Origin of the sequence: Pseudomonas sp. WSY_20, assembly GCF_043104335.1 — a bacterium.
Taxonomy (GTDB): Bacteria; Pseudomonadota; Gammaproteobacteria; order Pseudomonadales; family Pseudomonadaceae; genus Aquipseudomonas; species Aquipseudomonas parafulva_B.
On record NZ_JBICKP010000018.1, the window covers coordinates 55,610 to 112,890 of the forward strand.

Sequence of the window (57,281 nt, forward strand, 5' to 3'; positions counted from 1 at the left end):
GCCGCTGGCGCGCCGCGCGGACCAGGTGACCTTGCGGTTGCCGTCGGCGCGGTTGACGCTCACACCATAGTTGTTGGAAATGAAGCTTTCGTTGAGGCTCACGTAATCCCGATTCAGGGGCGGCACGAACATCTGGACCTTTACCGGGTCCTTGGTGCTGGCCACAAATTCGATCTTGGCATCGATGTTCCACAGATCGTCCGTTTCATCCTCGGTCACCGGGATGCCGAGTACGAAGATCTGATAAGCCGTGACCGCTACGCCCAGCAACACCAGGACGGTGATCAGGACTTTCAGATGGAGGGTAAGAGAGCGCATCGGAATTACTCTGCTTTGGGAGCGTCGGTGGCACAGGCAGGTTTGCCGGCCGCATATTTAAGGCTTGGGTCGACCAGGGCGTCGAAATGCTTCAAAGCCTCCGAGCCGATCAACAGTGGGAACTGGAAAGCGCTGCGATCGGTGAGGTTGACTTCGATGGTGCGCCTGGCCTGGCCCATGCAGATGTCCAGCTCGATGACGGGGCGTGCGGTGTAGGCCTTGCCCGATTCGGCGTCGTAGTCGCCCGCCCTGCGCTTGATCTTGCTCACGCGCGCCAGCGGGCGTTCGATGGGGTGGGAATGGGCAGCATCGATGGCCAGGTAGAAGCGCACCCAGCTTTCGCCATTGCGCTTGAAACGCTTGATGTCGCGGGCGCTGAGCGAGGCTGTCTTGGCCCCGGTGTCGAGCTTGGCCGCCACTTCGAGGTCGAGGTCGCCCAGGCGAGCATATTCGTTCAGACCGTACACGGTCTTGCCGGCTGCCTGGCTCAGGGCCGGCAACAGGAGGAGGCTAATCAGCAAAGCAAAGGGTGTCAGTTTCATAGTCCTGGCGCGGTATTGTGCAAAGTTCGGGGTAAGGCGACTGGCAACGGCTGCACAAGCTTCCTCGTTGATCTGCCGGCACCATGCGGGCGGGGCAGACGGGCTATCCATACTCCATCGAAGGCGCGGCATTCTATCACGCCGACGTATTGACGCCAGCGGTGCGCGATCTGACAGTTGGATCAGAGGGTAGTTTCTTGTTGAGTGCATTGTTGACAATGTTGTCTAGGGCTTTGACTATTACGAGACCTGGCGTTAGATTTAACGCCACGTTTTGTAAAAGGTGTCAACAATATGCAGGCGCTCTCAACGGGTAACCCGACTGGCAACGAGGAATCGGAAACCCTGTCCGAGCATGTCTTCAGGCGGATTCAGGCGGCCATTGTACGGGGGGACATAGCCCCGGGGAGCAAGATTTCCGAGCCGGAGCTTGCCCGCACCTATGGCATCAGCCGAGGCCCGCTGCGTGAAGCCATTCACCGCCTCGAGGGCCAGCGCCTGCTGGTTCGTGTGCCCCATGTGGGCGCACGGGTGGTTTCACTGAGTCACGCCGAACTCATCGAGCTCTATGAAATCCGCGAGTCGCTCGAAGGCATGGCCTGCCGCCTGGCGGCCCAGCGCATGGGCCGAGCCGACATCGACGAGCTGCGCCAGGTGCTGGAAACCCATGAGCGCGATGCTGCCTTCCAGGCGGGCGTGGGCTACTACCAGCAGGAAGGTGACTACGATTTTCACTATCGCATCATCCAGGGCAGCGGCAACCAGACCTTGGTCAAGATGCTCTGTGGAGAGCTGTACCAACTGGTGCGCATGTACCGTATCCAGTTCTCGGCCACACCCAATCGGCCGCGTCAGGCCTTCGCCGAGCACCACCGCATCCTGGACGCCATCGCCGAGGGTGACGGCGAGTTGGCCGAGCTGTTGATGCGTCGTCACATCGCTGCCTCCAAACGCAACATCGAGCGCCATTACCAAGGCGACCACACCCACAGCACACGAGGTGAACAATGACCGTCCAGAGTACCCCAGGCCAACGTTTTCGCGACGCAGTGGCCGCCGAGCGCCCGCTGCAAGTGGTCGGCACCATCAATGCCAACCACGCCTTGCTGGCCAAGCGTGCCGGTTTCAAGGCCATCTACCTGTCCGGCGGCGGTGTGGCAGCAGGCTCCCTGGGTTTACCTGACCTGGGCATCAGTGGCCTGGACGACGTGCTGACCGATGTCAGGCGCATCACTGATGTGTGCGACCTGCCACTGCTGGTGGACGTGGACACCGGGTTCGGTGCCTCGGCCTTCAACGTTGCCCGCACCGTGCGCGCCATGAGCAAGTTCGGCGCCGCGGCCATTCATATCGAGGATCAGGTGGGCGCCAAGCGTTGTGGCCACCGTCCGAACAAGGAAATCGTCACCCAGCAGGAGATGGTCGATCGCATCAAGGCGGCGGTCGATGCCCGCCTTGATGACAGCTTCGTGATCATGGCCCGTACCGATGCGCTGGCGGTCGAGGGGCTCAATGCGGCGCTGGATCGGGCGGCCGCCTGTGTCGAGGCCGGCGCGGACATGATCTTCCCCGAAGCCATCACCGAACTTGCGATGTACAAGACGTTCGCCGACCGGGTCAAGGCCCCCATCCTGGCTAACATCACCGAGTTCGGTGCCACGCCTTTGTACACCACCGAAGAGCTGGGCTCGGTCGATGTGTCGCTGGTGCTGTATCCACTGTCGGCGTTCCGCGCCATGAACAAGGCTGCCGAGAACGTCTACGCCGCCCTGCGCCGTGATGGCACGCAGAAGAACGTGATCGATACCATGCAGACACGCATGGAACTCTACGACGCCATTGGTTATCACGCTTTCGAGCAAAGTCTCGATGCATTGTTTGCCCAGAAAAAAGGCTGACCTGCCCACTGCGCGCGCTGCAGCGCCATGGGTCAGGGGTAGATAAGGGTTAGCCAGCCTGCATTCCATAACAAGTTCAAGAAAGGAGAAGCACCATGGCCGAAGCAAAAGTACTCAGCGGCGCAGGCCTACGCGGTCAGGTTGCCGGTCAGACGGCCCTGTCGACGGTCGGTCAGGCCGGCGCAGGGCTGACCTATCGCGGGTATGACGTCCGCGACCTGGCTGCCCACGCCGAATTCGAGGAGGTGGCTTACCTGTTGTTGTATGGCGAGCTGCCCTGCCAGGCCGAGCTTGCCGACTACAAGCACAAGCTCAAGGGCCTGCGCGACCTGCCCCAGGCGTTGAAAGAAGTACTGGAGCGCATCCCGCGCGACGCTCACCCGATGGACGTGATGCGCACGGGCTGCTCCGTGCTCGGAACCCTGGAGCCCGAGCTCACCTTCGATGCTCAGCGCGACAAGACCGACCGGCTCCTGGCCGTCTTCCCGGCGATCATGTGTTACTGGTACCGCTTCAGCCATCACGGCGTGCGCATCGACTGTGTCAGTGACCAGGACACCTTGGGCGGCCACTTCCTGCAGTTACTCCATGGCAAGCAGCCCAGTGAGCTGCATGTGAAGGTGATGAACGTATCGCTCATTCTCTACGCCGAGCACGAGTTCAACGCCTCCACCTTCACCGCCCGCGTGTGTGCCTCGACCTTGTCCGACCTGTACTCCTGCGTCACCGCCGCCATCGGTTCGCTGCGCGGCCCGCTGCACGGCGGCGCCAACGAGGCGGCCATGGAGCTGATCGAGCGCTTCCAGAGCCCGCAACAAGCGACGACCGAGTTGCTGCACATGCTCGAGCGCAAAGACAAGATCATGGGCTTTGGTCATGCCATCTACAAAGAGTCCGACCCGCGTAACGAGGTGATCAAAGGGTGGTCCAAGCGCCTTGCCGATGAGGTGGGCGACACGGTGCTGTACCCGGTGTCCGAAGCCATCGACAAGACCATGTGGGAGCAAAAGCGCTTATTCCCCAACGCCGATTTCTACCATGCCTCGGCGTATCACTTCATGGGCATACCGACCAAGCTGTTCACCCCGATCTTCGTCTGCTCGCGGCTTACCGGGTGGGCAGCGCACGTGTTCGAGCAGCGTGAGAACAACCGCATCATCCGTCCGAGTGCCGAATACATCGGCGTCGAACAGCGTCAGTTCGTGCCGATCGAGCAGCGCTGATGGTCGCCCACCCCGCGCAGACTTTGTTGGCCTCGCGGGGTGGCCCAGCATGTCTGCCCGCACGCGCACCCTTGAACGCCATCCGTGACCGAGCCTGATAACGATATGAATACTGCCTACCGCAAAGCCTTGCCAGGCACTGACCTGGATTACTTCGACGCCCGCGCTGCCGTCGAGGCCATCAAGCCCGGCGCCTACCAGGGCTTGCCCTACACCTCGCGTGTGCTGGCCGAGAACCTGGTGCGCCGCTGCAGCCCTGGCACGCTCCAGGCGTCGTTGGCCCAGCTGATAGAGCGCAAGCGCGACCTCGATTTCCCCTGGTATCCGGCCCGGGTCGTCTGCCATGACATCCTGGGTCAGACCGCGCTGGTCGACCTGGCCGGCTTGCGCGATGCCATCGCCGACAAGGGCGGTGACCCTGCCCAGGTCAACCCGGTGGTGCCAGTGCAGCTAATCGTCGATCACTCACTGGCCGTCGAGTGTGGCGGCTATGACCCCCGGGCGTTCGAACGCAACAGGGCCATCGAGGATCGCCGCAACGAAGACCGTTTCCATTTCATCAACTGGACCAAGAAAGCGTTCAAGAACGTCGATGTCATCCCGCCTGGCAACGGCATCATGCACCAGATCAACCTGGAGAAGATGTCGCCCGTGGTACACAACGATGACGGCGTGGCCTACCCGGACACCTGTGTCGGCACCGACAGCCACACCCCGCATGTGGACGCTTTGGGCGTCATCGCCATCGGCGTGGGCGGGCTTGAGGCCGAGAACGTCATGCTCGGGCGCGCCTCCTGGATGCGCCTGCCGGAAATCGTTGGCGTCCAGCTCACTGGTAAACTGGCGCCCAACCTGACGGCAACCGACCTGGTATTGGCCCTGACCGAATTTTTGCGCAAGCAGAAGGTGGTCGGCGCCTACCTGGAATTTTATGGGGAAGGCGCCCGTGCCCTGACGCTCGGCGACCGCGCCACCATCTCCAACATGGCCCCTGAATATGGCGCCACCGCGGCCATGTTCGCCATCGATCAGCAAACCATCGACTACCTGCGCCTGACAGGCCGCGAGGAACAGCAGGTCGTACTGGTAGAGACCTACGCCAAAGCCGCGGGTCTGTGGGCTGACAGCTTTACCGAGGTGGTCTACGAGCGCACGCTGGACTTCGATCTGTCCAGCGTGGTGCGCACCATGGCGGGCCCCTCAAACCCCCATGCCCGGGTGGCCACCAGCGAGCTGGCCGCCAAGGGGATCGCAGGTGCCTGGGAGCAGGTACCCGGTCAGATGCCGGACGGGGCGGTGATCATCGCAGCCATCACCAGTTGCACCAACACCAGCAACCCGCGCAACGTGATCGCTGCCGGGTTGCTGGCGCGCAATGCCAATAGGCTGGGGCTAACGCGCAAGCCTTGGGTCAAGTCATCCCTCGCCCCTGGATCCAGGGCAGTGCAGCTGTACCTGGAGGAGGCGGGCCTGGAGGCGGAGCTCCAAGCGTTGGGCTTCGGCATCGTCGCCTTCGCCTGCACTACCTGCAACGGCATGTCCGGCGCCCTCGACCCGGCCATCCAGCAGGAAATCATCGATCGGGACCTGTATACGACCGCGGTGTTGTCGGGTAACCGAAACTTCGATGGCCGTATTCACCCGTATGCCAAACAGGCATTTCTGGCGTCCCCGCCTTTGGTTGTGGCCTATGCCATCGCGGGTACGATCCGTTTCGATATCGAGAAAGATGTGCTGGGCGTGGCATCGGATGGCCGTGAAATTCGCCTCAAGGACATCTGGCCCAGCGATGAAGAAATCGATGCGATGGTCCGCGCTGCGGTCAAGCCCGAACAGTTCCGAAAGGTCTACATCCCCATGTTCGCCGTGGAGCAAGACCGTGGGCCCAAGGTAGCGCCGCTGTACGACTGGCGCCCCATGAGCACCTACATCCGTCGCCCGCCCTACTGGGAAGGCGCCCTGGCGGGAGAACGCACCTTGCGTGGCATGCGCCCGCTGGCGTTGCTGCCGGACAACATCACCACCGATCACCTGTCGCCCTCCAATGCCATCATGCTCGACAGCGCGGCGGGGGAGTACCTGGCCAAAATGGGCTTGCCTGAAGAGGACTTCAACTCCTATGCCACCCACCGTGGGGACCACCTCACGGCTCAGCGCGCCACCTTCGCCAACCCCAAGCTGTTCAACGAGATGGTGCGCAATGAAGATGGCAGCGTAAGGCAGGGTTCGCTAGCACGCCTTGAACCCGAAGGCCGGGTCATGCGCATGTGGGAAGCGATCGAAACCTACATGCAGCGCAAGCAGCCGCTGATCATCGTGGCCGGTGCCGATTACGGTCAGGGCTCTTCACGCGACTGGGCTGCCAAAGGGGTGCGTCTGGCGGGCGTGGAGGCCATCGTCGCCGAGGGGTTCGAGCGCATCCACCGCACGAACCTGGTGGGCATGGGCGTCTTGCCCCTCGAATTCATGCCGGGTACCGACCGTAAGGTGCTGGGCCTGGACGGCAGCGAAACCTATGACGTGATAGGCATCCGTACTCCCCGCGCTACCTTGACCCTGGCGGTGACCCGTCGCACAGGAGAGCGTTTTGACGTGCCGGTGACCTGTCGTCTGGATACAGCCGAAGAGGTGTCGATCTACGAAGCGGGCGGGGTGTTGCAACGCTTTGCCCAGGACTTCCTCGAAGCGACCGTTTAACACAACGTGGCCGCCTTGCGGCCCCCAGTCGCCCGCACTGGCTCGGACCACCGGGCCATCCAAGAGGCTTCAATCCATGGCACATGCACCTCAAATCAAGATTCCGGCTACTTACATGCGTGGCGGCACCAGCAAAGGCGTGTTCTTCCGCTTGAAGGACCTCCCGGCGCAGGCGCAAACGCCCGGCCCGGCACGCGATGCCTTGCTGCTGCGGGTAATCGGCAGCCCCGACCCCTATGGCAAGCAGATCGACGGCATGGGCGGGGCGACGTCCAGCACCAGCAAGGTCGTGATCCTGTCCGCCAGCAAGCGCCCTGATCATGATGTGGACTACCTGTTCGGCCAGGTCAGTATCGACAAGCCTTTCGTAGACTGGAGCGGCAACTGCGGCAACCTTTCCGCAGCAGTGGGTGCGTTCGCCATCGGCAGTGGCCTGATAGAACCCACGCAGGTACCCGAAACCGGTGTCGCCACGGTGCGTATCTGGCAGGCCAACATCGGCAAGACCATCGTAGCGCATGTGCCGATGAGCGACGGTCAGGTTCAGGAGACCGGCGACTTTGAGCTTGATGGCGTCACGTTCCCTGCCGCCGAAGTGCAGCTGGAGTTTCTTGATCCGGCAGCCGACGATGATGGGGAAGGTGGGGCGATGTTCCCTACCGGCAACCTGATCGACGAGCTTGCAGTACCGGGGGTTGGCACCTTCAAGGCGACGTTGATCAATGCCGGTATCCCAACGGTGTTTCTCAATGCAGCCGATCTTGGTTACAGCGGCATGGAGTTGCAGGATGCCATCAATGGGGATCCGGCTGCCCTTGAGCGGTTCGAGGCGATACGGGCCCATGGTGCGCTGCGCATGGGGCTGATCGAACATGTAGGGCAGGCTGCCGCACGCCAGCATACCCCCAAGGTGGCATTCGTGGCGCCGGCACAGGCTTATCTCGCTTCAAGTGGCAAGCAGGTGGGGGCAGAAGATATCGACTTGCTGGTGCGTGCCTTGTCCATGGGCAAGCTGCATCACGCGATGATGGGCACTGCCGCCGTCGCGATCGGTACGGCTGCGGCCATCCCGGGGACACTGGTGAACCTTGCTGCAGGCGGCGGTGAGCGCAGCGCTGTACGCTTCGGGCATCCATCGGGCACCTTGCGGGTAGGTGCGCAGGCGTGCCTGATCGATGGGCAGTGGTCGGTGACCAAGGCGATCATGAGTCGCAGCGCGCGTGTGTTGATGGAGGGCTGGGTACGCGTTCCTGGCGATAGTTTCTGACAGGCGTGCTCGCCATCGCCGGCCCGTCACGTTCAAGAAGGCGTCTGGGCGTGATTTAGTCGGTGCCTGACTGTTCTGAATGAAAAAAAAGCCCCGGCATCACTGCCGGGGCTTTTTTCATGGAGCCAGTGGATGGCTGTCTGGCTTACGCCTGGACCACTGGAATCTTGGCGTTAGCGGCCGCTTCGCGGAACTCGGCAATCTGGTCGAAGCTCAGGTAGCGGTAGACGTCGGCAGACATGCTGTCGATGTCCTTGGCGTACTGCATGTACTCTTCGACGGTCGGCAACTTGCCGATGATCGAAGCCACCGCAGCCAGCTCGGCCGATGCCAGGTACACGTTGGTGGCGTCGCCCAGGCGGTTCGGGAAGTTACGGGTCGAGGTCGACACCACGGTCGAACCGGTCTGCACCCGCGCCTGGTTACCCATGCACAGGGAGCAGCCTGGCATTTCCATCCGCGCACCGGCTTTGCCGTAGATGCCGTAGTAGCCTTCTTCGGTCAGCTGATGAGCATCCATCTTGGTCGGCGGAGCCAGCCACAGACGGGTCGGAATACCACCCTTGACCTTTTCCAGCAGCTTGCCAGCGGCGCGGAAGTGACCAATGTTGGTCATGCACGAACCGATGAACACTTCGTCGATCTTCTCACCCTGTACCGAGGACAGCAGGCGAGCATCGTCCGGGTCGTTCGGGGCGCAGAGCACAGGCTCCTTGACGTCGGCCAGGTCGATTTCGATGATTTCGGCGTATTCGGCATCGGCGTCGGCCGACAGCAGTTCTGGGTTGGCCAGCCAGGCTTCCATGGCCTGGGCGCGACGCTCCAGGGTGCGTGCATCACCGTAGCCCTCGCCGATCATCCAACGCAGCAGGGTGATGTTGGACTTGAGGTACTCGGCAATGGCTTTTTCCGGCAGCTTGATGGTGCAACCGGCGGCGGAGCGTTCAGCCGAGGCGTCCGAGAGCTCGAAGGCCTGCTCGACGGTCAGTTCGTCAAGGCCTTCGATTTCAAGGATGCGACCGGAGAAGGCGTTTTTCTTGCCCTTCTTCTCGACGGTCAGCAGGCCCTGCTGGATGGCGTAGTAAGGGATGGCATGCACCAGGTCACGCAGGGTGATGCCAGGTTGCAGCTTGCCTTTGAAACGCACCAGGATCGACTCTGGCATGTCCAGTGGCATCACGCCGGTGGCGGCAGCGAAGGCTACCAGGCCGGAGCCTGCAGGGAAGGAAATGCCGATCGGGAAGCGGGTATGCGAGTCGCCACCGGTGCCCACGGTATCGGGCATCAGCATGCGGTTCAACCAGCTGTGGATGATGCCGTCCCCTGGGCGCAACGACACGCCGCCACGGGTGCGGATGAAGTCTGGCAGGGTGTGGTGGGTGGTGACGTCGATTGGCTTCGGATAGGCCGCGGTGTGGCAGAAGGACTGCATCACGAGGTCAGCGGAGAAGCCCAGGCAGGCCAGGTCCTTGAGCTCGTCACGGGTCATGGGGCCAGTGGTGTCCTGGGAACCCACGGTGGTCATCTTCGGCTCGCAATAGGCGCCTGGACGTACGCCTTGGCCTTCCGGCAGGCCACACGCGCGGCCGACCATCTTCTGCGCCAGGGTGAACCCTTTGCCGGTGTCGGCAGGCTGCTCTGGCTTCTTGAACAGGTCCGATGGGCCCTGGCCAAGCTCGGCACGGGCTTTTTCGGTCAGGCCACGGCCGACGATCAGTGGGATACGGCCACCAGCCCGCACTTCGTCGAGCAGCACTTCGGTCTTGAGCGCGAATGTGGTGACCAGCTCATTGCTTTCGTGACGGCGTACTTCACCTTTGAACGGGTAGACGTCGATCACGTCGCCCATGGCCAGGTCGGTGCAATCGAACTCGATCGGCAGGGCGCCGGCGTCTTCCATGGTGTTGTAGAAGATCGGGGCGATCTTGGTGCCGAAGCAAAAACCGCCGGCACGCTTGTTGGGGACGTACGGGATATCGTCGCCGAAGAACCACAGCACCGAGTTGGTGGCGGATTTGCGCGAAGAACCGGTACCCACCACGTCACCCACGTAGGCGACCGGGAAGCCCTTGGCCCTGACCGCTTCGATCTGAGCCAGCGGGCCTACTGAGCCCGGCTGCTGCGGCTCGATACCGTCGCGGGCCATTTTCAGCATGGCCAGGGCGTGCAGCGGGATGTCAGGGCGCGACCAGGCATCCGGGGCAGGGGACAGGTCATCGGTGTTGGTTTCGCCAGGCACCTTGAACACGGTCAGGGTGTATTTGTCGGCGATGGCCGGGCGCGAGGTGAACCACTCGCCGGCAGCCCAGGATTCCAGCACGGCCTTGGCATGAGCGTTGCCGGCCTTGGCTTTTTCAGCCACGTCGTGGAAGGCATCGAACATCAGCAGGGTGTGCTTGAGCTGCTCGGCCGCGACGGCGCCCAGCTCGGCGTCATCCAGCAGCGCGACCAGCGTCTCGATGTTGTAGCCGCCCTGCATGGTGCCCAGCAGTTCGGTGGCGTGCTTGCGATCGATCAGCGGCGAGGTGGCTTCGCCCTTGGAGACGGCCGAAAGGAAGGCTGCCTTGACATAGGCGGCCTCATCGACTCCAGGCGGTACGCGGTTGGTGAGCAGGTCTACGAGGAAGGCTTCTTCGCCGGCCGGCGGGTTTTTCAGCAACTCGACCAGGCCTGCAGTTTGTTCGGCGTTCAGCGGCTGGGGCACGATACCCAGAGCGGCGCGCTCTTCGATGTGTTTGCGGTAGGCTTCAAGCACAGTTATTTCCCTCATCAGTGGCCCCTTTAAGGGGTCCGGGACGCTCATCCAGCATTCCTTGCACCCATGCGCCGTCATGGCTTCTTGGGCCGCCTGGCCAGGGTCGCAAGGAATCCTTGCGGAAGCTGCTTTCAAAGTTTTACGCCTGCAGAACGAGCATCTGATGAGGGCTGGCTAGGGCCTGCGGGGATGCAGGCCCGGACCAACGTCGTTCTGCCGGATCAACTGTGCTCGTGACGCTTTGAAAACAGCTTCCAACGGACATTGTTGCCTTCGAAAAGGCCGGATGATTCTACGGTAAAAAACGCTGGAAGGTAAGGCGGCGATGATGACTTTAACGGGTGACCCTGGTTAGACAAAGGGCTAACATGGCCGCGTACTCCACCTTCAAGCCGTTGTATTTCATGTCCAACAAGTCCATCAAAACGCCCTGCGTCGGCCTGTGTTCCACGGTTTACGGAGACACGGTATGCCGAGGGTGCAAGCGCTTCCACCATGAGGTCATCCACTGGAATGGCTATGACGATGCGCAAAAACGCGCGGTCTGGTTACGCCTGGAGCAACTGCTGGTTCAGGTGATGATGGCCAAGCTCGAGGTGTTCGACAAAGGCTTGTTGCGCCAGCAACTTGAACAACGTGCCATACGGTATGTCGAGCAGCAGTCCGAGTACTGCTGGGCCTACCAGCTCATCGCCAGGGGCGCGCGCATGATTCGGGACCTGGAGGCCTACGGCATGGCATTGCTGCCCGAGTTCCGCGACTGGGAACTGCCACAACTGCGCGATGCAATTGATCGTGAGTTCTTTCTGTTGTCAGAGGCGCATTACCAGCGCTACATCGCGCCATCGTTTCTCAACAGCGCGTTGGAGTAGTCACCTTTCCCTCTATTTCGCTGCTTGGCTGGCCTCTAGCGTGGTGCTTCCGACGATCTAATGGAGCATCTCGATGGACAGCTATACCTTCAAACCCGATCTGTGCTTTCACGCACGTTGCTGGTGGCAGATAGACGGGGCCCGCATTGCAGAGGGTGCTTGGCACGCGGCCGTGCAGCATCTGGCCCCGCTGTGGGTGGGTTTCGAAAGTGGTGACGGTGATGATGGCTGGATGCGGACAGAGCCTGAAGGCGCATTGGAACCGTCTCCCAGCCCGCCTTTCAGGGGCGTTGGCATCTTGTGCCCTGTCCTGTGGTTTGGGGTGTACCATGTTCGCGATCTGTACAGTTACGAGATCAGGCCGGCCTATTTCGAGTCCACCGTTGATCTGTGGCCCAGGCTTGAGTATGTCATGGCCAAAGACTTCGGCTTTATAGGTATGTCCGGTAGTCCCCAGGCGGCAGGAACGGAGAACGCGCCGCTCTGGGGCATTGATGGCCTTGATCCCCGGCATCTGAAGGTTGGGCAGCGTAAAAGCAATCTACTGTTGTTTGACCCTGCCGGGGCAGCAGTCAGGCGTTACAAGCAGTTTGGTCGCTCTTACCTCGCCACCCACCAGGGGCGACGAGGTGCACTCAGTCTGGAGGTGGTCGGTCGCCCTGTGCCTCCTCATCCCAGGCCGTTGGAATAACCACTACGGTCAGGGCGAGTTAGGTCAACACGTGTTGATCGATTCGACCGGCTTGATGTAGAGCGCTTCCTTCTGCAATGCGCGGCCGGCGTTGCTTAGCGTTAGGCTCACATTCCGACTCAAGAGTGAGCCAGCATGACCGACTACATTCATCACCCTGAACTCTCGTTTCTTGCCCGCTGCTGATGGCAGTTGACCGAAGAGCTGATTCACCCGGATCGATGGTGGGACTGCCAGGACAAGCTCGCCCCAATGTGGCTTCACGTCGACGTAGCAAGTATCCACAACGATCATTGGTACAACTACTGGCGGGCCGAGCCTGAGGGGCAAGGGCCACTGCGACTGGCGCCAGAGGACTATACCAAGGATGGTCATCAGTATGGCGAGCTGTTCTGGTTCGGTGCCTACATTGCCGCTTCAGGGGAGGATGGGGCAAGGCTCCTACGAGATCCGGCCTTATGACAGAGACTGGCGACCGCTGAACCGAGTCCTTTACAACAATCCCTCCTCATTGTCGGGCTATGCGGCGGTCAAGCGCGAATGAGCCGAGCGCCGGGCAGTCGCGTCTTGCCAATCCCACCCATCTATGGTCCGTCGAAGCAATGGACTATGCCGGCATCAAGCGCGGTGCACGACTGTGCAACCTGATTTTGAAAAATGCTCAAGGCGCTGTGAAAAAGACGGTGTATCGTTGATCAATACGGTCAGCGGCCAACCTGGCCGGATAGCGCTAGAGATCCTCGACTATGCGCATCAGGCCCGCGAGTGGGCGTGGGGAGCAGGACTGGCAAGTGCTGGTGTCCGGTACGCATTCAAGCCTCAATACAGTTTTATTGGACGTGCTTGGTGGCGGCCTGAAGGTGAATCAACGGAACAAGGCTTGGTCACGGCAAGGTTCGACGAAGGCAGCGAATGGTCTCCGAGGGCCGGGTTGGCCGTTGAGACGAGCGATTATTTCGCGGATCGCTGGCGCATCGGCGAATTCCGCATGGCATGCGACCGCCTCTGTTTTGCCGCCTACGGCAATGGAGAAAGCCATGTCTATGAGCTGTGGCCGCTCGACAGTCACGGCAGACGGCTTGATTCTACCCTTAAAGAACAGCGCGGTTGGACGACAAGCCTGGCCAAGCGCTGGACCAGCAGGCGAGCCCTCCCAGACTTTCTCTGGAAGCTCCAGGGGCTCGATCCCACCACCCTGGAAGAAGGGGCATCTGTCCACAATGCGCAGTTGCAGCAAGTGAATAGCGGACCTGTGACGTTGCACTTGCCCCATCAACGCCGTCGGTTGATCGCAGGCGTCCAGGGGCAGCAGGGCTCGCTAATGCTTCAAGTGCTTGAGACCGCGGCCCGGTGCTGATCCGGTGGCACGTTGCCACGCGCAGGTCTGCAGCGGTGCAACTGCGCCGCCGGACCAGGCTGGGCAAGGCGCCGTGGACGGAGGCGTCAGCGCGTTAAGAGCCTGCCTTTGGGCTTAGTCGCCGCTGTATTCGCAGCCACTGGTGCACGTCTCGTGAATACGCACCTTGGACAGCTCTGGCAGCAACGGTTTGACCTGATCCCAGATCCATTTGGCGATGACTTCGCTGGTGGGATTTTCCAGGCCAGGAATGTCGTTCAGGTAGTTATGATCGAGCTGCTCGTAAATGGGCTTGAACACGGCCTTGATCTCGGCGAAGTCGCGAATCCAGCCGGTATGCGGGTCAAGCGGACCCGTCAGATGAAGGCCGACCTTGAACGAGTGCCCATGCAAACGCCCGCATTTATGGCCTTCGGGCACATGGGGAAGGCGGTGGGCGGATTCGAACGTAAATTCTTTAAAGATTTCCACGCAGTCAAACTCTGTCTGAATCAGTAATGCGCGCAGTTTACCAGCATGCCTCTCACAAGGCTTGCAGTCGTTCATGCAGCCGCCCGGTGGCGACCAATTCTAGAAACTCGTCGCCCAGGCGTTGGCTTTCATCGATGGCCTTGTACCAGTAGCGCTGGCGCGCCGGTGCGTCGCCCATGAAGCGCTTGAAGTCGTTTCGGTCGGGCAGCTTCCCATGGGGCAGGGTTGCCAGGTAGGCCGGCGAGGGCGCCAGCAGCAGTACGTTCTGCAGGCGCCTGGCATCGCCCTTGCGCCACGGCAGGGCCTTGTCGAACCAGCCAGGGACGACTTTGTCAGTGAAGTGCGGGTAAACCACCAGGTCATCGCCGCCGTAGGGCAGATCCAGGTGATAGTCCAGCAGCCCGCCATCGCGGTACATGCCGGTCCCGGCCCCTGGGATGTCCCGTACCCCCTCCATGACCATGGGGATCGATCCCGAGGCAAGTAGGGCATGGCGCAGGTTTGCCAGGTCCAGCGGCAGGCAGCGCGTCGGGAAATCCGTCAGGGTATCAAGCGGTGGCAGGCTGCGGCTGTCGTGCAGAATGACCCGCTCGAAATGTCGGGCCAGGCGGGATCTGCCCAACAGGTTACTGGCGATCACCGAGCCAAGGCCCATACCCAGTCGGCCGCGATGATCGTGAGCGAGCTGGCCATGGCTTTTGACGACCAGGATATTCAACCGGTACGCCGGGCTCGCCAGCACCTGGCCGTCGCGCCCCTGCAACAGCTCGTCGAGCATGCACTGGCAACTGCGTGTTATCTGGGCTGGGGTAACGCCTTTTGCAAAATCCTGCTCGGTGTAGAGCATTCCCAGCCGCCGCAGCCCGGCAACCGGGTCGTCAAGGCAGGCGCTTGCGAAGCGCCAGGCGCCAATCGATGCGCCAATCAGTGCGCGCGGGCGAGGGGCCGATGGCAGGAACTGACCGAACAGCGCCAAGTCCAGGCCCTGAATGCCCAGCGGTTTTGGCCCACCTGCTGCGCCCGGGAGCACGCCGACGTCGGCAGCCTGCAGCCCGCGCTCTCTAATTTGGCTCAAGGCGCGTTGGCCAGCCTTCAGGGTAAGGGCGGGGTACTTGACGTGTATAGCGCTCATGGCGGACCTCTGCGGCGACGGGCGCCGCATTATAGAGTGATGCAGCCGTTCGAGACGTGCCCTGTTGACCTGCCGGCTACGCTATCATGCGGCCAGCTGTTTTCAGGTTGAGTTAAGGACTGCTGGTTAATGTTGATTGCGTAGACAACGTGTACAGCATTATGGAGAAACGAACGATGAAAACCTTGACTGCACTGTTCACCGCCGCTGCCCTGTCGCTGGGTGCCAATGCTGCATTCGCCAAGGATGTGCAGCCTGACGAAGTGGTCAAACTGGTCAACACCAAGACCATCAAGTCCCTGGACGAACTCAAGGCGGCCGCCATTGCCAAGCACCCGGGTTCCACCGTCACGGACTCGGAACTTGAAGACGAATACGGCCGCTACGTGTACAAGGTCGAACTGCGCGATACCCAGAATGTGGAGTGGGACGTGGCTTTCGATGCCAAGACCGGTGAACTGCTGAAGGATGAGCGAGACAACTGATGAACCCACCTCCACGGGCAGCGCGCTACCTGGCCCTCGCTCTGCTGGCAGCGTGCTCGCTGGCCGCTGCCCGGGACCTGGACCAGGATGAGGCACTGGCTTTGCGCCAGAAGGGCGTGATTCTACCGCTCGAACACTTGCTGGAAACGGCCATGGCCCGTCACCCAGGGGCGCGTTTGCTGGAGGCAGAGCTTGAAGAAGACGACGACCGCTATGAGTACGAGGTCGAGTTGCTGACGGTGGACGGCGTAGTACGGGAGGTCAAGCTCGATGCTGCCACCGGTGCCCTGCTCAAAGACGAGGAAGATGACTGAATGCGCCTGTTGCTTGTCGAGGATAATGTCCCGCTGGCCGACGAACTTACCACTGCGCTGCAGCGTCAGGGGTACGCCGTCGATTGGCTGGCCGATGGCCGAGATGCGGTCTATCAGGGCCAGTGCGAGCCTTATGACCTGATCATCCTGGACCTTGGTCTGCCAGGGTTGCCTGGCCTCGAAGTCCTGGCTCAGTGGCGTGCAGGCGGGCTGCTGACGCCTGTGCTGATTCTGACGGCGCGTGGCTCCTGGGCCGAGCGCATCGAAGGGCTGAAGGCCGGCGCCGACGATTACCTCAGCAAACCCTTTCACCCCGAAGAATTGCAGTTACGCATCCAGGCGCTGCTGCGCCGCGCGCGTGGACTTGCCAACCAGCCAAAGCTCGAGGCTGCCGGCTTGCATCTGGACGAACGTCGTCAATGCGTAAGCCGCGAGGGCGTCGATATCCAGCTTACGGCCGCGGAATTTCGCCTGTTGCGCTACTTCATGCTGCACCCCCAGCAGATCCTGTCCAAAAGCCACCTGGCTGAGCACCTCTACGACGGCGAGACCGAGCGCGACTCCAACGTGCTCGAGGTTCACGTCAACCACTTGCGCCGCAAACTTGGCCGTACGGTGATCGAGACACGACGCGGCCAGGGCTACCTGTATGCCGGGAGCGCTGCGTGAAGTCGATCCAGGCGCGGCTCAGCCTGGGCCTGGTGGCTGTGTTGGTGGTAGTAGGGGTGGTACTGGCGCAACTGACGCTGTGGCTGTTCGAAGCCGGGTTGCAACGTTACCTGGAAAACGGCCTGCGCAATGAAAGCGAGAACCTGTTGGTGGCGCTGGTGCGCGGGCCTGCGGGCATGCAGCTCGACGAGCAACGCATCTCGGCTGCCTATCAGCGACCGTTTTCCGGCTATTACTTTCGCATCGACTTTGCCCAGGGCACGTGGCGTTCACGCTCCCTGTGGGACATGAACCTGCCCAAACCGTCGGCCCCTGGTCTGTCGGACCGGCACGAGCTTGGGCCAGAAGGGCAGGAGTTACTGACGCTGCGTGCCGATTACCGGCGCCTGGGGCAGGACATATCCATCAGTGTCGCCCAAGATTACTCACCTGTGCGACAAGGCTTCCGGCGCCTTCAGCAAATTGGGCTGGGCATGGGCCTGGTCGCGCTGGCCCTGGTGCTGGTCCTTCAGCGCATGACCGTCACCCGCTCGCTGCGCCCGCTGGAGCGGGCGCGCCAGCAAATCGCCCAGTTGCAGCAGGGGCAACGCTCCCAGCTCGATGCCCAAGTGCCCAGTGAGCTGGTGCCGCTGGTTGGGCAGATCAACCATTTGCTCAGCCATACCGAAGACAGTCTGCGACGCTCGCGCAATGCACTGGGTAACCTGGGCCACGCCCTGAAAACGCCCCTGGCGGTGCTGCTTAGCCTGGCATCCAGCGAGCGCCTGCAGGGCTTGCCTGAGGTCCGTGCACAGATGCGCGAGCAGTTGCAGCAGATCGAGCAGCGCCTGGCCCGTGAGCTCAACCGCGCACGCCTGGCAGGCGATGCGTTGCCGGGTGCGCAATTTGCCTGTGATGACGAGTTGCCGGGGTTGCTGAGCACCTTGGGCATGATCCATGGCGAGGGCCTGCTGCTGAGCCACGCCGTGCCACCTGGCCTGCTGCTGCCCTGGGATCGCGAAGACATGCTGGAACTGCTGGGTAACCTGCTGGACAACGCCTGCAAATGGGCGGACAGCGAGGTGCACTTGGGCATCGCAGCCACCGAGGAACACTATCAGCTGTGGGTTGACGACGACGGCCCTGGTATCCCTCACCAGCAGCGTGTGCAAGTGCTTGAACGGGGTTCTCGGCTTGACGAAGAAGTCGATGGACACGGTCTGGGGTTGGGCATCGTGCGTGACATCGTCCAGGCTTGGGGCGGGAAACTGCAACTGCTTGAGAGTCCGATGGGTGGATTGCGTGTGGATATCCAGTTGCCGCGCCGGAGCCTGTGACCAGCGCGGCGTCACACAGGTCGGCCCCGTTGCCGCTGGCAAACGGCTGTACTGCAAAAAAAATGCATCACTGCCACATTTTTTTGAATTAGCCCAAATGGACGTCGCTCGGCAGAATCGCTGCATGTAGCCTTCACTGGCCGATGGGCCAAGGCCTACGTTTCTTCTTCCGTCCAGACCTACAGAACCCGAAACGACATGCCTGCCTCGCGTACCGACCGTCTTTTGCAGTGGTTATTACCGCCGTCCCTGAACATCCCCCCCACCCAATGGCTGCGCGCCGGTATCGGCGCATTGGTCGGCCTGTTTCTCGCAGGCTGGCTGACGAGCCTGGCGTATGGCCCGGATATCGCCTTGCACCTGCTCGGGCCGTTAGCGGCCTCCGCGGTGCTGGTGTTCGCCGTTCATTCAGGTCCCCTTGCACAGCCTTGGCCAGTGCTTGGCAGCTATACCCTGGCCGCGATCGTTGGCTTGGCAATGCGAGACGGTTTTGGTCCAGGGCTTGGGGTCGCCGCCGCTGCCCTGTGTCTGTCCATCCTGGTGATGTGCTTGCTGCGCTGCCTGCATCCACCCGGTGGGGGAGTGGCGGTCAGTGCGGTTCTGGCCGACCCAGGGCTGACCGCCTTGGGTGACCATCTGCTTGAGCCAGTGCTGCTCAACGCGCTGATTCTTGTTGCGGTGGCTACCCTCTATAACCGCTTGACCGGGGTGCGCTACCCGAAAGGCCCTGCACCGCGTAAGGATTTGCACCACACCCACGATCCGCTGCCCAGTGAGCGCGTCGGCATCCGCGGTGAGGACCTGGATCAGGCGCTGGAAGAGTTGGGCGAGTTTGTCGACGTCACACGCGACGAGCTGGAGCGCATCATTCTCGCCACCGAGCAGCACGCGCTGCAGCGCAGTCTCGGTGGCATAACGGCGGCGTCGGTGATGTCGAAGGACGTGCAGTTCGTCAGCCCCGAGACCACCTTGCAGCAGGCCTGGAAGCTGCTCGACAGCCACCATGTCAAGACCCTGCCGGTGCTGCAGGACGGCGCCTTGGTGGGGATCGTCAGCCTGAGCGACCTGGTAGGCCCGGCCATGCAGCAGGCGCGTTTGAGCTGGCGGGGCCTGTTCGGGCGCAAGCCCGTGCGCATGGCGCAGGTGATGAGCCGCCGGGTCGTGAGTGTCAGCAGCCAGCACCCGCTGGAGCGCCTGTTGCCGCTGCTGTGCGAGCAGGGGCTGCACTGCCTGCCGGTGCTCGACGGTGATGTGTTGGTAGGGGTGGTCACCCAGACTGACCTGATCGCCGGGCTCAAGCGCCAGTTGCTCAGCAGCGCCAATGCCTCAGAGCGTCGGGTCCCAGCGTTGTGACCAGTCGCTGGCCTCGGCTGCGATAAGCCGGCGCAGGATGCCCAGGGCCTGTTGCAACGCTTCGCTGTCACGCTCGCGGGCGTAGACCAGAAAGGTGGGATAGGTGAATTCCGGCGCCTGCGGTACGCGCTCGAAGACGCCACTGTCCAGATAAGCCTGCACCACCCGCGTGCGAAAATAGCCGCTACCGCCCTTGTCGAGGATGAACTGCAAGGCAAGCGGCCCCAGGTTGAAACGCAGCGCGGCACGGGCGCAGTCGGGCAGGGCGGCGTCATGTTGCCGGCGGAAGGCCTCACCCCAGTCGATATAGATGTACGGCTCCGGCCGTTCGACCCGCCGGATTCGCACCAGCTTTTCTTCCATCAGCTGCTCGACCTGCAAGCCTGGCCCGTAGATCGGCTGGTACACCAGAGCAGCGTCCAGCACGCCCATCTCCACCTTGCGCAGCAACGACTCGCCGTCGCTCACTTCGCTGTGGATGCTCTGGCCAGGCAGCTCCTGATACAGCGCCGTGACCCAGTCAAGCATCATCGGGTTACCAAGGCTCACCTCGCCCCCAAGGTGCAGTACCTGCTGGTAGCCAGGCGGCAAGGGCAAGTCGCGTCGTGCCGCCTCCCAGGTCTGCACCAGCTGGTTGGCATACCCGACGAAGGCTTCACCGTGGCTGGTCAGGCGGGCGCCACTTCGGCTTCTTATGAACAGGGTGCAGCCCAGTTGCTGCTCGAGGCGCTGCAACCTGGCGGTGACCGCTGTCTGCGATACGTACAGGCGCTCCGCAGCCGCCACTAGGCTGCCGCTGCGCACGACTTCCAGAAAAGTGCGGGCCTGATCGATGTCCATTGAGGTGCTCACCGTAAAAAACTGGTCGCTATTCTAGTGAGTTCGTCGCCGCATTGAACGACTTTTGCCCACGTTGCAAAAATGCAGGTCGGTTAGGCCATATCGCGTCTGGCGTCTGGGTACAGGGCATCCATACTCAGCGTTCGCCCTTCAAGAACAACAACATCGGGTCAACTCACCATGAGCTATCAGCACAGTTACGCCCAATCCATTGCCGACCCCGCCGCCTTCTGGGCAGAGCAGGCGCGCTCGGTAGCTTGGTACCGCGAACCCACCGTAGTCCTCGAGAACAATGCCGATGGCACTCACCAGTGGTTCCCTGACGCAAGCTTGAACAGTTGCTACCTGGCTCTGGATCATCAGATCGAGCAGGGTCGGGGGGATCAGTTGGCGCTGATTTACGATTCCCCGGTGACCGGCACACAGCAGTCATTCTCTTACCTTCAGCTTCGCGAAGAGGTCGCGCGGCTGGCCGGCTTGCTGCGCCAGCTGGGGGTGCAAAAAGGCGATGGCGTCATCATCTACATGCCGATGGTGCCCCAGGCCGCCATGGCCATGTTGGCCTGCGCGCGCATTGGTGCTGTTCACTCGGTGGTATTCGGCGGGTTTGCGGCCAATGAACTGGCGTTGCGCATCGATGACGCGCGCCCGGTGTTGCTGCTGACCGCTTCCTGTGGGCTGGAGTTCGAGCGGGTCATCGAGTACAAGCCATTGGTTGATCGCGCCCTGGCGCTGGCCCGCCACCGCCCGCGCAACGTATTGGTCTGGCAGCGGCCCCAGGCGCAAGCGCCATTGCAGGCAGGGCGAGACCTGGATTGGGCTCAGTCCGTAACCGATGCGCAGCCAGTGGCGCCTGTTGAACTGGGTGCGGCAGACCCGCTGTACATCATGTACACCTCAGGTACCACCGGCAAACCTAAAGGCATCGTTCGCGAGAATGGCGGCAATGCCGTAGCGCTGCACTATGCCATGCGCACCGTCTACGGCATGCAGCCAGGCGATGTCTGGTGGGGCATCTCCGACGTGGGCTGGGTGGTGGGGCACTCCTTGATCGTGTACGGGCCGCTGATGTGCGGCTGCACGAGTGTATTTTACGAAGGCAAGCCCATCCGCACACCGGATGCTTCTGCCTACTGGCGGGTGGTTGAGCAGTACAAGGTCAATGCGCTGTTCTGTGCGCCCACGGCCATGCGTGCCATCCGCAAGGAGGACCCTGACGCCGAACTGCTACGCAAGCATGACCTGAGTTCGTTGCGCCAGTTGTTCCTGGCAGGCGAAAAACTCGATTCCAGTACCCATCAATGGCTGGAGCGGGTAAGCGGCAAGCCGGTGCATGATCATTGGTGGCAGACCGAGACCGGCTGGCCGGTGACTGCGCCCTGCGTGGGGCTCGAGGGTAGCGCGGCAAGAGCAGGGTCGAGCAATCGCGCGGTGCCCGGGTACCATGTGCAGGTGCTCGATGACGACGGCCATCTGGTCGGGCCCAATCACCAGGGCGCGATCGTCATCGCACTGCCGTTGCCGCCAGGCTGCAGCCAGACGTTGTGGGGCGATCACCCGCGCTATGTCCAGGCTTACTTAAGTACGTACCCCGGCTACTACCACACAGGTGACGGCGGCTATCTGGATGAGGACGGGTTCGTCTACATCATGGGTCGCACAGATGATGTGATCAATGTTTCCGGGCATCGTCTTTCCACCGGCGAGATGGAGGATCTGGTCGCGCGTCATTCTGCTGTCGCCGAGTGCGCAGTGATCGGCGTTCACGATGACATCAAAGGGCAGGTGCCACTCGCGTTGGTGGTGCTCAAGGACGGCGCCGGCATTGTGGAGTCGCAGTTGCTCCTCGATCTTGTGGCCAGCGTACGTGAGGAGATTGGCGCATTGGCCTGCTTCAATCAGGTCCGGCTGGTCAAGCGTCTGCCCAAGACCCGGTCAGGCAAGATTCTGCGGGCGGTACTGCGCAAGATCGCCGATGGACAAGCGTACACGCCTCCCTCTACGGTGGACGATCCGGCAGTCCTCCAAGAAATCGAAGCGGTGCTCTCAGGGCTTGCGAGGGCGAGCTAAGACGGCTAGCCCGGCCCCGCTCAGCTTTCGGCGCCGGCGGGGCCCACTTGCTGTAGCTGGCCCAGGCGACTACGCGTGCGCATCAGGTCTGCAAGCGATCCCTCAAGGCTTTCTGCCAGCGGGCGCGAGCCAATGAGAGTCAGTTGCCGGTCCTGGTCGTAGAGCACGTCGACCACGTTGACGAAACGCTGCTGGGCAGCAAGCGAGCATGTCCCCAGGTCGCCCAGGCCTTCGATGATCCAGTGGGAGTATTGCTGGGCAAGTGCCAGGTAATCGATCACGGCTGTGGGCTGCTCGCACAGGTCTTCGAAAGTGAACCTGATCTGGTCGCCCTCAGCGCCCTGTAGGCGTAGCGGACGATTATTGACCATGAGGGTATCGCCCTGGGTCGTCGGCATGTGCAGGGACTGGCGCTGCATATCGGTACCGGGCCAGATGTAACGGCCCTGCGTGAAGCGTTGCAGTGCACGGTTGGCCGGCAGGCTGCGAAAGTCCGTTTTACCGCCGACTTCCTTGATGACCATGCAGTGGTTGATCAGGTCGATCACAGGCTGGAATCGCTGGTGGTAAAGCGGATTGGGCAGCAACCCTTCAGGTGCGTAGTTGCTGGTGAGCACCAGCAATGTGCCCCGTGCGAACAGGGCCTCGAATAACCGCGTCAACAGCATGGCATCCCCAATGTCATGCACATGAAATTCATCGAAACACAGGATGTCGTTCTGTCCGATCAATTCGTCGAGCGTGATGCCGATGGCGTCACCACTTGCCTGGTGGCGATGCACGCCCTGATGCAAGCGGGCGAAGAAATCATGGAAGTGCCAGCGCAGCTTGGCTGGGCTGGGCACCCACTGGAAGAAGCCATCGAGTAACCAGCTTTTACCACGACCGACCGGGCCGTGCAGGTACACGCCCGTAGCGTGCCCCGCTCTGTGCTGTTCAACCTGCTGCGACATGCAGGTGATGGCCTGACGTTGACTCTCGCTAAGCGTAAAGCCGCATCGGCGGGCCTTGTCATCGAAAGCGCCAGCCAAGTCATTACTGGGCGCTGCTGCACAGTGACTAAAGCGCTTGCCAAGGTGGCGCAGCGGGGCAGGTATCCAGGCGGGCAAAGGCTCGTTTCCTTGTAACAGACGGTAGCGAGAATCTTGCACTAGCCTTGGCTGTATGACCAATCGAGAAAGTGACCGTCAGTGATCACCTGCTGCGATAGGTCACCGCACCCGGGCACCTTATGCCTTGGGTTGCAGTTGACGCTCGATCATGTACTTCACGGTCAACCGGCGCTCCTTGAGACGGCGAAGGTCTTCGTCCTCGAAATTGCCTGCCGAGATGGATTCGGCCGCCAGCACCTGGTTGTCAATGTCGACATATTCGTCGAGCAAGCGGTCCAGGGCTTTATCGGTCTGACGGCGTTGTTGAACGATTTCACGAGGGTAGTGCAGGTCTTGATACAGATCGTGTGAAACAGGCATGGCATCCTCCAGAAGCATGACGGTGGCGATAACCATTGGAATGAAGGTTTGCGATTGCGTTGACGAGAAGGGGCAGGAATGCGACGAACGGTATTGCCGCATTGTTTCTGACGACTAACTCGCTGTTTTTCGGTAATTTTTTTAACAGAGGGCTTCCCAAGCTCCAACATTGTTGATAAAGTGCCGCGCATTCCAAGACAACAACGCGTTGTCAGTTACTTGGAGTTGTCAGAGCAGCTTCAGCTGCATCCGATACAGGGGCGTCGCCAAGCGGTAAGGCAGCAGGTTTTGATCCTGCCATGCGTTGGTTCGAATCCAGCCGCCCCTGCCATTTTCTACATTTCTATTTTCAGTGCATGGGCTACCGGCGCTGAATTCGTCGTTTCTGAGATTCGCAATTTTCCGGCAGATTTCCTTTGATCGAGAGGCGCATCCTGCAAAGCGCCTCTTTTCAAAAGCCGTCCCTGGCGGATCCTCAACCTATGCGTCAGCTCGCTGTACCCAGCATCTCGTTCAGTGCCCTGGCAAGTTCGTCAGCTTGTACCGGCTTTTGAATGACCAGGCTATCGGGCAAGTCCAGCCCTTGGAGCTCCGCATAACCCGTCAGGAACACCACGCGCAGGTTGGGGTAGCGCTCTCTGGCCGCCATGGCCAGCTGAGCGCCATTGAACTCAGGCATGGCGAAGTCGGTGAGAAGCAAGTCGATATCATCGTCCAGCAGGGCCAGTGCCTGCTCCCCGCTGTGTGCCTGGCGAACCTGATACCCATACTGACGCAGGACATCGCCTAGCATGTCGCGCACCAGATGGTCGTCATCCACCAGCAGCACATTACGGTTGTAGCCGCTCTCGGTGATGGTATGGGTCAATGGCAGCGGTTCCGGTTCGCTCACGACCTGATCCTTCACCGCAGGCAAATAGACGGCCACTTCGGTGCCTCTACCCGGTGCGGTATCAATGCGCACCCCGCCGCCCGACTGCTTGGCAAACCCGAAGACCTGCGCCAGGCCCAGGCCGGAGCCCTTGCCGATGTCCTTGGTGGTGAAGAACGGTTCGAAGACCTTGGCCAGTACCTCCTCGCTCATGCCGCACCCCGTGTCGCGGATGCTCATCATGACGTACTCGCCAGGGTCTGGATCTTCCGGGCGGCGTGGCAAGTCATCGATGCGCGTGTTGCGTGTGGACAAGGTCAGCTGGCCGCCCTCGGGCATGGCGTCGCGGGCGTTGATCGCCAGGTTCAGGATGATCATCTCGGTCTGGGTCGGGTCCGTAAGCGCCTGCCAGAGTGATTTGTCCAGATCCAGGCGTACAGAGACATTGCCGCCCAGGGTGCGGCGTAGCAGTTCTTCGAGTCCATCAAGCGTGCGGTTCAGGTTCAGCGGCACGGGTTCGAGCCGTTGGCGCCTGGAAAATGCCAGCAATTGCGAGGTCAGCTTGGCGCCGCGTTCACCCGCTTCCCTGATGTGAGTAAGCCTGGTTCGTGCCTTCTCGACATCGGCTTTCACCAGGTCGCGCTCCAGAAAGCTCGCCCCAGTCAGGATCACAGTCAGCAAGTTGTTGAAGTCGTGGGCCACGCCCGCGGTAAGCTGGCCCACAGCCTCCAGACGCTGCATCTGTTGCAGGGCGGCCTCGATACGCTCACGCTCGCTGATCTGTTCGCGCAGGCGGGCATTGGCCTCGGCCAAACCCATTGCCGTTTCACGCTCACTGGTAATGTCCCGCGCGACCACGTAGAGCAGGGTGTCCTCGGGTACCACAACCCACGACAGCCAACGCTGCTGGCCACCTGCGTGAAGAATCCGGCCCACAAACCGCGCGCTGGTGCGCCCATGGGCCAGGGACGCCAGTTCGGTTAGCAGCAGTTCCTGATCCGCCTCTGGTAGCAGGTGCAACAGCGACGACTGGCTCAAACGTTCACGCGAAAGGCCCAGACTGGCTTCCCAGGCTGGGTTTAGCGCCACCGGTGTCAGGTCGTGGTTGAGCACGGCCAGCAGGTCCTGGGAGAGCTCCCAGGCACGGTCGCGCTCGCGGGTACGTCGCTCGACACGCTCGCCGAGCATTTCGTTGAGTTGGCGCAATGCCTGGGTGGCCACGCGCTGGGTGTGAACATCCTGAAGAACACCTGAAAAACGTACGCACTTGCCGTCGACGAACTGGCTCTGGCCACTGCTCAGGACCCACCGGGGCTCCTGGCCATCGGGCGGCACGATGCGAAACTCCATGCGATAGTTGCCGCCACTTTCCGGGAGCATGGCCAGGTCGACAGCTTTGCGAACCATCTCCACGTCGTCTGGATAAATGCCAGCGTAGAACACCTCCAGGCTCATCTCGGTGTCCAGCGGCAGGCCGAACATTGCCTTGCAGCGTTCATCCCACGCCAGCACTCCCTCTTGGGGCCTCAAGTCCCAGGTCCCCATGCCCGCAGCGTTGATAGCAATGCGCGCGCGTGCTTCCACCTCCGCCAAGGCCTCTTCGGCGCGGCGTCTGCGCTGGCGCTCCTGCACCTCGGTGAGTGCACGGCGCACTGCCTTGGGCAACAACGGCAGGTTTTTCTTGAGCACGTAATCGGTGGCGCCCAGGCGGATCATCTCTACCGCATGTTCCTCGCCGTAGATACCGGAGAGGAAAATGAAGGGCACATCAGGGGCCAGGCGTTGGGCGATCGAGAGCACTTCGGTGCCGGATGACCCAGGCAATACGCAATCACACAGGATCAGGTCATAGCGCCCTTCGCGAAGGGCATGCTCGACGCCGTTGTGATCGAAGACCAGGTGAGACTGGATGCGCAGACCGCTGCGCTCAAGGCGCATCAGGGTGAGCTCGGCGTCCATCGAGCTGTCTTCGACCATCAGTAGATTCAGCGGGGTAGACTGCATCGTGGTGCAGGCCTCAGTTGCCGCGACGGTTCAGGCGCAACGAGCCGGGTGGAGGCTCGTTGAGTACCGCCCAGAAGATGCCCAGGTCGGAAATGGCGGCAACGAATTCCTTGAACTCGACGGGTTTGACCACATAAGCGTTGACGCCCAGTTCGTAGGCGCGCAGCAGGTCGGGTTCTTCGCGGGACGAGGTCAGCATCACGGTCGGAATACTGCGCAGCTCCGGGGAGGCACGCAGCGCCTTCAGTACCTCCAGCCCATCGACTTTCGGCAGCTTGAGGTCGAGCAAAATCACGGCAGGGTTGCCGTCGTCGCGGTCGGCGTAGGCCTCGCGGCGCAACAGGTAATCCAAGGCATCTGCGCCGTCGCGCAGCACGATGACTTCGTTGGCCAACTGGCTGCGCTCCAGTGCCAGGAGTGTCAGCTCCAGGTCCCGAGGGTTGTCCTCGACCAGCAAGATGGGTTTGAGCATGATAGGTGCGGTACCTCAGTGTGTCGCGGATGGGCGCGGTAAAGTGAAATGAAAACTGGCGCCTTTGTCGATCTGGCCTTCGGCCCAGACACGGCCATCGTGCCTTTCAATAATGCGGCGAACACTGGCAAGGCCAATGCCCGTGCCTTCGAAATCCTCCATGCGATGCAAGCGCTGGAAGACGCCGAACAGCTTGCTGGCATAGGCCATGTCGAAGCCCACGCCATTGTCCCGGATACAGACCTCGGTCTCGGTTGGGTGCTGCACTGCTGTGATCTCGATGCGGGCAGGTGTCCGTCCACGGGTGTATTTGATGGCATTTGCCACCAGGTTGTTCAATGCCAGGTTGATGAATGCCGGGTCGCCATAGGCCCGGGGCAGCGGCGCGATGTCCCAGATGATCTCACGCCCGGCGTAGTCGGGTGCCAGTTCAGCGCGAATGGCTTCGACCAGAGCGTTGAGGTCCACTTCCGACATGCGCAGGGCAGAGCGGCCCATGTGCGAGAAATGTAGCAAATTGTCGACCAGGTTGCCGGCAAAATGCGCCGCTTCGCCGATGTGTTGCAAGAACCTTTTGCCCCGTTCACTCAAACCGTTGCCTTCCATTTCGCCCAGCAATTCCGTATACCCCGCGATATGGCGCAAGGGCGCCCGCAGGTCGTGGGAAACACTATACGAGAATGCCTCGAGCTCCTTGTTGGAGCGGCGCAATTCGTTGGCCATCTGCGCCAGTTCTTCAGCCTTGCGCAGCACGATACCCAGGACCGCATTGCGCAACTCCATTACGCCCTCGATGACCAACGGGTCCCAGGGTGCACAGTAACCGTGCAGTTGCTCCTGCCAGCGTTCGAAACTATGGCGAGGCGCGAGGTTGCCCAGTGGTGCGACTTCCTTGGTAGGCTGCCCAGCCCATTGGACGCTACGCACCTGTTCGGGGCGGAACCACAGCAGGTAGTGCGAGTGGATTTTAGAGATGGCCACTGCCAGTACGCCGCCGACATGCTCGGCCAATTCGGGCAGCTCGCTGACGTCACGGCGTACATTATCCGTCTGGAAAACATCTTCACCTTGGCGGGCTAGCCAATGGACCAGCGCATTGACCTGTGCCTCTGGCGGGACAGCTCCGATCAGCTCGCAATGCTCGGCAGAAATGATCGCAGCGCCTTGAGCACCTGCAAACGCCAGGAGCACATCGGGCAACGTACGCAGGCCTTCGCTGACACTATCGTGGTCGGCCATGGAAGAAATCATCCGCACGATGTACCGCCGCAACTCCAGTAACTGGTGAGTGCGGGCATGGGCTTCACGGGATTCGATCTGCAGGGACAGGACGCTGGCCAGCAGTTCACAAGCGGTACGTGTGCGCAGGGCCACCGATCGCGGTTGTGCGTGATGGCACGAAATGAGTCCCCACAGTTTGCCATCCACCACGATGGACAATGACATCGATGCCAGCGTATCCATGTTGCGCATGTATTGCAGGTGCACGGGCGATACGCTACGCAAGCTCGTGAAGCTCATGTCCAGCGGTTTGCCGGTGGTTGGGTTGAGTGGCGGTATCAATGGAGACGGCTGATAGTTGGCATCTTCGATGACGCGGATGCGGTTGACCCGATAGAGCTCACGCGCCTGACGCGGTATGTCCGAGGCAGGGAAGCACAGGCCCAGGAAACTTGGATAACCTGCGTCGGCAACCTCGGCCAGTACCTGGCCATTGCCCTCGGCATCGAAGCGATAGGCCTTGACCCGTCCGAAGCCGGTCACGCGCTTGAGCTGAATCACGGTCTGCTGCAACAACTCTTCCAGGCTGCCCGCCAGGTGCAGGCTGCTGACGAAGGTGCGCACCAATGGGTAGTAATCACCTTGGGCCGTCAGGTCCTCGGGCACTCTGTGCGGCTCGAACTCGACGATTAGCACTTGATCGTGCCGGTGTACCAGCAGATGGAGCTCCTCCCGGCAAGGTGCCGTGTCGTGCAAGCGCACATCACCGATATGGAAAGGAAAGACCTCGTCCTCCGGCAGCCTCGCCAACTGCTGGCGCAAGTCAAAGCCGGCCTGGACGATTTCGCCGAAGTTGCAACCGAGCACCGATTCGGCGGGCGTTCCCAGCCACTGCACGATGTTTTCACTCGCCTGTAGGACCTGCAGATGCTCGGGGTCGAGCACCAGAACAAAACCGTGAGGCTGAACGCTACCCGGCACTTGAATGGGCTCTTGAGCGCAGCGTTCGATCGCCTGTGCAAGGGTTCGGTCGGTGGTCATCGAAGAAAACGCTCCTGTCATTTGGGACCCTGCATGCCGCAAGAGTCTGGGGCAGGATAATGGTGATATACCCTATCAGAATATCGCCTCGCCTGCCGTGCTTGGCCGTTGAACCCACTTTGCATGAAGGCTGCTTCGCGCTGTCCAGATCTTGCCATGGCCGTTACTGCTTTTTTGCTAATACCAAAAAACAGGCGTGTCGGCCGGTTCGAAGGTGAGCCCGCTGCTAGGCTTGAAACGAGTGTTGAATGGCAGGGACGCTAACGTGAACAATCGCTTGTTTGCCGCGCTTGTGGGCCTGCTGCCAGTCGGCAGTGCCGTGGCGGCAGATTTTCTGGTCGAAGTGAGGGTGTTGGTGGAGCGCGGCTGCATGCTCGTCAACCCTGCCCGGGAGGCGGGAGCACAGGCACTCGGGCGCATCGACTTTGGTGCAGTGTCACGATTGGATGGCCCGCAAGCATCTCGAAGTGGAACGCTGTTGGGGCCTTCAGTGCCGCGGCTGGAGTGCAACCCGGACACGCCCTATCAGGTACGCGTGGACGCTGGCCAACATGGTGGGAGCGGTGCGGTGCGGTTCCTGGCCATGTCAGGCTCCAGCGCCAGGCCCATTCCCTACCGGTTATTTCGTGATGCGGCCGGGCGGCAGCCGATGTTGGTCGATGAGCCGCAATCATCACGGGTGCCTGGCAGCGGCTGGGTCGACCTGCCGTTGTACGCGAGGCTGGACAAGCTGGCCTGGGCCCCTGAAGCAGGGCGGTATGCCGACATGCTCAAAGTGACGGTCACCTGGTAGGTCAACCCATGCACAAGGACGTGAGGCCATGAACCGTTCCTCGATGCTGCTGCTGACCCTTGGTCCCTTGATCGTACCGGGCGGGGCGGCGCACGGCACCAGCACCGGTTTCATCCAGGCGCAACTGATCATCAGCGCTGCTTGCCAGATCAGCAGCGATGAAACGCAACCGGCGACACTGGCCAACCCTGGATTGATGGATTTCGGTGCCCGAGGCCCCAATTGGGAAGAGCCCGTGCGCAGTCGAGTGGATGACGTCGGCACCCAGGGCAGCTTGCAGATCAGCTGCACGCCTGAAGTGCGTGCGTTCAGGGTGAGCATCAATGCGGGCATGAACGGCGACGACGGGATACGCCGCCTGAGCAATGGGCGCGAGTTGATCCCTTACCAACTGGCCGTCGATCCTGCTGGCCGCAGCCACTATCCGGTCGGCCAGGCTCGGCCCTTCGTCATCAGCAGCACCCGGCAGATGCCCATTCCCATCTATGGCGTGCTGGTCGCACAGCCTCGTGCGCTACCCGCTGGCCTGTATCGCGACACCCTCAGAGTGACCCTGGACTGGTAACCCATCAAGGAGATATCGATGCGAACCCACCTCTCACGCTGCATCCTCGCCGGGCTGGGCATGGCGCTGGCGTCCCAGGCGCCGGCAGCCACCGTCACCGGTACCATAAACTCGACACTGACCCTGATTGCGGCTTGCCAGGTCAACGGCAGCTCAGGCACCTCGGGCCTGAATTTCGGCAGCCTGAACTTCGGCACTCAGGATGCCTTGTTCGGTACGGCCAACGCGCAGGTGCTCGGCGGCAGCGGCGGGGCACTGAGTGTGCTGTGTTCAGCGGGCACGGTGCCGGCCATTCGAGTACGCGCAGGCGCCCACGATGGTCAGTCCACCGGGGGCACCCGTGCTCTGGCAGACGGCGCCGGCAATTTCGTTCCCTATGACTTCTATACCGATGCGGGGCGCACGCAGTTGCTGGCCATCGACGGCACGATCACGTTGCCGACCAGCACCGGGGTCGCGCAAACCGTCAACCTCTATGGGCAGGCGCGTGGCAAGGCAGGTCTGCCCGCGGGGGTCTATACCGACACCGTCGCCGTCGAGCTGTCGTTCTGAGGCATGCGCGTTTGGCGTGCAGGGACCGTTGCCGGGTGCATGCTGATGCTGGCTGGCCCCCTGGGTGCGGCCACCACCAGTACCTTCGCGGTAAATGCGCAAGTTGTCGCCGGTTGTCTGGTCATAGGGGGCGCCACGCAGTACGGCACTCTGAACTACGGTACGCAGTCAGCCTTGTCCACGGCCGTGCTGAGTACGGCATTGGGCGGTTCGAGCGTGACGCTGCAGTGCACGCCAGGGGTAGTGCTGAGCATGAGCCTGGATGCTGGCCAGAACGCGAACGCAGGCGTGCGCAACCTCAAGCGTACGGGAGGCACGCAGGTAGTGCCCTACCAGTTGTACCAGGATGCTGCGTTGGCGCAGGGCATCGGCATTGGGCAAAACGTGAACGTGAGTTATGCCGACCCTGCAGCGGTAAGGCTGCCAGTCTACGGAAGGCTCCAACTACCCGGAACGGTGCCTGCCGGTACTTATACCGACGTGGTCCAGGTGACATTGACCTGGTGACCGGTCGATTCGCCACCATACCGTCCAAGGAGGGCTTCATGAGAGAACGCAGCAAATGGATCCGAGCCTTGTTGCTGATGTGCAGCGTGGCTGGCCAGCCGGTGTTAGCCGCCACGTCGGTACTGATCTGGCCCATTGACCCTGTGCTGGAAGCGGGACAGAAGGCAGGGGCGCTGTGGCTGGAAAATCGCGGGACCGCGGCGGCAAGCCTTCAAGTGCGTGTATTTGCCTGGCGTCAGGGGCGCTTCGAGGAGCAGTTCAGCGCACAACGTGAAATCATCGGCAGCCCGCCGGTGGCCACTATCGCACCCGGTCAGAAGCAGCTCATTCGCCTGACGCGCACAGGTGCGGCACCTGCCGGTCAGGAACAGGCCTACCGCATCATCATCGACGAAATTCCCCCGCAGTGCCCGTGGACAAGGCCGAGGCCGGGACCACGGCCGCAATTCGCCTGCAGATGCGCTACTCGGTGCCGCTGTTCGTCTACGGGGAAGGCTTGTGGGGCCGCCCGGACCCGAACGGCGAGCGCAACGAGCAGGGTGTAGGCAAGCCCCAGCTGACCTGGCAGCCGGTGATGATACAGGGCAAGCCGTACATCGAGTTGCGAAACACCGGCCCGGTGCATGCACGCCTGACCGATGTGGTGGTGCAGCAAGGCAACCAGGCCAAACCAGTTGCAGAAGGGCTGCTGGGCTATGTACTGCCCGGGGCCAGCATGCGCTGGCCAGCGCCGCTGGCCGTGGGGGCCGGTGGAACACTCAAGGGCCGGGTCAACGGCCAGGGCGAGGCGGCCGTCATCAACCAGGGTCGATAAGTTACAGGCAAGTCACAGGGCCAGGGAGGGCCCGGCAATGGTCAGGACCGATGCGTGAAGAGGTTCGCGACGAAGCGCCTGGGGTATCTGGGGCTGGCACTGGCCGGTTCTACCCTGGTGCTGGCAGACGACCTGCCGCCGCCGCCAACGGAGCTGTCGGCGGTTGCCGATGCCACCTTGTACCTGGACCTCACGGTGAACCAGATGCCAAAGGCTGAATTGGTGCCGGTGCAGCAAAAGGCCGGGCGCCTTTACATAGGCAGTGACGTGCTGCGCGCAGCAGGCCTTGCGTTGCCCGGCGACCCCTCAGGCGACGTGGCCCTGGAGGCCGTTGCTGGGATGCATGCCGAATATGACAGCCAGAACCAGCAACTGCGGCTGGATGTGCCCCCAGGCTGGTTGCCGGACCAGCAAGTCGGTGAGCGCACGCTTTACCCGCCTACCGATGCGCGCAGCAGCTTCGGTGCCTTGTTCAACTATGACCTGTACCTGAACGATACCGATGACAGCGGCACCTACCTCGCCGCCTGGAATGAACTACGCGTGTTCGACAGCTGGGGGACCGTGTCCAGCACTGGCCAGTGGCGGCGCTCGTTCAACGGCGTGACGCGCAGTGGCACGGGTGATGGATTCCTGCGTTACGACACCACCTGGCGCTTCACCGACGAGCAACGGATGCTGACCGTCGAGGCCGGTGACCTGATCACCGCCGCCTTGCCCTGGAGTAGCTCAGTGCGCCTGGGCGGGCTGCAGCTATCCAGGGATTTTGCTGCCCGGCCAGACCTTGTGACCTACCCGTTGCCCGCCTTCGCAGGCGAAGCGGCCGTGCCAACGTCCCTTGAGCTTTTCATCAATGGTTACCGGGCCAGCACCACCGAGTTGCAGCCTGGCCCCTATACGCTGACCAACGTCCCTTTCATCAACGGTGCCGGCGAGGCAGTGGTGGTGACCACCGACACCCTGGGCAGGCAAGTGTCCACGACCCTGCCGTTCTATGTGACCAGCAGCCTGTTGCAAAAAGGGTTGACCGACTATGCGGTGGCAGCCGGCAGTCTCAGGCGTGACTATGGGGTGCGCGACTTCGGATACGGCCCAGGCGTGGCCTCGGCCAGCCTGCGCCACGGCCTGAGCGATACCTTCACGCTGGAGGCCCATGCGCAAACGGCCGAGTCCCTGATGCTCGGGGGCCTGGGGACGAACATGCGCCTAGGGCAGTTCGGGGTGCTCAATGCTGCACTTGCCCAAAGCCGTTTCGAAGGCAACCAAGGTCAGCAAACCGCCCTGGGTTATCAATACAACAGTCAACGCCTGGGGTTCAGCTACCAGCGCCTGCAACGCCATGGCGATTACGCCGACCTAACCCGCATCGACCGGCGCGACATGCAGCTGAGCAGGAGCAGCGAGCAGGTGACGCTGAGTTTGAACCTCAACCAGTACGGGAACCTGGGCGCCGGTTATTTCGATGTGCGCGCCGGGGACGGCACCCGCACACGTTTGATCAACCTCAGTTACAGCAGGCCCCTGTGGGGCAACAGCAGTATTTACTTCTCTGCTAACCGAGAGGTGGGTGATCGCCAATGGGCGGCGCAGGCGCAACTGGTGATTCCGTTCGACATGACCGGCACCCTGGCCTTGGGCATCGAACGCAACAAAGACGGCCAGCACCAGCAGCGGGCCAACTACAGCCGGGCGGTTCCGGTGGGTACCGGGGTGGGCTACAACCTCGGGTATGCCACCGGTAGCGATCGCCAGGCTTACCGCCAGGCCGACGCCACCTGGCGCCTGCAGTCGGTCCAGCTGCAGGCGGGTGTCTACGGCAGCAGTGGAGAAATGACCCGGTGGGCCGATGCCAGCGGCTCGATCGTGTGGATGGACGCCGGCCTGTTCGCGGCCAACCGCATCGATGATGCGTTCGTCGTGGTCAGCACCTCTGGCTACGCCGATGTGCCCGTGCGATACGAAAACCAGCCGGTAGGCCGCACCGACAAACGCGGTCACCTGCTTGTGCCCTATAGCAGTGCCTACTACCGAGGCAAATATGAAATAGACCCGATGGATTTGCCGCCTGACATTCTGGCACCGCACGTCGAGCAACGCGTTGCCGTACGCCGTGGCAGCGGTTATCTGCTCGACTTCGAACTCAAGCAGGTGCAGGCAGCCAGCCTGGAACTGGTGGATGGCAATCAGCGACCGCTGAGCCTGGGGAGCCGCGTCAGACACGTGCAAAGCGGCGCCCAGGCCGTGGTGGGGTGGGATGGGCTGGTTTACCTGGAAAATTTGCAGGCCACTAACCGCTTGCAGGTCGAACTGGCGGGGGGAGGGCAGTGCGAGGTCGACTTCACCCTGCCAGAAAGCACCGGCTCGATCCCTTTGGTCGGGCCGTTGGTGTGCAAGTGAGCCGCCATCAAGCCTGGCTCTGCGCAGGGTTTCTAGCGCTCTGCGCAGAGCCTGCCCTGGCCAAGTGCGCGTCGGTGGCCACCGCGCCCGCTCTGTTCGGCGCCCTCAATTCAACCCAGGTTCGCACCGCCGTGCAGACAGCATCCACGGCGAACGCCGGTTTACAGTGCAATGGCACGGTATTGAGCGTGCTCAGCAACACCGACTCGTTCAAGCTGACGGTACAGCCGTCCACGGGGGTGTTGCTTGGCCCTACAGGGGATGTCATCCCGTATACGCTCTACGCCGATGCCACCACCAACTTTCCCATCAGCCGCGGTGTTGCATTCGAGTACGGACGCACGGGTATCCTCGACCTGCTGGGCTTGCTCAACGGTACGCCCAAGACTGTACCGTTGTACCTTCGCACCCAGATCGGGAGTAACGTGGCGGCAGGTCTCTATCGGGAGACCCTCAAGCTGGATTGGACCTGGAACTATTGTGAAGGGCTTTCGATAGGCGGATTGTGCATCGGGCGGGATACCGGATCAGGCACCCAGTACCTGACCGTCAGCCTGACGGTGACCAATGATTGTCAGATCGTTACGCCGAATATCAACTTCGGTTCTGCGCCTGTGGTCAGCGCCTTCGCAACGGTAACCCAGAGCCTGAGCGTTTCTTGTACCAAAGGCAGTGCCTACAGCGTCGGGCTCAGCGATGGGCAGAACGTGCTGAGCGGGCGGCGGCGCATGAAGTCGGCTGCCAACAATTACCTGGCATACGACATCTACAAGGGCGCCGGCACCGTTCGCTGGGGCGCGAGCGGTAGCGCCAGGCGGGCCAGTGCCGATGCCGACGTCAACCCGGGCATGGGCACGGGCACTGGCAGTCAGGTATTCAACTACAACGCCCGCGTCTATACCGACCAGGCTACGCCGCCGGCGGCGAGCTACTCGGACAGCGTGGTACTGGACGTCCAGTTCTGAGAGAAGGCTCAGCGCAGGTCGTCTACCATCGCGGCGAGCGTATCCAATACGGCGCTCGCCAATGCCTTGGAGCGCAGCCCTGACCAGCCCGTGCGCGGGTCGGGGGCATCGTCGTGGTCCTTGAACGGCATCTCCAGGGTCAGTGACAAGCAGTCGTGCGCCATCCCCACGGCGTTGCATGCCAACGTCGTGTTGGCCTGGCCTGGCGCGTCACGGGTGTACCCATGGGTGGTCTGGAAGTCTGCCGTCAGGCTCATCAGCGTGTTGCGGAAGGTTTCTTCCAGGTGGGCGAGGCGGGCTGTGTAACCTGGGTTGCCCTCGCAGGCGGCAGTGAATACATGGGGGATTTCTTCATCCCCGTGCACGTCGATGAAGGCGTCCACACCATATTGTTTCATCTGCGCCTGGGCGAAGAACACTTCCGGAGTGAGCTCGACATTGGCGTTCTGCCAGGCGCGGTTAAGGTCCTTGCCGGCGTAATTGGTGCGTAGATGGCCCAGGAAGGCACCATCAGGGTTCATGTTAGGAATCAGGTACAGATCAGCGCGGCTCAGCAGTTGCTGGACAGTGGCGTCGCCAGCCTGCAAACGGTCGATCAGCCCCTCCATGAACCACTCGGCCATGTGCTCACCGGGATGTTGCTGGGCGATGAACCACACCTTGCGCTTGCCCGCTGCACCGTCGCCTGCGCGCAGCAGCGGGATGTCGCGACCCTGGATGCTGCGGCCGCTGGCCAGCAATGTGATGCCGGGGAGGGCGAGCGCACGTTCGATCAGTTGATTGTGGCGTGCACGGGGGTAGGGTTCGAAGTAGGCGAACCAGGTCTGCGGTTGCTGCGCCGTGATCTCGAAGCTCAGGGCGGTACCATCGAATTGGCTGGGCACCCGAAACCAGGCCTGCTGGTCGTAAGAGGCCACGGCGTTGTAGCCAGTCCAGGCATTCTTGTAAGACGAGCCAGCAGCGTTGTCGAGGCTGAACCGGTGTTTCTGCCCAGGCGTCAGGCCGCTGACGCGAAAGTGAAACCACTGGTAGTGGCCACTGTGGGTGTCCGGCCGGATGGCGAGGCGGACCTGGGCAGGATTGCTGGCGTCGATGACTTCGATGTTGCCAGAATCGAAGTCGCAATCGATATGCAGCGGTGACAGCGTCACGGTCATGGGCGGGCTCCTTGGCGATGTTGTTGTGCAGCTACTGTACACCGCTTGCAGGCCTCAAAGCGCCCCTGTGCGCTTAGCCGTGGTTCAGAGCCCCAACTGGCTGAGGCCCGGATGATCATCAGGGCGTCGGCCGAGCGGCCAATGGAACTTGCGCTCGCTTTCTGCGATTGGGTGCTCGTTGATGCTCGCGTGCCGGTAGTGCATCAGCCCGTCCGGGGCAAACTCCCAGTTCTCGTTGCCATACGCCCGGTGCCATTGGCCGCTGTCATCGCGGTACTCGTAGGCATAGCGCACGGCAATACGGTTTTCGGTGAAGGCCCAAAGCTCCTTGATCAGCCGATAATCAAGCTCGCGGTTCCATTTGCGGGTCAGAAAAGCCTCAACCTCGGCTCGCCCACGGGGAAACTCGGCGCGATTGCGCCATACGGTATCGGGGGTATAGGCCAGCGACACCTTGGCAGCATCGCGACTGTTCCAGCCGTCTTCGGCCAGACGGACTTTCTCAATGGCGCTGTCGCGGGTGAAAGGTGGCAGCGGTGGACGGGACATTGCTCGACTCCTCGGCATGAATGTGTCCGAAAAGCGTAGCGTGCCTGGGACAAAGCGAGAATCATCACCAGGCAGACTTCATAATTGCGTCGGCGACAACAATGCTGATGTGTGCGGAGTACCGGTGTGGTCGAGTGTGGGGGCTGCCCGTCACGACCGTGGCAGGTGCACGGCCGTGACGAACAACGGGCTCAGCGCCGGCGGAACAAAGGCAGCGGCTGGTCCGTGGCACCCTGGTAGGTGACCGAGAAGTCCTTCAGGCCCTGCAGGGCGTCTTCGGGGTCCTTGTCGGCGCGGATGGCGAATGCATCGAAACCGCAACGGGCCATGAAGAACAGCTGGTCGCGCAGCACATCGCCGATGGCGCGCAACTCACCCTTGTAGCCGTAGCGGTCGCGCAGCAGGCGCGCATTGGAATAGCTGCGCCCGTCGGTGAAGGCAGGGAAATTCAGGGCGATGACCTGGAAGTGTTGGACGTCCTCGCCAATCTCCTCAGCCTCCTGGTCGCTGTCCAGCCAGATGCCCAGGCCACCGTCGCGGGCTTTCAGGGCATGGGCATGGTCGCGCCACATCTGCAGGGGCACGATGTAGTCGTCGCAGTTGGTCAGTTCGTCGAACGAAGTTTCCTTAGGCAGCAGGTGCCAGGTTTCGTCGACGATCTGGTTGTGCTTAATGATTCGCTGCATACACGCGTTCCTTGAAGGGGTCGATGCCGATGCGTTGGTACGTGTCGATGAAACGCTCTTCTTCAGTGCGTTGTTCGACGTAGACGGCGATCAGCTTCTCGATCACATCGGCCATGTCGTCCTGGGCGAACGAGGGGCCCAGGATCTTGCCAAGGCTGGCGTCGCGCGCGGCGTTGCCGCCCAGCGATACCTGGTAGAACTCTTCGCCCTTCTTGTCCACGCCCAGGATGCCGATATGACCGACGTGGTGGTGACCGCACGCATTCATGCAACCGGAAATGTTCAGGTCGATCTCGCCAATGTCGAACAGGTAGTCCAGGTCGTCGAAACGACGCTGGATGGATTCGGCAATGGGGATCGACTTGGCGTTGGCCAGGGAGCAGTAGTCACCGCCTGGGCAGCAGATGATATCGGTCAGCAGGCCAATGTTCGGGGTGGCGAATCCGCTCTCGCGCAGCTCCAGCCACAGGGCATGCAGCTGGCGTTGCTCGACGTCGGCCAGGATGATGTTCTGCTCGTGCGAGGTGCGCAGGAAGCCGAAGCTGTAACGTTCTGCCAAGTCGGCTACGGCGTCGAGCTGCTTGTCGGTGAGGTCACCTGGGGCAACGCCGGTGGGCTTGAGCGACAGGGTCACGGCCACGTAACCAGGGCGTTTATGGGCGCGGGTGTTGCGTGAGCGCCAGCGCGCGAACCCTGGATGTTCGCTGTCCAAGGCGCTGTAGTCGACATCGTCCAGCGCCAGGTACTGCGGATCGACGAAGTGACGCGACACGCGCTGCACTTCCGCCTCGGTCAGCGTGCTGCTGCCGCCACGCAGGTGGACCATTTCGGCCTCGACCTTTTCGGCGAAGACTTCGGGTGTCAGGGCCTTGACCAGAATCTTGATCCGCGCCTTGTACTTGTTGTCCCTGCGGCCGTAGCGGTTGTAGACGCGCAGGATAGCGTCCAGGTAGCTGATCAGGTCCTGCCAGGGCAGGAACTCATTGATGAACGAACCGACCACCGGCGTGCGGCCCAATCCGCCCCCGACCAGGACGCGGAAACCCAGCTCGCCAGCGTCGTTGCGCACCGGCTCAAGGCCGATGTCGTGCACTTCGATGGCCGCGCGGTCCTGTTTCGAACCGTTGATGGCGATCTTGAACTTGCGCGGCAGGAAGGCGAATTCCGGGTGGAACGTGGTCCACTGACGGACGATCTCGCACCAGGGGCGCGGGTCGATGACTTCATCGGCGGCAACGCCAGCGAACTGATCGGTGGTGGTGTTGCGCAGGCAGTTGCCGCTGGTCTGGATGGCGTGCATCTGCACGGTCGCCAATTCGGCCAGGATGTCGGGGATATCTTCCAGGGACGGCCAGTTGAACTGCACGTTCTGGCGGGTGGAAATGTGCGCGTAGCCCTTGTCGTAATCGCGGGCGATCTTGGCCAGGGTACGCACCTGCCGGGCATTGAGTTGGCCATAAGGAACGGCGACACGCAGCATCGGCGCGAATCGTTGAATGTATAGGCCGTTCTGCAGGCGCAGCGGGCGGAATTCTTCCTCGCTCAGCTCACCGGCCAGGTAGCGGCGGGTCTGATCACGGAACTGCTTGACGCGGTCCTCGATGATCCGCTGATCGTATTCGTCATATACGTACATAAAAGTCCTGTCTCAGGCATGCAGCTATTCGCGCGCACGGCCGCGCACTCCGGTTCGGAGCCGGGGCACCATAGCAGGTTGTATTTATGCGCAAAAGTGATGTTTTTGCATATGAAAAGAACCAAACGGACTATGTGAGACTGACTGCCATTTATGCGCCAGTTCTGACCCGATGGGTATAATCCTGGGTTTGCTTCAGAGACGTCAGCCTATGCTCAAGGCCCTGTACCGCTGCCTTTGCCTGTGCTTCGCCCTGCCATTGAGCGCAAGTGCGCAGCCGGTGTCAGTGGTTTTCCTCAACCCGGGTTCGCCAGACGAGACATTCTGGACCAGCTACAGCCGGTTCATGCAGTCCGCCGCTGACGAACTGGGCATGGACTTGCGTGTGGAGTATGGCGAGCGCCGGACCGATCTTGCCCTGAGCCAGGCCCGGGCGGCCCTCGATGGGCCCAGGCGACCTGATTACCTGGTACTGGTAAACGAGCAGTACATCGCCCCTGAGATCATGCGCCTGTCGCAAGGGGCGGGGGTCAAGCTGTTGCTGGTCAACAACGGCTTGACGCCTAGCCAGGCGCGGGCTGTCAGCGCTCGGCCTGACAAATTCGCGCAGCCGTTGGGTTCTTTGACCACCAATGACGAACAAGCCGGTTTCCAGATGTTGCGTGAAATGATCGCGCAATTGCCTGCCACCAGTGGCCCAGTGGATTTGGTCGCGTTCTCAGGCGTGAAAACTACGCCTGCCTCGCAGCGCCGGGAAGAAGGCATGCGCCGCGCCTTGGCCGACTTCCCCCAGGTGCGCTTGCGGCAGGTGGTGTACGGCGGGTGGAGCCGGCAGCGCGCCTACGAGCAGGCGCGGTTTCTGCTCGAACGCTACCCACAGACACGGCTTGTATGGTCGGCCAACGACGAGATGGCCTTTGGGGCCATGCAGGCGTTCGAGGAAGCGGGGCTCAAGCCAGGCAAGGATGTCATGTTCAGTGCGGTGAACAGCTCGGGGGAGGCGTTGCGTGCGCGTCTGGATGGGCGCTTGAGTGTACTGATGGGCGGGCATTTCAGCCTTGGGGGCTGGGCCATGGTCATGCTGTATGACGATGCCCACGGCCTGCCGTTCGGGCGCGACGGCCTGCGCAATTACAGCCTGCCTGTGCTGCAGAGCATCGACCAGGCCAAGGCCGGGCAATGGCTTAAACGACTGGAGTTGGCCGACCACGGCGTGGACTTCAAGGCGTACAGCGCGATAGGGCGCACGGCTGGCTATCAGTACCCGTTCCTGACGTCACCGGTCGAATACTGAAAAGCCCTGCTTGAGCAAAGGTCTTTGCTGGTCTTAACTGCCGATTGTGCGGTGCATTCCCGTAATCACTACAAGAGGCAATGCCATGACCAATCCAACGAAGTTGCGCAAGCCCAGCCATGGCGTCGATACCTGGGCAATCCTGTGCCTGGTCGCGCTGGTCGTCATCACGGCGGTGTATTGGGGCACTCACCCCTAATCCTGCTCACCGATCACATGGCGCATCAACACTGACGCGCCTTGTTTCCAGCTGCGCCCCACGGGAACAGCTGGATGCGGGTGTGCCTTAGCTGTCATACCCAAGGTTTGGCGCCAGCCAGCGCTCGCTGACACTTATTGGTTGACCTTTGCGGGTGCTGTAGCACTCGATCTGATCCTTGTCCACCTTGCCCACTGCAAAGTACTGCGCCTGCGGGTGGGCGAAATACCAGCCGCTGACAGCCGCGGCCGGGAACATGGCGTAATGCTCGGTCAGGAAGACGCCGCTTGGGCCGGTTTCGCCGATGGCGCTGCCGTCGAGCAGGCGGAACAGGGTTTCTTTCTCGGTGTGGTCGGGGCATGCCGGGTAGCCCGGCGCTGGACGGATGCCACGGTACTGCTCCTTGATCAGCGCTTCGTTGTCCAGCTGCTCCTCCCGGGCATACCCCCAGTAATCCTTGCGCACCTGCTCATGCAACCATTCGGCGCAGGCCTCGGCCAGGCGATCGGCCAGGGCCTTGACCATGATCGAGCTGTAGTCGTCGCCTTTGTCCTGGTACGCCTTGGCGACTTCTTCGGCCCCGATACCGGCCGTGGTGATGAACCCGCCCACGTAGTCGGTCACACCGCTGGCCTTGGGGGCCACGAAGTCGGCCAGCGACCAGTTGGGCTTGCCGTCGGGCTTGATGGTCTGCTGGCGCAGGTGGTGCAAGGTCGCCAGCGCAGCGCCGTCTTCGCCGTACACCTCGATGTCGTCATCGGCCACCTGGTTGGCGGGCCAGAAGCCAAACACTGCGCGAGCACTGATGAGTTTTTCGTCGATCAGTTTGTCGAGCATTTCGCAGGCGTCCGCATACAGGGCAGTCGCCGCCTCGCCAACGACTTCGTCCGTGAGAATTCGCGGGAACTTGCCCGCCAGGTCCCAAGAGATGAAGAACGGCGTCCAGTCGATGTATTGGGCCAGGGTGCGCAGGTCGATGTTATGCAGGACCTTGGTGCCAGTGAAGGAGGGTACGGCTGGCTGGTAGCCGGCCCAGTCGTACTGGGGTTTGGCCGCCACTGCCTGGGCGTAGGTGAGGCGCTCGGTCCGGGCGCTGCGATTGGCCGTGCGTGCGCGTACCTCTTCGTAGTCCTGGCGTGTGCTTTCGACGAAACCCGCCTTGAGCTCCTTGGACAGCAATTGCGTCGCCACGCCGACGGCGCGAGACGCATCGGTGACGTAGATCACGGCGTCATTGCTGTACTTGGGCTCGATCTTCACGGCCGTATGGGCCTTGGAGGTGGTGGCGCCGCCAATCATCAACGGCAGTTCGAAACCCTGGCGCTGCATCTCGCGCGCCACATGCACCATCTCGTCCAGCGACGGTGTGATCAGGCCCGACAGGCCAATGATGTCGCATTTCTCGTCCCGAGCCGTCTGCAGGATCTTCTCGGCGGGCACCATCACCCCCAGGTCGACGATGTCGTAGCCGTTGCAGCCGAGCACCACGCCGACGATGTTCTTGCCGATGTCGTGCACATCGCCCTTGACCGTCGCCATCAGGATCTTGCCCTTGGCCTCGGGCTTGTCGCCTTTCTCGGCTTCGATGAACGGAATCAAGTGCGCAACGGCTTGCTTCATCACCCGGGCCGACTTGACCACTTGGGGCAGGAACATCTTGCCGGCGCCGAACAGGTCGCCGACCACGTTCATGCCGCTCATCAAGGGGCCTTCGATGACCTCGATCGGCCGCGCACATTGCTGGCGGCACGCCTCGGTGTCCTCGACGATGAACGCCGTGATGCCCTTGACCAGCGCATGCTCCAGGCGCTTTTCCACCGGCAGCGAGCGCCACTGTTCGTTCTCGACTTCCCGCGTGGCACCGCCGCCTTTGTAGTCGTCGGCAATGGCCAGCAGCGCATCGGTGCCCTGGGGCGTGCGGTTGAGCACCACATCCTCGACCTTTTCCCGCAACGGCGCGGGGATCTGGTCGTAGATTTCCAACTGCCCGGCATTGACGATGCCCATGGTCAGGCCGTTGGCGATGGCGTGGTACAGGAACACCGAGTGAATCGCCTCGCGCACCGGGTTATTGCCCCGGAACGAGAACGACACGTTGGACACCCCACCCGAGGTCAAGGCGTGCGGCAGGTGGTCGCGGATATAGGCGCAGGCCTCGATGAAATCCACGGCATAGTTGTTGTGTTCCTCGATGCCGGTGGCGACAGCGAAGATATTCGGGTCGAAGATGATGTCTTCTGCGGGGAAGCCCACCTCGTTGACCAGAATGTCGTAGCTGCGCTTGCAGATTTCCTGTTTGCGCGCGGCAGTGTCGGCCTGGCCAACCTCGTCGAAGGCCATGACCACCACGGCTGCGCCATAGCGCTTGCACAAGCGGGCATGGTGCTTGAACTGCTCAACGCCTTCTTTCATGGAAATGGAGTTGACGATGCCTTTGCCCTGGATGCACTTGAGGCCAGCCTCGATCACCTCCCACTTCGAAGAGTCGATCATGATCGGCACGCGCGAGATGTCCGGCTCGCCGGCGATCAGGTTGAGGAAACGGACCATGGCCGCCTGGGAGTCGAGCATCCCTTCGTCCATGTTGATGTCGATGACCTGGGCGCCGGCCTCTACCTGCTGCAGCGCCACTTCCAGGGCCTCGGTGTAGTTTTCCTCGCGAATCAGCCGCGCGAACCTGGCCGAGCCGGTGATGTTGGTGCGCTCACCGACGTTGACGAACAACGACTGGCGATCAATGGTGAAGGGCTCCAGGCCCGAGAGGCGGCACGCCTTGGCGATCTCCGGGATTGGCCGTGGCGGGTACTTGGCCACGGCCTCGGCGATTGCCTGAATATGCCCAGGGGTGGTGCCACAGCAACCGCCAATGATGTTCAAGAAGCCACTGGCGGCGAACTCCTCGACCACGGCCGCCATTTCCGCCGGGGTTTCGTCGTACTCACCGAAGGCATTGGGCAAGCCCGCATTGGGGTGGGCCGAAACGTGAGTATCGGCCTTGCTCGACAACTCTTCCAGGTAAGGGCGCAAGTCCTTGGCGCCTAATGCGCAGTTCAGGCCGACGGATATAGGCTTGGCGTGCCGGACCGAGTTCCAGAAGGCTTCGGTGGTCTGCCCGGACAATGTGCGGCCGGAGGCATCGGTGATGGTGCCGGAAATCATGATCGGCAGGCCGATGCCGTCGTCCTCGAACACCTGCTGCACGGCGAAGATCGCCGCCTTGGCATTGAGGGTGTCGAAGATGGTTTCGATCAGGATCAGGTCGGCACCGCCCTCGATCAGCCCGCGGGTGGCCTCGATGTAGTTTTCCACCAGCGCGTCGAACGTGACGTTGCGGTAGCCCGGGTCGTTCACATCGGGAGAGATCGAGCAGGTGCGGCTGGTCGGGCCGAGCACGCCCGCCACGAAGCGCGGCTTGTCGGGTGTTTCCAGCGTCTTGGCATCGGCCACTTGGCGGGCGATGCGCGCCCCTTGCACGTTCAATTCATACACCAGCGATTCCATGCCATAGTCGGCCTGGGAGATCTGGGTGGCGTTGAAGGTGTTGGTCTCGAGGATATCGGCGCCCGCGTCCAGGTAAGCCTTCTCGATGGCCGCGATGATATCTGGACGACTCAGCAGCAGCAGGTCATTGTTACCTTTGACGTCGCTTGGCCAATCGGCAAAGCGCGTGCCACGATAGTCGGCTTCCTCCAACCGGTAGCTTTGAATCATGGTGCCCATGCCGCCATCGAGAATCAGGATGCGCTCTTTAAGTGCTTGTTGAAGGGCGTGAAGACGAGCGCTGCGGTCGGACATATGAACTACCTGGACGGGCGGAAATCAGAAAGTGCTGAATCATAACAAAGCTGCACGGTTTTTAGGGGTGCGCTCGGTTTCCATGAAATATGTTCATGTTGCCTGGGTCTTACTCAGCTATTAATACAAACACTGCCCATGCTTATTGCGTTGGCTGCACATAATCAGGACATCTCGCACATGGTGCATCGTATGCTTGCCGGCTTTGTCGCTCTCTTACTCAGTAGCGCGGCGTTCGGGCAAGGTCTTCAAGCAAGTCCAGCCATCTCCTACACCCGTGATGTCCAGCCGATCTTCACCGAAAAATGCGTCGCCTGCCACGCCTGCAACGACGCTGCCTGCCAGCTGAAGCTGGAGGCAGCCGAAGGCGCCGTGCGCGGCGCCAGCAAGGTGCCCGTTTACCAGGGCGAGCGCAGCAAGGCCGTGGCGCCCACCCGGTTGTTCTATGACGCTCATGGCGAGGCCGAGTGGCGCAAGAAGGGCTTCTATTCGGTGCTCGACAACCAGGGCAGCCAAGCCGCTTTGATGGCGCGCATGCTCGAACTGGGGCACAAGACGCCGCTCACCCCGAATGCCAAGGTACCGGATGAGATTGCACTAGGCCTGAACCGCAACAATATGTGCCCGTTGCCCCACGAGTTCGACGCCTACGCCGGTGCGCATCCCAAAGAAGGCATGCCGCTGGCCGTCACCGGCCTGACGGACCAGGAATACGCGACACTGCGTGGCTGGCTGGCGGCGGGTGCGCCAGTCGAGTACCAGGCGATCAAGCCCAGTGCCAGCGAAGCCCGTCAGATCGCCGAATGGGAAGCGCTGCTCAATCGTCCAGGAGCTTCAGAAGCCTTGGTGGGGCGTTGGTTGTACGAGCATCTGTTCCTCGCCCACATCCACTTTACCGGGGGTGAGCAGGGGCACTTTTTCCAATGGGTGCGCTCGCGCACGCCCAGCGGGCAGCCTGCCGATATCATCGCCACGCGCAGGCCCAATGATCCGCCCGGAACAGAGTTCTTCTATCGCCTGATTCCCATCCAGGGCGTGATCGTGCACAAGACACACATCACATACCCCCTCGGTCCGCAAAAACTCAAGCGGGTCAAACAGCTCTTCTACGCCGGCGATTGGCAGGTGACCACGCTGCCAGGCTACGGCCCTCGTCACCGCGCCAACCCTTTTGAAACCTTCGAGGCGATCCCGGCGGTGGCACGCTACCAATTCATGCTCGACAACGCCGAGTACTTCGTACGCACCTTCATACGCGGGCCGGTGTGCCGTGGGCAGATTGCCACGGACGTGATCCGCGACAACTTCTGGGCGCTGTTCCAGGAGCCTGCCTTCGACCGCTACGTCACCGATGCCCGTTACCGTGGCAAGGCCACGCCCTTGCTCGCCATGCCGGGTCAGAACGACGATGTGGGCAGTGTGCTCGCACTGTGGCGTGCCTATCGCGACAAGCGCAACGAGTACGAGAAACTGCGCCGTGAGGCCTATGCCGACATGCCGGCCCCGGGCTGGTCGACCTTGTGGACAGGCAACGACAACGCGTTGCTGAGCATCTTCCGTCACTTCGACAGCGCTACAGTGACCAAGGGCCTGGTGGGGGATGTGCCCCTGACGATGTGGTTGTTCGACTACCCCTTGCTCGAGCGCACCTACTACCAGCTGGCGGTCAACTTCGACGTCTTCGGCAACCTGTCGCACCAGTTGCAGACGCGCCTGTACTTCGACCTGATCCGCAACGGCGCCGAGGTCAACTTCCTGCGCCTGATGCCGGCCGAGGCGCGCCAAAGCATCCTGAGCGACTGGTATCAGGACAGCGGCAAGATAAAGATGTGGCTCGACTACGAAAACATCGACGCCGATACCCCAAGCGGCCTTGCCCTTAGCTCACACGACCCCAAACGCGACTTCGGGTTGCAGCTGATCGCGCGGACCGCCAGCATCAATGCTTCACCCGACCCGATCAACCGCTGCCAGGGGGCGTACTGTTCGCGGCCGCAGTTAACTGAAGAGTTCCGCAATGCAGAGCAGTCCCTCAGCCGGCTGGTTTCGCGTCCGGCCGCAGGGTTGAAAGTGATCAATCAATTGCCCGAGGCGACGCTGCTGCGCATCGAAGGGCAGGGTGGGCAGCGGCAGGTCTATACCTTGATGCGCAACCGGGCGCACAGCAACGTGGCATTCCTGTTGGGCGAGGCTTATCGTTACCAGCCGGGCCTCGATACCCTGACCTTGCAGCCCGGGGTCATGACCAGCTACCCCAACTTCATGTTCAACGTGCCAGCCGCCGAAGTAGCGGTTTTCGTCGACCTGATGAGTCAGGCCAAGGATGATACCGCTCGCTTCGAGCGCATCGTCGAGCGATGGGGTATACGCCGAACCCACCCGCAATTCTGGCGTTATTTCCATGACCTGAGTGCGTTCATACTGGAAACCGACCCGGTGGAGGCCGGCGTGCTGGACATGAACCGCTACGAAAACCTCTGATCGGGCGCGCTGACCTTTCGCGCCCTCCTGCGGTCCCAAGCCATGAGTGGCACCGGCAGCTGCGCTGCAGCCGGTGCCTGAATGCACCGGCAAACGCAGGGTACTTCATGCTGTATTCGCTTCAGGCACTTCGTGCTTTCGCCGCCTGGGTGGTCGTATGCCACCACTTCATGCAGGTTTTTTTCGACTTTCACGCGTCCGGGCCTGTCGGTCAATTGTTCACTGATCGGGGTGCGGTCGGCGTGGATATCTTCTTCGCCATCAGCGGGTTGGTCATCTACCTTTCGACCTGCGACAAGCAGGTTGTCCCGCATCAGTTTCTGCTAAACCGAGTGCTGCGTATCGTGCCGGCCTACTGGTTCTACTCGGCCTTGATGGCCTTGATGCTGCTGGCCTTCAGTCAATGGATGCCGCATCAGGTGTTCACCTGGCAGCACCTATTGCGTTCACTCTTTTTCATACCGGCAGAGAACCCAGGTGGCTACGGTATGTACCCCACCCTGAACGTCGGCTGGACCTTGAACTTCGAGATGATGTTCTACCTGCTGTTCGGGATGGCGTTTCTCGTTGGCCGGCGCCTGCACTTGCTGGTGGTGGCCGGGCTGTTGGTAGTGGTGAGCGAGGTCCTGGGGCGCCTGGGCGTGGTCAGTCATTTCTACAACAATGACATCGTCTATGAATTCCTGCTCGGCATCGGTATCGGGGTGCTGCATCGCCGTGGTCTGATCCGTCAGGGTGTCTGGGTCCCGCTGGGGCTTCTGGCAGTGGCCGCGCTGGCCATTTATCAGCTAGACGCCTCTCAACGGCTGCTGCATTGGGGCCTGCCCAGCGCAATGGTCGTCCTGGCCTTCATCGCCATGGAGCCGCTGTTCACTGGCAATCGCGTACTCAAGGCGCTGGGCGACTGCTCGTATTCGGTGTACCTGATCCATGTGCTGGTCCTGCACCTGGGCTGGTTTGCCAGCCAGCAACAGGGGCTGGACCCGTACCTGACATTCGCCGTCTGCGTGCCTTGCATCGCACTGCTGTCGTGGCTCAGTTACCAGTGGATCGAGCGCGGCCTGTACCGTTACATGCAGGCCTGGATGCAAGCACCGAGCGTGCAGGCGCAGCCGTATGTGCTTTCCCGAGTCAAATACTAGGACTTTGTTAGAGGGCTGCGTTGGCGTACACTGGCGTACAAGTCTGTGAGGAACCTACATGAGCGCTATAACCATTACCGACGCCGCCCATGACTACCTGGCTGATCTGCTGTCCAAGCAGAACACGCCGGGTATCGGCATTCGTATCTTCATCACCCAGCCGGGTACCCAGTACGCCGAGACGTGCATCGCCTATTGCAAGCCGGGGGAAGAGAAGCCTGATGACACTGCTGTGGGCCTCAAAAGCTTCACTGCCTACCTCGACGCTGTCAGCGTGCCGTTCCTGGAAGATGCGCTGGTGGATTATGCCACCGACCGCATGGGTGGCCAGTTGACCATCAAGGCGCCTAACGCCAAGGTGCCGATGGTCAATGAAGACAGCCCGATCAACGAACGCATCAACTACTATCTGCAGACCGAAATCAACCCTGGCCTGGCCAGTCATGGCGGTCAGGTGAGCCTGGTGGATGTCGTCGACGAGGGCATCGCTGTCCTGCAATTTGGCGGCGGCTGCCAAGGTTGCGGTCAGGCGGACGTCACCCTCAAGGAAGGCATCGAGCGGACACTCCTCGAGCGCATTCCTGAGCTCAAGGGTGTGCGTGATGTGACGGACCATAGCCAGAAAGAAAACGCCTACTACTAGGGCATCAGGGGTTGCACCGAGCTGGAATCTGGTTTGGCGCTGGCCCTGGAAGGCGACGTGCCGCACTGCACTAGCAACAAACTGTTACGTTTGCAAGCCCTGCGACAATCGGCCGCTGCCCGTAATCAGCGGCCTGCAGGGGTTAATCGCCGCCAGTGGGTAGAAGGTACTTGGGGGGCATGCCAGAATGCGCCGGTTTTCTGCCCGGCCCGCCCCGAGGGTCGGCACCTTCCCTGTAAAGGATGGTTTCATGAATGATCTTCTGAGTCGGCGTGCAGTCGTCGCCGGCATGGGCGTTCTTGGGCTTGGCCTGCTGGCAGGTTGCAGTCCGGCGCGTGGGCTCGAGTTCAAGTATGGCAAGAACATGAGCAACGAAATCCTTGGGCGCAAGTTCTCGCTGCGCGATCCCCAAGGCAACGTCCGTACCCTGTCAAGCTTCTACGGCAGCATGCCGATGGTCTTCTTCGGCTTCACCCAGTGCCCGGCCATCTGCCCGACCACCCTGGCACGAGCCGCCCAGATCCGCAAACTGCTGCGCGGCCGAGACCGTGATCTGTTCCAGGTGGTATTCATTACCCTCGATCCAGAACGCGATACGCCGCAAGTGCTCGATGCCTACGTCAAGGCGTTCGACCCGACCTTCGTCGCGCTCACCGGTACGCCTGAAGAAATCGACGCCGTGGCCAGGGAGTTCAAGGTGTTCTACGAAAAAGTCCCGGCCGGTGACACCTATACCATTTCACATTCGTCCACCAGCTACGTTTACGACACCCGTGGCACCCTGCGGCTGAGCCTCGGGCATTCCCTCACAGCCAAGGAATGTGCCGAAGACCTGGTTACCCTGATGGAGATCTGCTGAATGTCATTGCAATCCGTTAAGCGCGGCCTGGCTGCGTTGGTCCTGCTGGGCCTCACTGGGCCGGTAATGGCCCAGACCACAGTCAGCGAGGCGTGGGTGCGCGCCAGCGTGCCTCACCAGCAGTCGACCGGTGCCTTCATGACCATTACCGCCAGTAGCGACAGCAAGCTGGTCAGTGTCGCCTCGCCTGTGGCCAAGACTGTACAAGTGCATGAAATGACCATGAACGGGGACGTCATGGGCATGCGTGAGGTCAAGGCTGTCGCGCTGCCGGCCGGTAAGCCTGTCACCCTGGACCCCAATGGCCTGCACGTGATGCTGATGGGCTTGAACGATCAGGTGAAGGAAGGCCAGCAGGTTCCGCTGACGCTGACGGTAGAAACCGCCGATGGCACCGCCGAGACAGTGGCCGTGCAAGCTCAGGTACGCGCGCTCACTGCGCAGGCGCAAGGTGAGCATGAACATATGCACATGAGCCACCCGTAACACCTGGCGGGGCTGCCTTGCGGCCCCAGCTGGGTCAACTGCGAAATTTCGGCAGTGGCCTGTCCAGCGTCAATGACGTCAGCGCACGCCGCACACGTGCTTCGTCAGCTTCCAAGGCCTTCAGGCTTGCCCTTATTTTGCCGGCCGCCGGCAGGTCGCCCTGGCGATCGATCCAGTCGGCAATCTCCTTGCAAGCAGTGCTAAGGCACGCTTGCCGCTGGTTCATCAGTGACAGAAGGGTGGTGATCTCTCTTTCGGACATGACGGCTCCTCCTTTCAGCCTTTTGAGTGTAGCAGCGCCATGGCCAGACGCCTGCGCCGCATTGACGCGCTCACGCGGCGAAGCAGGCTAGCCGGTAGGCCCCCGGGGTGATGCCATAGGCTTGCTTGAACTGTCTGTTCAGATGGCTCTGGTCGGCAAAGCCCAGGCTGAACGCCACTGTCGCAGGCGGCTGCCCCTCCTTGAGCAGCTCCCTGGCCCTTACAAGGCGTCGCTGCTTGAGCCAGGCGTGAGGGGGCATGCCCGTTGCCTGGCGAAACACCCGTGCGAAGTGAAACGGCGACAGGTTGACGGCAGCCGCCAGTAACTCCAGCGACGGCGGGTCAGCCAAGTGGGTTTCGAGCAACTCTCGTGCGCGTGCAACAGCACGAGGCTCGCGACCAGGGGCAGACAGATCGGCCAGGCGTCCGTGGCGTTGAACCAGCGCCAACACCGCCTGGCGCCATACGGTTTGCTGTTGCAGTGCGCTGGCGCTGCTTTCGGACAGCTGATGCAGTTGGCTGAAGGCGCTGGCAAGGCCAGCATCATGGATCACGCTATCGCGAAAGCGCGGCATCCCCCCATGGCCCAGTTCCAATTCATCCAGCACACCGGTAACGCGCTCATGTTCAGGGTAGAACCCGCGATAACGCCACCCGGCCTCGTGGGCCTTGGCACCGGTATGCAGTTCGTCCGGATTGATCAGGACCATGCTGCCAACCGGTGCAAGATGCTCGCTGCCCCGGTGCCAGAAACGCTGGGCACCGGATTCGATCACGGTGAACACATAGCCTTCATGCACGTGTGGTGCAAACCGTTGTTGCACATACTGGGCGTGCAGCATTTCCACATCGCCCAGCGCCGGTGCCTGCCATAGATGCGTTTGCTCACGGGTAGTGGTGTTCATGAAAGGACGCTTCGCAGGACGAAGAAAATCAACATGCTCAACAGCATGCTCAGCATCACGCTACGGGTCAACCACACCAGTGCGGCAGCCACCACCGCCCCCAGCAGGTACGGTTGAGCGGTTGCAGGTTAAGCGTATGCCCTGGCAAGAAGATGATAGGGCCGCAGATGGCCGTGAGCATACCTGGCACCGCAAAGCCCAGGAATTGACGCGCATGGGCGCTCAGGCGCAACGGTAGGCGCGGTTCGAGAAAAGCATAGCGATTGAGGAACACCACTATGCCCATGCCGATGATGAGCAGCCAGGTCATCAAACGGTCCTCCGAAGTTTCTGGCATGCGAAGCCGGTGCTCATCCCAAGCAGGCCGGCGCTGACCAAGGCCGTTTCCCACTGCCAATGGCTGAGCAGTACTGAAGCGGCCAGTGAAACGGCGACGCACGCGAGCGTAGGCAGATTACGTACCAGGGGCGTGATCAAGGCGACGAAAGTGGCGACGATGGAGAAGTCCAGGCCTAGCTGATCAAGGTGTGGAATGCTTTGCCCCAGCACGATTCCGACCCACGTGAACAGATTCCATGCAACGTAGAATGTGAAGCCTAGACCTAAGGCATACCAGCGATTGAAATGCTGGTGGTCGTGCCGACTGGTCAGGGCAAAGAACTCATCGGTCAGCAGAAATCCAAGCCCCAGGCGCCAGTGCAGTGGCAAGGGGGAGAGCGCTGGGCGCATCGACAGCCCGTAAAGCAGGTGCTGTGAGGTGAGTAACAAGGTTGTCAGCAGTATGGAGGCCAGGCTGGCACCACTTTTGAGCATGCCGATGGCCACCAGCTGCGCAGCGCCGGCAAAGACGATCGCCGAGAGCCCCTGGCTTTCCCAGGCGCTGAGGTTGGCTTCGATGGCCATGGAGCCGGCCAGCAGGCCCCAGGGCGCGACGGCAAGCGACAGCGGCATGATGGCGATGGCGCCCTGCAAAAAGGCGTGACGTGCGATGGACGGCATAGGAAGCGGGCATGTGGACAAGGCAGGCCAGCATGCCAAGCCACCACAGGTGATGGCTTGAACGTTCTTGCTCTGTTGTCACCCATTTGGTGCGCCGCGCTGAGGCCCCCGGCGGCCTGGGGTCAAGGCCGGCTGGTCAAATGCTGCTGCGCCGTTACACAGCCATTGGTCTCTACCGCTTTTTGCAGCAATGAGTGGCGATGTTGCGGATCCAGATCACCCAGCAGGCGGTAGACCTCGGCCTGATAATCGCGCTGTCGCCCCCATAGCATCTCAAGGCCCTGGGGCTGGCTGCGGCTGCAGGCCATGCGGGTGGCAGGCTGGGGATAGTAGGGCGCATAGAGGGTTGCCATGCTCGGTACGGCCTCCAGTGCGGCGCGGTACTGGGCGCTGGCGTTGTAAGGTGGGCACCAGGTGGCAATGGCTGGTGCCGACGGCGCAAACCCTTGGTCGAGGCTTGCCTGGAGCAGAGGGCAGGCGGCGTCGGGTATCTGCGCGGCAGGCAAGTAAGTCATGTAGTAAAGCGCCAGACGGTACTGCGCCACTGGGTGGCCGAGTGCGACCGATTTCTTGAGCAGTGCCACCGCAGTCGGCAACGTGTGGGCCATGGCCTGCCCCTGGCGCCGCAGCTCTGGGTCGCTATCCAGGGCTGTGCGCAAGACGCTTTCGTCCTCTTGAGTATCTGCCTGTTCCAGAAGAGGCAGTGCCTGGCGGTAGAGCAGATCGGCATGGGGGTCGATGGACACTTCCAGTGCGTGCCCCGCCGTAGGCAGCAGCGCGGCCAGCATCAGCGCCATCTGCGGCAAGCGACTCACAGGCTCGCCTCGCCAGTTGCCAGGCAAGGATGGACGGCTTCTCTATTCATGACAGTCAAGCGTACGCCTCAGGCAATCGGAACGACGGACTATTCTATCCATGCAACAGGGCCGTCCGAAAGACCACCCGACGATTGTCAATCAGTAGAGCACTATAGAGTGCTCGCGGACAGTGGTTTTTCCCGGGCAAGGCCGAGCTTGGCCGTGATCACGTTGGCCAGCGCGGTCTGCCCCATGTCGTTGAGGTGCAAGCGGTCGATGAACAGGTCCGAACCGAAGGCTGGCGAGCTGTCGAGCATGCAGTTCATGTCGAAGCAGGGCACCGGTGCGGCTTGTTCGCGAATGCGGCGAAAGAATGCCGCATGCACCTTGCGATCGAAAACGCCTTCGAGCAAGCGGTCGATGTTCCCTGGCGTTTGCTGAAGTGCGCTGAGCATGAACTGCTCACCCGCTGGCAGGGTATCGCGACACCAGTGCACCAGGGGTTGAAGGATGAAGGTGAGGGTAGTGTGAGCGCTGCCTAGCAGTCGATCCCATTGCTGCACTGAGCGAGCAATATGGTCGGCTGCCTGGGCGGTGCGTTTTTCTGCTGGGGAAAGTGCCTCGAAGGGCCGACGTGGCCGAGGCGCGGCGGCCGGAGGTGCCAGCACCTGGCTCAGCCGCTGCCAGAGGCTCAGGCCAGGCTGTGGTGCTGCCTGGGCTTGCTCTGAACCGGCCAGCGACGTTTGCCAGTCATTGATCTGCTGAGGCTCATGTGAGCAGGCGCTGATGTCCCAAAGCGCTTCGTGTGCCAGGCTGTTGAGTCCGCTGAGTATGACCACATGTCCCAGCGGTGCCAGGCGGTGCTCATGAGTGAGGAACATCAATAGTTCCTGGCTCGCATCCAGCCCGCACCCGGCCAGGCTCAGCCAGAGTTCTCCGGTCAGCGCCGACAGCTGCGAGGCCACGGTGTATTCATCGGAACTGGCCCCGATGCCCATCGCCACCGAGCCTCCGACCAGCAGATTGATCCGCGCAGTGCTGTCGCGTTCAGCCACCGAAAACCGCCGGCCGTTGAAATGGCTGTAGCGAAGGCCCAAGGCGTCGGTATTGACGACGGCCGAGCTGAACCCGGTTTCGTGTACCCGAACGCGTTGGGTGGCGCACTGGGTGGCCTGGGCAAGCAGCTGTTGGTACTCAAGCTGCAAAGGCGCAAGCCCTTGGCGACTGGGAGTGGACATCGGGACTCCTGGCAAGACAGCGCGTCAGGCAAGGGGCTAGGCGGTAAGCTCCTTGAGGTTGTACAAAAGCCCGCCGATGGCGATCAACAGCAATGCCACGCCGGACGCAAGGCTGATGAATCGTTGGCTGCGCGCTGACGCGATCTTGCCGATGGCAAAGATATAAAGACTCAGCACGGCGAAGTCGATCACGATCCAGAGCAGTGAAAGCACGACCATGCTTTTGCCGAACGACTCGGTGATCTGGATGAACTGCGGGAAAAAGGCGATGAAGAAAATGATGTCCTTGGGGTTGGAGATCCCCACCATGAAGCCTTGCCACAGCCCCCCGCGGCTCACGGGTTTGGCGCTTTCGGGCCGTTGGTCTGGCTGCGGGCTTGCGAGCGCCTCCCTGAGCGTGCCGACGGCGATATAGCCGATGAACAGGCAACCCAACAGGCTCATGGCACTAAGCCACGCCCTGTCGATGGCCGCGCTGGTGAGGATGATCCACGCCGCTGCGCCGATCAGTACCAGCGAGGCCCAGTTGGTGCCCAAGGCCGTGAAAATGGCCTTGCGTGAGCCAGAAGCGGCTGCGGTATTGACGATCAATGCCACGACCGGACCTGGAGTGGCGATCAGCAGCAGGACGGTAAGGACGTAGGAGGCAGTCAGGGCGGTATTCACGTCAGTTCTCGATCATGTTGTCGGGGGTGGCAGGCACTGCGGTCCGGGCATGGAAAGGGCAGCGTGCCGGGTTCAACGAACCGGTTTCCTGTAATTGATATTGCGTCCACTCAAAGTTATCCGCTTCACCGAAGAAGCCGAGGCTGTCAGGCATTACCCCGTCGTTGTAGTGGCCGACCCGCTGGCGAATGCGCTCGCGGATGCGCTGGCCGCTCGTGGTGGCGACATTGGCCACTTCGTCGAAGTTCTCGCGCGGGTTGATGACGAATGTGATGTGTTTGCCCAGGTTGCGGCTTTTCATCTGCTGGTGGCCCGGGAAATTCATGTTGATGAACAGCGGCATGCCGGCAAAGCAGAACGACCAGCCGCTGTTTGCGGGGTCGGCCGGCACTGTCTGGGGCCAGGGGTTGGGATCTCGTGCGTGAACGCCTTGCAGCACCTTCCAGGCAAGTGCCTGCTGTTGCGCGAGCGGCATGTCGGTCACTGTTTCTAGAAACGCCACCAACGGGTGGCCGATGCGAAGCTTAGGCGCAATCGGATCCATCAACCCGACATAGCTGGCCAGCCCTTGAGCGATGTCATCAGCCAGTTGTTCAGCGCTGGCGAAAAGAACGTAGCAAGTTTGCGCATTGACCGCCTTGCGCCCGAACAGGCAGGGGAAATCCGGATTGGCAACAGTATGGCGAAAGTGTTGCAGTGCAGCGGTTGTCCAGTGTGGTTCGATGCACGCATGTTCGAGGGTCTGCTCAAACGCATCCAGGCGATAGCATTGTCCATATCCCGTAAACATGGTTTCCCCAAACTTTTAATTGATGAACGATCTACGCAGTTTCAGGCAGGATCTAGGTTATGTATGTTTTTTTAATGCATTTTCAAGAACTATCAGCAGGTTGTAAAACGCGTGAAACTATGACCTACTATTAGTCTTGCTAATACTCAGGAGGCGTCAATGTCGGAAAGGATTCAGGCCTTGCATGCACTGCGTGCGTTCGAGGTCGCGTCCCGCTATGGTTCGTTCACCAAGGCGGCGGAAGAGCTTGCACTGACCCAAGGCGCAGTCAGCCACCATATCAAGACCCTCGAGGGCATGTTTGGCTGCGATTTGTTCGAACGGCGAGGGCCCAAGTTGAGCCTGACCGAGCACGGACGCCTGCTCTCTCAAGAGCTCAAGGTCGGTTTCAAGATCATCGAAAACGCTTGCGCGCTGCTGCGCCAGGATCGCTACGGCCTGCGTTTGAAGGCGCCTTCAACGCTCACCGTGCGCTGGTTGCTAAGGGCACTGGACGGTTTCAAGAAACACGAAGACACCTGCACTGTGCAGCTCTCGAGCGTGTGGATGGACATCGACAGCGTCGACTTCTATTCTGAGCCCTACGATTGCGCCATCTTGCTGGCCAACGGCCGTTTCGCGGCCGATGTGGAGAGCTTCAGGCTGTTCGACGAGTGGCTCATTCCGGTCTGCCACCCCGACTACATGGGACAGGCGCAACCTGCGCTGTCGGACCTGAACCGTTGTGAATTGCTGCATCCCTCGCCTGATCGGC

Annotated in this window: 51 protein-coding genes, 1 tRNA gene and 2 pseudogenes (2 of these 54 running past the window's edge); 30 read left to right on the forward strand and 24 right to left on the reverse strand. The window is 61.5% G+C overall.

Annotated elements, in window-relative coordinates; genetic code table 11:
* Window positions 1-318, reverse strand: the 5' end (the start) of a protein-coding gene (locus ACF8E5_RS04595) for an inactive transglutaminase family protein (RefSeq protein ID WP_027914607.1). 1,218 nt of this gene lie to the left of the window's left edge; only the first 318 of its 1,536 coding nucleotides appear in the window; it begins with the start codon at window positions 316-318; its stop codon lies off the left edge, out of view.
* Between the two features lie 5 nt (window positions 319-323).
* Window positions 324-860: an ATP-dependent zinc protease gene (locus ACF8E5_RS04600; RefSeq protein ID WP_058603812.1), complete on the reverse strand. Its 537-nt coding sequence runs from the start codon at window positions 858-860 to the stop codon at window positions 324-326.
* 294 nt (window positions 861-1,154) lie between these two features.
* Here ACF8E5_RS04600 and ACF8E5_RS04605 point away from each other — a divergent pair, with 294 nt between their 5' ends.
* From ACF8E5_RS04605 to prpF, 5 genes are all read left to right on the forward strand, one after another.
* Window positions 1,155-1,871 (forward strand): GntR family transcriptional regulator, encoded by a 717-nt coding sequence (locus ACF8E5_RS04605; protein ID WP_058637391.1) that lies wholly within the window; start codon window positions 1,155-1,157, stop codon window positions 1,869-1,871.
* Complete coding sequence (prpB, locus tag ACF8E5_RS04610; protein WP_058637390.1) at window positions 1,868-2,758, forward strand: methylisocitrate lyase; 891 nt, start codon at window positions 1,868-1,870, stop codon at window positions 2,756-2,758. Before ACF8E5_RS04605 ends, prpB begins: the two co-directional genes overlap by 4 nt.
* A gap of 95 nt (window positions 2,759-2,853) precedes the next feature.
* Window positions 2,854-3,981, forward strand: coding sequence for a 2-methylcitrate synthase (prpC, locus tag ACF8E5_RS04615; RefSeq protein WP_058603815.1), 1,128 nt, complete (start codon window positions 2,854-2,856; stop codon window positions 3,979-3,981).
* A gap of 105 nt (window positions 3,982-4,086) precedes the next feature.
* Window positions 4,087-6,678 (forward strand): Fe/S-dependent 2-methylisocitrate dehydratase AcnD, encoded by a 2,592-nt coding sequence (acnD, locus tag ACF8E5_RS04620; RefSeq protein ID WP_392474961.1) that lies wholly within the window; start codon window positions 4,087-4,089, stop codon window positions 6,676-6,678.
* Between the two features lie 76 nt (window positions 6,679-6,754).
* Complete coding sequence (prpF, locus tag ACF8E5_RS04625; protein WP_326383809.1) at window positions 6,755-7,945, forward strand: 2-methylaconitate cis-trans isomerase PrpF; 1,191 nt, start codon at window positions 6,755-6,757, stop codon at window positions 7,943-7,945.
* 145 nt (window positions 7,946-8,090) lie between these two features.
* Here prpF and acnB read toward each other — a convergent pair whose 3' ends face one another.
* Window positions 8,091-10,700 (reverse strand): bifunctional aconitate hydratase 2/2-methylisocitrate dehydratase, encoded by a 2,610-nt coding sequence (acnB, locus tag ACF8E5_RS04630; protein WP_392475009.1) that lies wholly within the window; start codon window positions 10,698-10,700, stop codon window positions 8,091-8,093.
* A 404-nt stretch (window positions 10,701-11,104) separates the two neighbouring features.
* Between acnB and ACF8E5_RS04635 the strand changes: the two genes are divergently transcribed.
* From ACF8E5_RS04635 to ACF8E5_RS04650, 4 genes are all read left to right on the forward strand, one after another.
* Entirely contained in the window at window positions 11,105-11,572 is a 468-nt protein-coding gene (locus tag ACF8E5_RS04635; RefSeq protein ID WP_100852605.1) for a DUF1289 domain-containing protein, read from the forward strand.
* A gap of 73 nt (window positions 11,573-11,645) precedes the next feature.
* The gene (locus tag ACF8E5_RS04640; RefSeq protein ID WP_058637386.1) at window positions 11,646-12,263 is read left to right on the forward strand and encodes a hypothetical protein; all 618 of its coding nucleotides are present in this window, start codon (window positions 11,646-11,648) and stop codon (window positions 12,261-12,263) included.
* 252 nt (window positions 12,264-12,515) lie between these two features.
* The gene (locus ACF8E5_RS04645; RefSeq protein ID WP_058637385.1) at window positions 12,516-12,725 is read left to right on the forward strand and encodes a hypothetical protein; all 210 of its coding nucleotides are present in this window, start codon (window positions 12,516-12,518) and stop codon (window positions 12,723-12,725) included.
* Window positions 12,726-12,900: 175 nt separating this feature from the next.
* Entirely contained in the window at window positions 12,901-13,620 is a 720-nt protein-coding gene (locus ACF8E5_RS04650; RefSeq protein ID WP_392474962.1) for a hypothetical protein, read from the forward strand.
* A 114-nt stretch (window positions 13,621-13,734) separates the two neighbouring features.
* Here the strand turns inward: ACF8E5_RS04650 and queD are convergent, their stop codons facing one another.
* Window positions 13,735-14,091 (reverse strand): 6-carboxytetrahydropterin synthase QueD, encoded by a 357-nt coding sequence (queD, locus tag ACF8E5_RS04655; protein ID WP_033695042.1) that lies wholly within the window; start codon window positions 14,089-14,091, stop codon window positions 13,735-13,737.
* Window positions 14,092-14,143: 52 nt separating this feature from the next.
* Window positions 14,144-15,223 carry a hypothetical protein gene (locus ACF8E5_RS04660; protein WP_058637383.1) on the reverse strand — a complete coding sequence of 360 codons (1,080 nt, stop codon included), beginning with the start codon at window positions 15,221-15,223 and terminating at the stop codon, window positions 14,144-14,146.
* A gap of 176 nt (window positions 15,224-15,399) precedes the next feature.
* Here ACF8E5_RS04660 and ACF8E5_RS04665 point away from each other — a divergent pair, with 176 nt between their 5' ends.
* From ACF8E5_RS04665 to ACF8E5_RS04685, 5 genes are all read left to right on the forward strand, one after another.
* Complete coding sequence (locus tag ACF8E5_RS04665) at window positions 15,400-15,708, forward strand: PepSY domain-containing protein (protein WP_058637382.1); 309 nt, start codon at window positions 15,400-15,402, stop codon at window positions 15,706-15,708.
* Window positions 15,708-16,022 (forward strand): PepSY domain-containing protein, encoded by a 315-nt coding sequence (locus tag ACF8E5_RS04670; RefSeq protein ID WP_058603824.1) that lies wholly within the window; start codon window positions 15,708-15,710, stop codon window positions 16,020-16,022. The genes ACF8E5_RS04665 and ACF8E5_RS04670 overlap by 1 nt, the downstream gene beginning before the upstream one ends.
* Entirely contained in the window at window positions 16,023-16,691 is a 669-nt protein-coding gene (locus ACF8E5_RS04675) for a response regulator transcription factor (protein WP_058637381.1), read from the forward strand.
* Window positions 16,688-18,007 (forward strand): sensor histidine kinase, encoded by a 1,320-nt coding sequence (locus ACF8E5_RS04680; protein WP_058637380.1) that lies wholly within the window; start codon window positions 16,688-16,690, stop codon window positions 18,005-18,007. Before ACF8E5_RS04675 ends, ACF8E5_RS04680 begins: the two co-directional genes overlap by 4 nt.
* A gap of 198 nt (window positions 18,008-18,205) precedes the next feature.
* Window positions 18,206-19,360, forward strand: coding sequence for an HPP family protein (locus tag ACF8E5_RS04685; protein WP_058637379.1), 1,155 nt, complete (start codon window positions 18,206-18,208; stop codon window positions 19,358-19,360).
* Here ACF8E5_RS04685 and ACF8E5_RS04690 read toward each other — a convergent pair.
* The gene (locus ACF8E5_RS04690; protein WP_078478781.1) at window positions 19,334-20,200 is read right to left on the reverse strand and encodes a LysR family transcriptional regulator; all 867 of its coding nucleotides are present in this window, start codon (window positions 20,198-20,200) and stop codon (window positions 19,334-19,336) included. The genes ACF8E5_RS04685 and ACF8E5_RS04690 overlap by 27 nt on opposite strands.
* 180 nt (window positions 20,201-20,380) lie before the next feature.
* Here ACF8E5_RS04690 and ACF8E5_RS04695 point away from each other — a divergent pair, with 180 nt between their 5' ends.
* Complete coding sequence (locus tag ACF8E5_RS04695) at window positions 20,381-22,270, forward strand: propionyl-CoA synthetase (protein ID WP_392474963.1); 1,890 nt, start codon at window positions 20,381-20,383, stop codon at window positions 22,268-22,270.
* 20 nt (window positions 22,271-22,290) lie between these two features.
* Here ACF8E5_RS04695 and zapE read toward each other — a convergent pair whose 3' ends face one another.
* The gene (gene zapE, locus ACF8E5_RS04700; protein ID WP_196124774.1) at window positions 22,291-23,379 is read right to left on the reverse strand and encodes a cell division protein ZapE; all 1,089 of its coding nucleotides are present in this window, start codon (window positions 23,377-23,379) and stop codon (window positions 22,291-22,293) included.
* A gap of 120 nt (window positions 23,380-23,499) precedes the next feature.
* Window positions 23,500-23,742, reverse strand: a complete 243-nt coding sequence (locus tag ACF8E5_RS04705) for a DUF465 domain-containing protein (RefSeq protein WP_058637376.1) — start codon at window positions 23,740-23,742, stop codon at window positions 23,500-23,502.
* Window positions 23,743-23,998: 256 nt separating this feature from the next.
* On the opposite strand from ACF8E5_RS04705, the gene ACF8E5_RS04710 reads away from it, so the two are divergent.
* Window positions 23,999-24,073 (forward strand) — tRNA-Gln (locus tag ACF8E5_RS04710).
* A 156-nt stretch (window positions 24,074-24,229) separates the two neighbouring features.
* Here ACF8E5_RS04710 and ACF8E5_RS04715 read toward each other — a convergent pair.
* The 3 genes from ACF8E5_RS04715 to ACF8E5_RS04725 are packed head-to-tail and all read right to left on the reverse strand — an operon-like array spanning window position 24,230 to window position 29,351.
* The gene (locus ACF8E5_RS04715; protein WP_058637375.1) at window positions 24,230-26,617 is read right to left on the reverse strand and encodes a hybrid sensor histidine kinase/response regulator; all 2,388 of its coding nucleotides are present in this window, start codon (window positions 26,615-26,617) and stop codon (window positions 24,230-24,232) included.
* Window positions 26,618-26,630: 13 nt separating this feature from the next.
* Window positions 26,631-27,089 carry a response regulator gene (locus ACF8E5_RS04720; RefSeq protein ID WP_027914629.1) on the reverse strand — a complete coding sequence of 153 codons (459 nt, stop codon included), beginning with the start codon at window positions 27,087-27,089 and terminating at the stop codon, window positions 26,631-26,633.
* Window positions 27,090-27,104: 15 nt separating this feature from the next.
* Window positions 27,105-29,351, reverse strand: coding sequence for an ATP-binding protein (locus ACF8E5_RS04725; protein ID WP_392474964.1), 2,247 nt, complete (start codon window positions 29,349-29,351; stop codon window positions 27,105-27,107).
* A 265-nt stretch (window positions 29,352-29,616) separates the two neighbouring features.
* On the opposite strand from ACF8E5_RS04725, the gene ACF8E5_RS04730 reads away from it, so the two are divergent.
* The 7 genes and pseudogenes from ACF8E5_RS04730 (at window position 29,617) to ACF8E5_RS04760 (ending at window position 35,944) form a co-directional block, all read left to right on the forward strand.
* Window positions 29,617-30,144 carry a spore coat U domain-containing protein gene (locus ACF8E5_RS04730; RefSeq protein WP_145255320.1) on the forward strand — a complete coding sequence of 176 codons (528 nt, stop codon included), beginning with the start codon at window positions 29,617-29,619 and terminating at the stop codon, window positions 30,142-30,144.
* 28 nt (window positions 30,145-30,172) lie between these two features.
* Entirely contained in the window at window positions 30,173-30,709 is a 537-nt protein-coding gene (locus ACF8E5_RS04735; protein ID WP_058637373.1) for a spore coat U domain-containing protein, read from the forward strand.
* An 18-nt stretch (window positions 30,710-30,727) separates the two neighbouring features.
* Window positions 30,728-31,261, forward strand: coding sequence for a spore coat U domain-containing protein (locus tag ACF8E5_RS04740; protein ID WP_058603835.1), 534 nt, complete (start codon window positions 30,728-30,730; stop codon window positions 31,259-31,261).
* A gap of 3 nt (window positions 31,262-31,264) precedes the next feature.
* Window positions 31,265-31,768, forward strand: a complete 504-nt coding sequence (locus ACF8E5_RS04745) for a spore coat U domain-containing protein (protein ID WP_058603836.1) — start codon at window positions 31,265-31,267, stop codon at window positions 31,766-31,768.
* A 38-nt stretch (window positions 31,769-31,806) separates the two neighbouring features.
* Window positions 31,807-32,582: pseudogene (locus ACF8E5_RS04750) on the forward strand (molecular chaperone).
* Window positions 32,583-32,681: 99 nt separating this feature from the next.
* Window positions 32,682-34,979 (forward strand): fimbria/pilus outer membrane usher protein, encoded by a 2,298-nt coding sequence (locus tag ACF8E5_RS04755; protein WP_392475010.1) that lies wholly within the window; start codon window positions 32,682-32,684, stop codon window positions 34,977-34,979.
* A complete protein-coding gene (locus tag ACF8E5_RS04760) occupies window positions 34,976-35,944 on the forward strand; it encodes a spore coat protein U domain-containing protein (protein ID WP_197843967.1) in 969 nt (322 codons plus the stop codon). The genes ACF8E5_RS04755 and ACF8E5_RS04760 overlap by 4 nt, the downstream gene beginning before the upstream one ends.
* 8 nt (window positions 35,945-35,952) lie before the next feature.
* Here ACF8E5_RS04760 and ACF8E5_RS04765 read toward each other — a convergent pair whose 3' ends face one another.
* From ACF8E5_RS04765 to ACF8E5_RS04780, 4 genes are all read right to left on the reverse strand, one after another.
* Window positions 35,953-37,101, reverse strand: coding sequence for a M14-type cytosolic carboxypeptidase (locus ACF8E5_RS04765; protein WP_392474966.1), 1,149 nt, complete (start codon window positions 37,099-37,101; stop codon window positions 35,953-35,955).
* Window positions 37,102-37,185: 84 nt separating this feature from the next.
* Window positions 37,186-37,650 carry a nuclear transport factor 2 family protein gene (locus ACF8E5_RS04770; protein ID WP_058637368.1) on the reverse strand — a complete coding sequence of 155 codons (465 nt, stop codon included), beginning with the start codon at window positions 37,648-37,650 and terminating at the stop codon, window positions 37,186-37,188.
* 191 nt (window positions 37,651-37,841) lie between these two features.
* Complete coding sequence (locus ACF8E5_RS04775; RefSeq protein ID WP_027914639.1) at window positions 37,842-38,336, reverse strand: DUF934 domain-containing protein; 495 nt, start codon at window positions 38,334-38,336, stop codon at window positions 37,842-37,844.
* Window positions 38,320-39,972 carry a nitrite/sulfite reductase gene (locus ACF8E5_RS04780; protein WP_078478774.1) on the reverse strand — a complete coding sequence of 551 codons (1,653 nt, stop codon included), beginning with the start codon at window positions 39,970-39,972 and terminating at the stop codon, window positions 38,320-38,322. Before ACF8E5_RS04780 ends, ACF8E5_RS04775 begins: the two co-directional genes overlap by 17 nt.
* Window positions 39,973-40,183: 211 nt before the next feature.
* Between ACF8E5_RS04780 and ACF8E5_RS04785 the strand changes: the two genes are divergently transcribed.
* On the forward strand, window positions 40,184-41,266 hold the full coding sequence (locus ACF8E5_RS04785) for an ABC transporter substrate-binding protein (RefSeq protein WP_058637366.1): 1,083 nt from the start codon (window positions 40,184-40,186) through the stop codon (window positions 41,264-41,266).
* Between the two features lie 286 nt (window positions 41,267-41,552).
* On the opposite strand, the gene metH is transcribed toward ACF8E5_RS04785, so the two are convergent.
* Complete coding sequence (metH, locus tag ACF8E5_RS04790; RefSeq protein WP_197843964.1) at window positions 41,553-45,260, reverse strand: methionine synthase; 3,708 nt, start codon at window positions 45,258-45,260, stop codon at window positions 41,553-41,555.
* A gap of 180 nt (window positions 45,261-45,440) precedes the next feature.
* On the opposite strand from metH, the gene ACF8E5_RS04795 reads away from it, so the two are divergent.
* The 5 genes from ACF8E5_RS04795 (at window position 45,441) to ACF8E5_RS04815 (ending at window position 50,871) form a co-directional block, all read left to right on the forward strand.
* Complete coding sequence (locus ACF8E5_RS04795) at window positions 45,441-47,741, forward strand: fatty acid cis/trans isomerase (RefSeq protein WP_326383813.1); 2,301 nt, start codon at window positions 45,441-45,443, stop codon at window positions 47,739-47,741.
* 107 nt (window positions 47,742-47,848) lie between these two features.
* On the forward strand, window positions 47,849-48,883 hold the full coding sequence (locus ACF8E5_RS04800) for an acyltransferase family protein (RefSeq protein WP_392474967.1): 1,035 nt from the start codon (window positions 47,849-47,851) through the stop codon (window positions 48,881-48,883).
* 58 nt (window positions 48,884-48,941) lie between these two features.
* A complete protein-coding gene (gene nfuA, locus ACF8E5_RS04805) occupies window positions 48,942-49,526 on the forward strand; it encodes a Fe-S biogenesis protein NfuA (protein ID WP_023536208.1) in 585 nt (194 codons plus the stop codon).
* Window positions 49,527-49,776: 250 nt separating this feature from the next.
* Entirely contained in the window at window positions 49,777-50,385 is a 609-nt protein-coding gene (locus ACF8E5_RS04810; protein WP_058603848.1) for an SCO family protein, read from the forward strand.
* Window positions 50,386-50,871: a copper chaperone PCu(A)C gene (locus tag ACF8E5_RS04815; protein ID WP_196185575.1), complete on the forward strand. Its 486-nt coding sequence runs from the start codon at window positions 50,386-50,388 to the stop codon at window positions 50,869-50,871.
* A gap of 34 nt (window positions 50,872-50,905) precedes the next feature.
* Here ACF8E5_RS04815 and ACF8E5_RS04820 read toward each other — a convergent pair whose 3' ends face one another.
* The 8 genes and pseudogenes from ACF8E5_RS04820 to ACF8E5_RS04855 form a co-directional block, all read right to left on the reverse strand.
* Complete coding sequence (locus ACF8E5_RS04820) at window positions 50,906-51,133, reverse strand: hypothetical protein (RefSeq protein ID WP_027914647.1); 228 nt, start codon at window positions 51,131-51,133, stop codon at window positions 50,906-50,908.
* A 70-nt stretch (window positions 51,134-51,203) separates the two neighbouring features.
* A complete protein-coding gene (locus tag ACF8E5_RS04825) occupies window positions 51,204-52,037 on the reverse strand; it encodes an AraC family transcriptional regulator (protein WP_058637359.1) in 834 nt (277 codons plus the stop codon).
* A pseudogene (locus tag ACF8E5_RS04830) lies at window positions 52,034-52,347 on the reverse strand (AzlD domain-containing protein). The gene ACF8E5_RS04825 and the pseudogene ACF8E5_RS04830 overlap by 4 nt, the downstream one beginning before the upstream one ends.
* A complete protein-coding gene (locus ACF8E5_RS04835; protein ID WP_058637357.1) occupies window positions 52,347-53,036 on the reverse strand; it encodes an AzlC family ABC transporter permease in 690 nt (229 codons plus the stop codon). The pseudogene ACF8E5_RS04830 and the gene ACF8E5_RS04835 overlap by 1 nt, the downstream one beginning before the upstream one ends.
* 122 nt (window positions 53,037-53,158) lie before the next feature.
* A complete protein-coding gene (locus tag ACF8E5_RS04840) occupies window positions 53,159-53,833 on the reverse strand; it encodes a sel1 repeat family protein (RefSeq protein ID WP_230375053.1) in 675 nt (224 codons plus the stop codon).
* Between the two features lie 170 nt (window positions 53,834-54,003).
* Window positions 54,004-55,071: a hypothetical protein gene (locus tag ACF8E5_RS04845; protein WP_058637355.1), complete on the reverse strand. Its 1,068-nt coding sequence runs from the start codon at window positions 55,069-55,071 to the stop codon at window positions 54,004-54,006.
* Window positions 55,072-55,107: 36 nt separating this feature from the next.
* The gene (locus tag ACF8E5_RS04850) at window positions 55,108-55,737 is read right to left on the reverse strand and encodes a LysE family translocator (protein ID WP_196185572.1); all 630 of its coding nucleotides are present in this window, start codon (window positions 55,735-55,737) and stop codon (window positions 55,108-55,110) included.
* 1 nt (window position 55,738) lies between these two features.
* A complete protein-coding gene (locus ACF8E5_RS04855; RefSeq protein ID WP_196124757.1) occupies window positions 55,739-56,527 on the reverse strand; it encodes a YqcI/YcgG family protein in 789 nt (262 codons plus the stop codon).
* Between the two features lie 159 nt (window positions 56,528-56,686).
* On the opposite strand from ACF8E5_RS04855, the gene ACF8E5_RS04860 reads away from it, so the two are divergent.
* A protein-coding gene (locus ACF8E5_RS04860; RefSeq protein ID WP_058603856.1) for a LysR substrate-binding domain-containing protein crosses the window boundary here: on the forward strand, window positions 56,687-57,281 show its 5' portion. 326 nt of this gene lie beyond the right edge of the window; the window shows 595 of its 921 coding nt (coding positions 1-595); its start codon is at window positions 56,687-56,689; its stop codon lies beyond the right edge, outside the window.

Bases quoted from the DNA above. Each gene is read 5' to 3' on its own strand.
- ACF8E5_RS04775 (WP_027914639.1), bottom strand. From the start codon at position 38,336: ATGCAGCGAATCATTAAGCACAACCAGATCGTCGACGAAACCTGGCAC.
- ACF8E5_RS04605 (WP_058637391.1), top strand. From the start codon at position 1,155: ATGCAGGCGCTCTCAACGGGTAACCCGACTGGCAACGAGGAATCGGAA.
- ACF8E5_RS04705 (WP_058637376.1), bottom strand. From the start codon at position 23,742: ATGCCTGTTTCACACGATCTGTATCAAGACCTGCACTACCCTCGTGAA.
- ACF8E5_RS04740 (WP_058603835.1), top strand. From the start codon at position 30,728: ATGCGAACCCACCTCTCACGCTGCATCCTCGCCGGGCTGGGCATGGCG.
- ACF8E5_RS04835 (WP_058637357.1), bottom strand. From the start codon at position 53,036: ATGCCGTCCATCGCACGTCACGCCTTTTTGCAGGGCGCCATCGCCATC.
- ACF8E5_RS04690 (WP_078478781.1), bottom strand. From the start codon at position 20,200: ATGGACATCGATCAGGCCCGCACTTTTCTGGAAGTCGTGCGCAGCGGC.
- ACF8E5_RS04725 (WP_392474964.1), bottom strand. From the start codon at position 29,351: ATGACCACCGACCGAACCCTTGCACAGGCGATCGAACGCTGCGCTCAA.
- ACF8E5_RS04645 (WP_058637385.1), top strand. From the start codon at position 12,516: ATGTGGCTTCACGTCGACGTAGCAAGTATCCACAACGATCATTGGTAC.
- ACF8E5_RS04815 (WP_196185575.1), top strand. From the start codon at position 50,386: ATGTCATTGCAATCCGTTAAGCGCGGCCTGGCTGCGTTGGTCCTGCTG.
- ACF8E5_RS04600 (WP_058603812.1), bottom strand. From the start codon at position 860: ATGAAACTGACACCCTTTGCTTTGCTGATTAGCCTCCTCCTGTTGCCG.
- ACF8E5_RS04695 (WP_392474963.1), top strand. From the start codon at position 20,381: ATGAGCTATCAGCACAGTTACGCCCAATCCATTGCCGACCCCGCCGCC.
- nfuA (WP_023536208.1), top strand. From the start codon at position 48,942: ATGAGCGCTATAACCATTACCGACGCCGCCCATGACTACCTGGCTGAT.
- prpF (WP_326383809.1), top strand. From the start codon at position 6,755: ATGGCACATGCACCTCAAATCAAGATTCCGGCTACTTACATGCGTGGC.
- prpC (WP_058603815.1), top strand. From the start codon at position 2,854: ATGGCCGAAGCAAAAGTACTCAGCGGCGCAGGCCTACGCGGTCAGGTT.
- ACF8E5_RS04720 (WP_027914629.1), bottom strand. From the start codon at position 27,089: ATGCTCAAACCCATCTTGCTGGTCGAGGACAACCCTCGGGACCTGGAG.
- ACF8E5_RS04685 (WP_058637379.1), top strand. From the start codon at position 18,206: ATGCCTGCCTCGCGTACCGACCGTCTTTTGCAGTGGTTATTACCGCCG.
- ACF8E5_RS04745 (WP_058603836.1), top strand. From the start codon at position 31,265: ATGCGCGTTTGGCGTGCAGGGACCGTTGCCGGGTGCATGCTGATGCTG.
- ACF8E5_RS04765 (WP_392474966.1), bottom strand. From the start codon at position 37,101: ATGACCGTGACGCTGTCACCGCTGCATATCGATTGCGACTTCGATTCT.
- ACF8E5_RS04785 (WP_058637366.1), top strand. From the start codon at position 40,184: ATGCTCAAGGCCCTGTACCGCTGCCTTTGCCTGTGCTTCGCCCTGCCA.
- ACF8E5_RS04820 (WP_027914647.1), bottom strand. From the start codon at position 51,133: ATGTCCGAAAGAGAGATCACCACCCTTCTGTCACTGATGAACCAGCGG.
- ACF8E5_RS04635 (WP_100852605.1), top strand. From the start codon at position 11,105: ATGTCCAACAAGTCCATCAAAACGCCCTGCGTCGGCCTGTGTTCCACG.
- ACF8E5_RS04825 (WP_058637359.1), bottom strand. From the start codon at position 52,037: ATGAACACCACTACCCGTGAGCAAACGCATCTATGGCAGGCACCGGCG.
- ACF8E5_RS04855 (WP_196124757.1), bottom strand. From the start codon at position 56,527: ATGTTTACGGGATATGGACAATGCTATCGCCTGGATGCGTTTGAGCAG.
- ACF8E5_RS04800 (WP_392474967.1), top strand. From the start codon at position 47,849: ATGCTGTATTCGCTTCAGGCACTTCGTGCTTTCGCCGCCTGGGTGGTC.
- ACF8E5_RS04810 (WP_058603848.1), top strand. From the start codon at position 49,777: ATGAATGATCTTCTGAGTCGGCGTGCAGTCGTCGCCGGCATGGGCGTT.
- ACF8E5_RS04675 (WP_058637381.1), top strand. From the start codon at position 16,023: ATGCGCCTGTTGCTTGTCGAGGATAATGTCCCGCTGGCCGACGAACTT.
- ACF8E5_RS04670 (WP_058603824.1), top strand. From the start codon at position 15,708: ATGAACCCACCTCCACGGGCAGCGCGCTACCTGGCCCTCGCTCTGCTG.
- ACF8E5_RS04660 (WP_058637383.1), bottom strand. From the start codon at position 15,223: ATGAGCGCTATACACGTCAAGTACCCCGCCCTTACCCTGAAGGCTGGC.
- ACF8E5_RS04840 (WP_230375053.1), bottom strand. From the start codon at position 53,833: ATGGCGCTGATGCTGGCCGCGCTGCTGCCTACGGCGGGGCACGCACTG.
- acnD (WP_392474961.1), top strand. From the start codon at position 4,087: ATGAATACTGCCTACCGCAAAGCCTTGCCAGGCACTGACCTGGATTAC.
- ACF8E5_RS04715 (WP_058637375.1), bottom strand. From the start codon at position 26,617: ATGCAGTCTACCCCGCTGAATCTACTGATGGTCGAAGACAGCTCGATG.
- ACF8E5_RS04770 (WP_058637368.1), bottom strand. From the start codon at position 37,650: ATGTCCCGTCCACCGCTGCCACCTTTCACCCGCGACAGCGCCATTGAG.
- ACF8E5_RS04640 (WP_058637386.1), top strand. From the start codon at position 11,646: ATGGACAGCTATACCTTCAAACCCGATCTGTGCTTTCACGCACGTTGC.
- ACF8E5_RS04735 (WP_058637373.1), top strand. From the start codon at position 30,173: ATGAACCGTTCCTCGATGCTGCTGCTGACCCTTGGTCCCTTGATCGTA.
- ACF8E5_RS04795 (WP_326383813.1), top strand. From the start codon at position 45,441: ATGGTGCATCGTATGCTTGCCGGCTTTGTCGCTCTCTTACTCAGTAGC.
- ACF8E5_RS04780 (WP_078478774.1), bottom strand. From the start codon at position 39,972: ATGTACGTATATGACGAATACGATCAGCGGATCATCGAGGACCGCGTC.
- ACF8E5_RS04845 (WP_058637355.1), bottom strand. From the start codon at position 55,071: ATGTCCACTCCCAGTCGCCAAGGGCTTGCGCCTTTGCAGCTTGAGTAC.
- metH (WP_197843964.1), bottom strand. From the start codon at position 45,260: ATGTCCGACCGCAGCGCTCGTCTTCACGCCCTTCAACAAGCACTTAAA.
- ACF8E5_RS04665 (WP_058637382.1), top strand. From the start codon at position 15,400: ATGAAAACCTTGACTGCACTGTTCACCGCCGCTGCCCTGTCGCTGGGT.
- prpB (WP_058637390.1), top strand. From the start codon at position 1,868: ATGACCGTCCAGAGTACCCCAGGCCAACGTTTTCGCGACGCAGTGGCC.